Here is a 55328-nt window from a genome sequence, read left to right on the forward strand (position 1 = left end):
ACGATCACTATCTGCCGCAGAGACGAGACTCCCCGCGTCACACCCCAACCACCAGCCAAATAGCGACGCGACATTAGTCTGTGGACCTGCCCGTTAAAGCACGACGTTGGGGCCATGATCTTCGAGGCTCGCCCCAAAGTGGCTGCCTAAAGCCGTGGAGCCGACCGCCCCAGCCACGACGTACCCATTCTCTGAGTTCAGTTGGCCGCCAGCTCTTGTCCCGCGGCCCGGTGGACCGGGCCGGAGCGGGGCGGAGACAGGAGCGGCGGCCCGGGGAGCCGGGCCGCGCGCGGGGAGCGGAGCGAGCCGCCTTGAACCAGTAGAGAAAGTTGTAACTCAGTCCGACTGGTGGGGCTTGAAGTCGTGTGCGCAAGCTGGGAGTTCGGCTGCCTGGCGGTGGGCGAGTGGTAGGAAGACGACTGGTCGTATCGTCCAGGTGATTCGGGTGTCGGCGTGCGTCACGGAGACTCTGCACGGCTCCATGCGTAAGAGGGCTCTGCGGGTCTGGACGCGTCCCGCGTATAGCCATCCCCAAGCCTCGTCCGAAGCGTCGGTGTCCAGTGCCGGTGAGATGGTGCGGAGTGCGATCGCTACCCACCTGTCGGCCTGCGGTGCCGAGTAGGCGTCGAACGATCCTCGTAGCTGCGGCCCGGCCTGGTGGCCCGTGGTGGTCTCCGTCCAGCACTCGCACCAGTAGCCCCGCCGGGGCTTGTTCATCCGCATGGGTGGCCTCCTCGGCCGGCATCGGTGAAGAGCTCCGCGGTGATCGTGTGGCCCTTGTCGCTGTCACGGACGACGACCCTGTGGGCGATTGCGCTGACCATGCCCAGACCTCTGCCGTGTTCCGCATCCGCGTCCTGGTGCTCGACCTTCGGCGCGGTTCTCGTGCCCCCGTCGTCCGTGACCGACAGGGCGACCATCTGCGGCGATACCTCGACGGCAAGGGAGAAGCTGCCCGACTGGTGACCGCTGGCCGTATGCAGGATCGCGTTCGCGCTCAGCTCGCTCACGATCAGTTCGGCGTCCTCCGCCAGGGGCGAGTCACGAAGGATGTCGCGCGTCCAGCGTCGAGCCCGGCTGACCTCTTCAGGGAAACCTGGGCAAGTGAGGCCCCAGACTCGGATAGTGCTCGTATACTCGTGCATACAAGTTCCTTCGTGCTGGTAGGCCGCCATGTGCAGCGGGTTCGAGCTAGACGAGTTTGACGCCGTCGTGGGCGCGGATGGCCGGCGGGGACGTGGCATCGAGTGCGTCCAGGACGCGGATCGCGTATGCCTCGTCGGCGAGTTCGTTGACTTCTTCGCGGGTGGCCCAGCGCAGAGCTCGGGTCTCGTCGCCGGTAGTGGGCGTGCCGTCGGCGGCCTCGCAGCGGAAGACCATGGAGACGATCAAGCCCGTCATGTTCTTGTAGATGCCGGTGAGGGTCGCGGGAAGCGCGATCTTGATGCCGGTCTCTTCGAGAACTTCGCGTTGCAGGGCCTCGGGGATGGTTTCCTCGCGTTCGAGGATGCCGCCCGGGGGTTCCCAATGGCCGTTGTCGCGGCGCTTGATCAGGAGGGCTCGGCCCTGGTCGTCGACAATGACTCCGGCAACGCTCACGGAGTGCGGACGGTCAGTGCTCAAGGTCCTCGATCCTCCCGAATGGCTAGGCTCTCCACCGTAGCAACAACACTCGCCCACTCGTCTAGATACCTAAAGGAGTACACGTGACGTCACTCCCGAGCCTGCTCGGCGACATCGACCCCACGAGCGATCGTGCGGTCTTTCGACAGATCGCTGACCAGCTGCGCGAGGCCATCGACCGTGGGCGATTCAAGGAGGGCGAAAAGCTGCCCTCGGAGGCCGACCTCGTTGAGCATTACGGGGTTTCCCGGATGACCGTTCGGAACTCCTTCTCGATTCTCCAGGGCGAGGGTCTGGTCCATGCCGAGCATGGCAAGGGTGTCTTCGTCCGGCCACGGCCGCCCGTCCGACGCTTGGCATCCGACCGCTTCGCACGACGTCACCGTGAGCAGGGCAAGTCTGCCTTCATCGTCGAAGCTGATGCCGCGGGCAGTCATCCGCAGGTCGACAGCCTGGAGGTCAAGGAGGAGAAGGCCAGTCAGGACATCGCCACCCGCCTTGGCTCCGTGCGGCGCGTGCTTGCTCGTCGGCGTCGGTACCTGCTCGATGGTCGGCCGGTCGAGTTCGCTACCTCTTTCCTGCCGCTCGACATCGCGCGCGGCACTCAGATCGCCGAGCCCAACCCCGGCCCCGGCGGCATCTACGCCCGCCTCGAAGAGCTGGGGCACCACCTCGACCACTTCGAGGAGGAGATCAGGGCCCGGATGCCCTCGCCCTCCGAGGTGCGGACCCTGCGACTGGCCTCCGGTGTGCCGGTCATCAGCCTGATCCGTACCGCGTACGACACCGAGGGGCGAGCCGTCGAAGTCTGCGACACCGTCATGGCGGCAGACGCGTACGTCCTGTCGTACCAACTCCCGGCCACGTAAGGGCCTTGGCGGCCGTGGCGCACGGTGGTCCGTTCCTCGAACTCGTACACGCCAACAGGCATACTCGTATAGACGAGTGGGCAAGTTGTGTGGCAACGTGGTCGCCGTTCCCGAAGATCGGGTTCGAAGGCTGCATCTTGTATAGACGAGTAGATGGGAAGAATCTTGCGAACCATCCGTGTGGAGACCTCGGCCGCGACGATCCTGCTGACTGAGGCGCCCGTGCCCAAGGTCCGGGACCGGCAGACGGGCGAGATCGCGAAGGACGTCAACAGCGGGGAAGCCCTGATGACGATCGGCGTCGTCTACATCGAGGAGGGGGAGTCGTCGCTGATCAAGGTGACCATCCCTGAGAGTGGAGTATCCGAAGAGCTGGCGCTCGGCGCTCCGGTCTCGCTTCCTGGGCTCGTTGCCCGGCCCTGGGAAAGCGTCTTCAACGGCCAGCAGCGGCACGGCATCGCCTACCGCTGCGCCGCCGTTACTCCGGCCGCCTTCCCGGCAGCCGTGGGGGCGTCGGCCTGATGACCGACCTGACGACGCTTCTGGAGGTGGGTGGTCCTGTCGCCGCACTCGGCGGCGGGGCTGCCTACACCCGGGCCAAGCACCCGGGGGCCTACTGGTCTGCGGTCGGCCTGCCAATATCCACGGCCCGACTGCTCAGCTCGTACGGCTCGGTCATGGAGGCCTGCGGCCTGACGGTGACGCCGTCCCGGCTGCGGGTCCTGGCGGTCAAAGCCACCACCCGTGGAGAGGTCCGGCCCGTACCGCCTCGTCGCGGGATCATCCGCCCGACCACGACCGGGTTACGGCTTCGTCTGAGGCTCGCGCCCGGTCAGGAACCCGCTGACGTGGCCGCCTCGGCCGAACGCCTGCGGCACGCCTGGGGAGTTCACGCCGTCTACGTCACCACGGTCAAGCCTGGCGTGGTCGACCTGCGACTCGTCGGCTACGACGTGCTGCGCAAGGTCCGCATGCCGCGCAAAACGGAGGGCGGGTTCCTGCAAGTACCCGTAGCGCTGCGGGAAGACGCGACGCCCTTCGTACGGGACTACCGGGCCGTGCCGCACGGCCTCTCCCTCGGCGCCACCCTGTCGGGCAAGTCCATGTACCTGCGCCACCTCGTCACCGGACTCGCGCCGCAGTCCGTCGCTCTGGTCGGCATCGACTGCAAGCGCGGTGTGGAGCTGGCGCCCTTCGCCCCACGACTGTCGGCGCTCGCCACCGATCCCGAGCAGGCCGCCGAACTGCTGCCCGCGCTCATCAAGGAGATGGAGGATCGATACGACCTGATCAAGGCCCGGCAGGGAATCGCCCCGGGCACTCCGGACGAGGAGATCACCTCCGACATCTGGGGGCTCCCCGAGCAGCAACGGCCCGTGCCCGTGGTGCTGTTCGTCGACGAGGTGGCGGAACTCTTCCTCGTCGCCACGAAGAAGGAGGAAGAGCGACGGGACGAGATGGTCACCCAGCTCATCCGGCTCGCTCAACTCGGCCGCGCGGCCGGTATCTACCTGGAGGTATGCGGGCAGCGATTCGGCGCCGAACTCGGCAAGGGCGCCACGATGCTCCGAGCCCAGTTGACTGGCCGCGTCTGCCACCGCGTGAACGACGAAGCCTCCGCCAAAATGGCGCTCGGCGACATCGCCCCCGAAGCGGTCTCCGCCGCCTGTGCCATCCCTGCCGAACGGCCCGGTCTCGCCGTCGCCGGTGACACCTCGGGCGGCTGGTCCCGCATCCGTACCCCGTACCTCTCCCTGGCCGACGCCGCCGAGACCTGCCGCGCGTCGGCCCACATGGTCCCCGACCTGCCCGCGCTGAAGCCCTTCCGGCCCTCCGTGCCCGCACAGCCCGTCGAGTCCCCGGCCCCGGCCGTGAAGCCGCGACCGGTCACCGGCTGACCCGCACCTTCCCACCCCGGTCGGCGTGACCGTCTCGCGCCACGTCCCTACCCCTGCCATGCCTGAATCCGGAAGGAGCCGCAGCATGCGCGCCCAACTGGCCCGTATCGACGCGGTACTCGTCCAGGCCGTCATCGCCGCCGCCCTGTCCTTCGCCCACCTGCACGACGTCGCCTCGGCGGCCGGACAGGACGGGTGGAAAGCGTGGGCCTACCCGATCTCGGTCGACCTGCTGCTTGTCGCCGCCTGGCGTCGACTGCGGGCCGGTGAGGCCAAAGCCGCGGGCTGGTGCTGGTTCGTCATCGCGCTCGCGGCCTCCCTGGGCGCGAATGTCGCCACCGCCGGTCTGCTCGACCTGAACCATGTGCCGGCCTGGCTCCGCATCCTCGTCGCGGGCTGGCCTGCTGTCGCCTTCCTCGGCGGAACGCTCCTGGCTCACTCGGCGCCGCCCCGGCACGAGACGACCAAGGAGGACGGCCGAGAGCCCGAGCACATCGACGACCAGGAGGACGCGCCCGATCCCGTGCCGGAGCTCCCGACGCCGCCCGTCCCGGAAGCCGCGCACACCCCGACCCCTCCAACCTCCGTATCCGTCCCGGCCGCCCTGGTCGAGCACGCCCGCAAAGTCGCCACCGAGCACCACACCCGTACCGGCACGTCCATCGACACCACGACCCTGCGCGCCCGCCTCGGCGTCCCGATGCCCATGGCCGACGCCATCGCCGCTCAGCTCTGAAAGCTCGGAACGTTCTGAAGGGAGATCCACATGAGCGCCAACCACCGCTTCCGCTCCGTCACCCGTATCGGTCCCGTCCAGGTCGGCACGGCGTACGACAGCCGTGGCCGCGAGAAACACACCGCCGCCTGCACGGCCCCGCGCTGCGGCTTCTCCGCCGACTACGACAGTCGCGCCGCCGCCGAACTGGCCGCCCGTACCCACCGCTGCCCCGTCCGCTGAAAGGACCCGCCTCCGTGACCGTCAGCCTGCCGCTCGTGTTCGTCCTCGGCTGCTTCGCCTGGGGAGCGGTCAAGTTCCTCGGCGTCCGCACGTGGATCGTCGTGGTGATCGCACTGTTCGGCTTCTGGCTCTCGCACACCTTCATGGCCCCGGCCATCGAATCCGGTACGCGCTCCGGCGTGGGCGTCGTAAACGGCTCACATGACTAGACGAGTAGGTAAGGAGAACTTCGCCGTGTTCCTGCCCAAGTACCCCGACAGCCCGACACCGGCGCCCGCGCACACCCACACCGTGGCCGACCCGGCCGCCCCCGTGCAGCGCCCGGCGCCTCAGATCTCCGTCACTACCGGAGCGGTCGCGGCCGTCCTCGTCGGCGGCGTCGTGCTGACCGCGCTCCTGGCCGCCGTCGCCGTCACGGCCATCTCGGTCGCGGTATGCGCCGTGGTCATCCGCTCGATGCTCCGCGACCAGCGCCGCCGCTAGACGCCAGCACTGAAAGACCCCCGGGGCGGCCTTGATACCGCCAAGCATCCGCCGCCCCGGGGGCCCTGCCCCTCCTAGCCGAAGCCAGAAGGAGAACCCATCATTACGCGCGCCACCCCGCCTCCGCTCCGCGAACTCGGTCAACTGGCCGCGTTCGGCACCATGCCCGCACTCCTGCGGCAACTCTCCGGACTCGGCGGCTGCACGCACCCAATCCGCCTCGACGGCCACCGCACCGAGCACACCGTCGACACCCGCACCGGCGAGATCGGCAACGTCCTCCACCACCTCGACTCGACCACCCTCCCGGCCGGTCACCTCCTGGTCCGCTGCAACAACCGCCGTACGACCCGCTGCGCGGCCTGCGCGGAGGTCTACCGCCGCGACACCTTCCACCTGATCACCTCCGGCCTGCGCGGCGGCAAGGGCGTCCCCGACCGCGTCGCAGCCCACCCCCGCGTCTTCGCCACCTTCACCGCCCCCGGCTTCGGCCCGGTCCACAACCGCCCAACCGGCCCGGCCCGAACGGCCCGCGCCTGCCGCTGCGGCACCCTCCACGACCAGGACGACGAAGCCCTTGGCACCCCACTGAACCCCGACACCTACGACTACGAAGCGGCCGTGCTCTGGAACGCACACGCCGGTGCGCTCTGGCGGCGCTTCTCCACCTACGTCCGCCGGGAAGTCGCCAAGCGCGCCGGACTCACACAGCGGGCCTTCCGCGAGTACGCCCGGGTATCCTTCGCCAAGGTCGCCGAGTACCAGAAGCGCGGTGCGGTCCACTTCCACGCGGTCATCCGTATCGACGGCCCGGACGGCGGTGACACCCCGCCTCCCGCCTGGGCGACCGCCGAGCTGCTGACCGACGCCATCCGAGCTGCCGCAACCGCCGCCCGCGTGGACGGCCCGGTCATCGACGGCCGCGCCCACGCCTTCACCTTCGGCCGCCAGCTCGACGTACGAACGATCCGCTCGGCCGACTTCGACGACGGCCAGGAGCTGACCGAACGGGCTGTCGCCGCGTACATCGCCAAGTACGCCACCAAGGGCGCCGAGACTGCCACGGGAGCTCTGGACCGACCGCTCAAGTTCCTCGCCGAACTCGCCCAGCTCGACATCAGCGACCACGCCCGCCGCATGATCCGCACCGCCTGGACCCTCGGCGCCCGCAAGGAACTTGAGGAACTCCGGCTCCGGGCCTGGGCCCACATGCTTGGCTTCCGCGGCCACTTCTCGACGAAGTCCCGCCGCTACTCGACCACTCTCGGCGCTCTCCGCACTGCCCGAGCCGAATGGCGCGCAGCCCAAGCCACAGCGGCCACCGCCGACCCGACCACCTACGGAAATCCGGAGGTGGGCGACACGACCCTCGTCCTCGCCCACTGGGTCTACGCCGGAACCGGCCTCACCGATGCCGAAGCCTGGCTTGCCGAAACCACCGAACCCGCCCTCGGAACAGAAGGAGAACCAACGCATGCGTGACGACGAGCTGTTGACCGTGGCCGATGTCATGGCTCGCCTAAAGGTGGGGCGGTCCACGGTCTACGACTTGATTCGCACTCGGCGTCTGGCTTCTGTCGCCATCGGACGGTGCCGACGTATCCCTGCCTCCGCCCTCGGGGAATTCATCGCCGGGCAAATGGAGCGTGCTGCCTGATGTCCATGCGCCGTAGCCGTGGTGACGGTGGCCTGCACTGGGATGAGAAGCGGCAGCGTTGGATTGCCACCGCGAACCTCGGCTTTGATCCGAGCGGCAAGAGGATCGTCAAGCGGGGGAGTGGCAGGACCAAGACTGAGGCGAAGAACAAGCTCAAGGAGGTGTTGCGCGATCACGAGGACGGGCTCGCCATCGCGCCCACCAATTACACGGTCGCGGATGCGGTGAATGACTGGCTCACCTACGGCCTGGCGGGCCGGGACGAGGGCACGGTCGAGACCGTCACGGGACTGAGCCGGACCCATGTGATCCCCAGTCTGGGAGCGCGGAAGCTTCGTGATCTCAGTGCGGAGGACGTTGACCGCTGGCTGGCGGTGAAGGCTCGCACGCTCAGTACGCGCACTCTCCAAGGCCTGCACTCCTGCCTCAACCGCTCAGTCAAGCGGGCCATGGCGCGGGACAAGGTGAAGCGCAACGTCGTCGAGCTGTGCGCGGTTCCGGCCGGCCGCCCGGGGCGCCCGTCCAAGGCGCTCACCTTGGTCCAGGCGGAGGCCGTGCTCAAGGCTGCCGAGGGGACCTCGATGTACGCGTACATCGTCGTCGCCCTGCTGACCGGGGCCCGTACCGAGGAGCTGCGCGCGCTCACCTGGGATCACGTGTTCCTCAAGGGCAGGCCGGACGCCAATCCGCCGCAGCCTCCCCACATCGCCGTGTGGCGGTCGGTCCGACGTGGCGGGGACACCAAGACGCGGAAGTCCCGGCGCACGCTCGCCCTGCCCGCGCGCTGCGTGGAGGTCCTGTGGGCCCAGTTCGAGGATCAAGGATGGGAGCGCCTCGCTGCCGGTGACGACTGGGAGGAGAACGGGCTCGTCTTCTCCTCGGCTGTCGGTAAGCCGCTGGATGCGACCAACGTCCGCCGCGCCTTTCGGGCGGCCTTCAAGGGTGCCGATGGGATCGACGCAGCCGAGTGGACACCCCGGGAGCTCCGGCACAGTTTCGTCTCGCTGCTCTCCGACAGCGGCGTGCCCCTGGAGGAGATCTCCCGGCTCGTCGGGCACTCCGGGACCGCTGTCACTGAGGAGGTCTACCGGAAGCAGATCCGGCCCGTGATCCAGACCGGCGCCGTGGTCATGGACGGCATCTTCAAGCGTGGGCACTCAGTCTGAAGCCATAGTCACTCAGATAGACACGCACACAGAAACAGGTCAGGAGCCCACTCTTAAGAGTGGGCTCCTGACCTGGTCTTTCAGCTGTCGGGGTGGCGGGATTTGAACCCACGACCTCTTCGTCCCGAAGAAGGTCCCGGGAAGTCCCTGACCTGGTCGACTTCGCTCCAGTGCAGGTCAGGTGTTGGTCTGCGTAGGCCTGCCAGGGTGGGATTGACACCGCCGTCCTTGATCCACTCCCCGATCACTCCCCGGGGAGTGATCGGATAGTGGATCAGCCATCAGAGGTGGAGCATCGTCATGACCTCGGGACTTCGCACGCCCGTTGAGACGGCAGGGACTTCTTCGCCGGGGCGGAGCCAGCCGGAGCGTTCTGCTGCTGCGACAGCCAGCCTCTCAGCGTCATCCGCTTGGGAGTTCAGCGCTTGGTTCACCCCGAGAGCGCTGGCTCCTGCTGCAGCGGATGCAGCCAGTGATGCTTTAAGCGCGGCCTTGCATGCAGCGAGCGACGGTTCGGAATCGCCGTCGACGAGCTGTCCCATCTGGGAGGCCTGCGCGGCGGAGGCAGCGGAGTTTCTGGCGCAGCGAGAGTCGGCGGCTGGATCGGGTGGTATCTCCGACAGCACTGCGAGCGCTTGCGCCGCTACACGCGCGGCGTGAGCTGCCTTCCAGACAGCGTTCTCGTCAGCAGCCTTGCCATCCGGCCGCTCTCTCGCGACCCGCTCGATGTAATGGCTGATGGCTGCCGCCCGAGCTGCGGCACTCTCAGCTCGGGCGGCGTGGCCTTGCCTGAGGATTGATGCCTCAGGGCCATGATTTTCCCGGTCGCGCTCGCTCATCGGCCTCTCCTCATCTGCCAGCACGATGGTGCACCGTACGCAGGCCGCCTGCCCCAAAGTGGTCCATAGTCCGTGTGAGACGGATGTGCCGGGCAGGGTGGCATGCCTCGGCGCAACAGACCAGACAAACGCGCGAGGCTTAGTGGTGCCACCGCTGACGTCCGTTGCCGTGGGGCGGTATGAAGGGAAGCGAGCGAAGAGCGGGCCGCATGCGGTGGACGCCGGCGGCCGAAGGCGAACTGGTCGGCTTCGAGAGCAGCGGGCTGTACGGACCGTGGCTACGGGTTCCGCGGCGAAGGCGGGAGCAACAGGTCCCGCTCCGGGTGCTGTTCCCCGGTCACACTGCCGCTCACGCCGAGGTCCTGGCGCGCCGCGTCGTGGAAGGCAGTGATGGCGCGGAATACTGCTCGGTTTCGGTCCCGCCACTCCTCAAGCGTGCCCGACACCTTGCCGTTGGCCTGCCAATCAATGCTGAGGGCAACAGCATTCAGTTGGTGGGCGGCCTCAATGACCTCATCCCCTGCCAGCAGCAGGATGCGTTCGAAGGCCCGTCCTCGAAGGTGGCTGGCCTCCAACACCTCGGCGCGGACGTCTCTCTCGCTCTGCTGACTCTCGCGGAGTCCCTCTCTGAGCTCGTAGAGATGAACAGCGAGAAAGACGGAGGTGCGGACTGTATCGATGTATCCCTCGTACGCGTCCAACTTCCTGTCATCCCAGCGGACCAGGAGCTCGTGCTTCTGGCGGCTGCGGTTCATGAGGTAGTTGGTCAGGTGCGTCGTCAACGCGCCCAGCAATACCGCTGCGACTGTTACGAGCTGCTCGCCCGTTCCCACCGTTCCCCCAGGTCAACACGACTCCTAAAGACGACTGGACGATGTTACGAGTGCAGCGGAGGAAGGGGAAGCCGATGGCTGGAACACGGGGGGTCACCGCTCGTGAAGGTCGACTTAAGCCATCGGAACGGTTGGGTGACACAGTGACGGGTGTGACACCCCGTGTTGCAGCGCTCTTGATGTGGTTCGTTGGGTTCGTGATTGGTCCCTCATAGAGCGAGCAGCAAATAGGCTCCAGATGGCTCGTGGCGAAACGGTGGTCAGGCTGGCGACGTGCCCGATACGGCTTTGTCAGCAAACCGAGCTCGCCGTCCGGTCGACAGCGCGGGAAGGCATCGACCCGTTCGTACAGGGCTTGCCGTGCCTGCTTTTGCGTGACGCCGCGCGACCTCTTGCCTGGCATGTGGCACCCGCCGATGCGGACGGCCATTGGAGCGCGTGCGTTTGGGCTCTGCTCAACCAGCCAGTCCGGGGACGGTGGACGGGCCTGCTCGCCGCGGGTCCTCCCAGTGTCGCGCCTTTGCACACGTTGATCCACGCGTTCAGAAAGCGCAGCGCGGCTAGTACTCGACGTACGGGAAGCCGGGGCTGTCGGTGACCATGTCGGTGGACGAGGCGCGCGATGTGGCAGAGAAGCTGCGGATCACTGTAGGCGAGTTGCTGCAATGGGCGTTCTCCACGTCGCCCGCCGCGTCGAAGTAGCAGATACACCCCGTGCGGTGTGGGTGGCGAATCGCTGCGCATGAGAGCACCTTGGAAGCATGCCCAGTTCCACGTACTACGACGACGCCACACTGATAGTGGGCGAGCAGCAGGTCGATGTAACCGCAGACCTGGAAGCTATCGGCCCTGCCCGCGCCCGCGAGTGGAGCGGCACGCTCCACGACGTGCCGACTCCACTGATTCACCAGATGGAGAGTGGCCCTGTCCGGTTGCGCCTACCGAACGGTGAGGAGCGCCGTATCTGGCCAGAGGAGAACACTTACCGTCATGAGGAAGAGACTGCCTCTGTGCCTATCTCCGGCGATGGGAGGCCTCCGTTCTAGGGGCCGAACCCAGGCCGCTCAGACTTCGGTGGCGCGCGTTCAACCTTGCCTGTTACGGGACAGTGCGTGACTGAGCGAGTGTCGGCACCCCGGGGTGTCCCGTGCCCCATCGACACAACGCTCACCCGCAGTCGAGGGCGCCGTGCTGCATCTCGTGTATGGCGGTGATCAGGGAGCGTTCGCGGACGAAGTCGGCGTGGACATTCACAGCTGCCGGCGACAGATGCTCAACGGCCTCGTCGATTGCCGCCAGCGCTTGTCCGTACTGCCCCAGACCACGGAGAGCCGTCGCTTCGCGGAACAACGCGATCGGATCGACGCGGTCGGCGAACGCTTTCCTGCCCAAGATGTGCAGCATGGCTTCTTCGCGGCCAGAGAGGCCGTGCGCGAGCCACAGTCCGTGCAATAGGACGTGCAACGTCTTGGCATGATCGTCGGCTTGTGCGAGCACCTCCTCCATGAGCAGGTATCCGCTGCTGTGGGACTGAGCCAGAGGCGCGAAGGCCCGTAACGCCTGCGTGTAGCAGTCGAGTTCGAGACTCCCCGAAGAGGTGAGCGTGCCGAAGAGAACTTCAATGCTGCGACACCGAAAGTCATAGCGCAGACCATTGAGGTAGAGGTGAAGTAGCGCACGGCCCGTAGTCGGGTCACTGTGACGGGCAATTTCGGGCGGGTCCAGGAACGACAGCGCGCTGCGTCCGATGGAGCGTGCCTGCCACGCGGCATCGGCACACACCTCGGCTGACTCTTGCCACGTCGCACTTACGCCGCCGAGCAGATCCGCGAGCAGCCGAGGCCAATTCTCGCCCCGCGCGGCTGAGGCTGCCGCGGCTTCGCGGAGGCGCTGCAGCAGTTCCTCACGCCCGGTCGGGGGCAAGGCCTGAGTCGTCGGGTTCTCCATCCTCGCCAATCTGGGGCCGCAACGATGGACTATGAGGGGGCACAGGCGAAAAAAACGAGCTGATCTCGTAGAGGCACCTGACGGTGACCCAAGGCCCATGCACGTGTATCAACATCAACGACGACGCAATAAGATCCGTCACGCCTCGAGGGCGCCGGCGCCCAGGCGCACCCTGGCACAAGTGAGGCATTCGCCGGACACGCAGCGCACGCTGACGATTGCCCGGCCGAGACAAGCGCGGTACTTGGCGACCGGTGCACGGTATGGCGCTTGGGCACCCCGTGCGCTCCGCCCCAGGGCGCGGCCTCGGCCGGTCGGCGCATGAGGCGAAACTTCCCCCGGGCAACTGTGATCTGCTTTCCACGCCTTGCGGCGCGCTGATCCCTAGGTCACGCAGGGAGCCCAGCCCGTCACTGCCCGGATGCGCTACGTGCAGTGCTCGTTCCAATGCGTAGCGTGACAGTGATCACGTCGAATATCACTTGTTCTCCCACGCTTATGCGACGGAGGATGATCATCGACTGACCAACCAAGGGGGAAGTACGTGAGTCTGGACCGTAAGATAACCGTGCCATTCGTGGTCGCAATGGGAGCACTGACCATCTCGCTTTGCGTGCCAGCGGCGAACGCACAGGTTCGGGATACTGGTCGCACGGTGCAATCCGTTGAGACCAGGGCCGACAAGTGTAAGAACCAAAACAGCAAGAAGATTGCCTACACGTTCAACCGTGGGCCTGCGAGGATACCCTTGCGCTGCGGCACCGTGAACTGGGGCCATAAGCACCTGGTCGAGCGTGGCAGGTGGAGCACCTCCTTCAAGAATAAGATCAATGAGACTCTCTGGAAGGGTTACGAGAAGAGCCCTGGCGTCATCTTCCGCTATAAGCCGGGTACTGGGTGCTCGCCGAATCCCAGGAAGAACTTCAAGGTCGTGTACAACAAGGGGCCGCTCGGCGGTAGGCCCGGCGGGGTGACACCTCAGGGAGTCATCACGGCTAGCGTTGAATACACGCCGCGAAGTGCAAACGCTTGCTAGAAGGATGATTCATGGCCACTGCGGAACAGGTGCAGGAAAAACTCGGAGAAAAGCTCCTTGGAGTTCAGAGGCAGGGGCCAGGAGTCCCTATCGAGGTCCTGCGGTTTCAGGTAGATGAAGTTTCGCCTGCCCTGCTGATCGAGCTTGATGTTCGGGTTTCAGGTGAGGTTTGGCGCGTTTCTCTGCACTATAAAGGTGAAGAGGCAAGCTTCGTCAGTGGCGACCTGTTCGACGAGACGCTTGATTATCTCGCCTTGCTCCTGCGAACCCACCTTTTTGAATGGTGGCACACGAAGGACACTGAAAAGATCGCCAAGCGTATGGGCGTGAGGCTGGAATAACCGCCGTCGCGGCAACGCCGGCTCCGCACGCATTCCGTAGCATGCTGTGACGTTCGATCCTCGGACCTGCATGATCAAGGGCTCACGGCAAGGGTCGGGCAGCCGCCATGAGCGGCTGTCCGACCCTTGCCGGTTGAGGGGGTCGCGGTGGGTGCATTGAGGGCGAAGAGGTGATCGTCTGCTGCCTCGACCGAAGCCGAGCCGCGGTGCATCTAGAGGAACAGCTCGAATACGTAATCGAGCGACCAGACTTGCCAGCTCATACCGAAGAGGGCAGCGCCCGAAATCAGGGCCATCATCAGATTCTGCCCCTGCTCGGCCCAGTCGTGGATCATCAACGCGAAGTAGATCAGGTTGAGTACGAGGCCGCCGACGAGCGCGATCGGCGTGAAGAAGCCGAAGATGAGGCCGAGCCCAAGGGCCAGTTCCGCGTAGGCAACGATGTAGGCCATCAGCTTCGGTCGAGGTCTCACCGTCACGTCGAAGCCGGACCGTACGAACTGCCAGCGGTGCTTCTCGGCGATGCCCACCGCCCAGCCGATGCCCCCTCCGGTGAACCAGGTCTTCTTGTCCTTGTGGCGCCAGCTCTCCAGCCACCACAGGCCCAGACCGATCCTCAGCACGGCGAACCACTCGGCACCGCTGAGCCAAATCGTCTGCATCGAGCGCCCTCCCTCCACCTGACCTGACGGAGCGTCAGTTCAGCGGATCTTGCACGATCGCGCAAGGGGTCGAGTTTCAAGCGGACTGTTGCCGTCACCGGTGTGAGCCCATAACCTCAATCTGATGGCCCGTCAGATGCGTGTATGGGAAACCGGCAGGTAGTAGGGGGCATAGCAGTGGAGAACAACGAGGTCGGGGCCAAAGAGCTCCCCCGCGTCATCAGCGTGGATGACCACGTGATCGAACCCGCGCACCTCTTCGAGAAGTGGCTCCCGAGCAAGTACCGCGACCGGGGCCCGAAGCCCTTTACCGCAGGTATCGGCGAGCTTGAGTACATCGGCGGCAAGTACAAGTTCACGACGGACCCAGAAGGGCAGGTCACCGACTGGTGGGAGTACGAGGGAGAGATCTTCCCGTACAAGCGGATCATCGCTGCTGTGGGCTTCTCGCGGGATGAAATGACGCTCGACGGCATCACGCGTGAGCAGATGCGTCGTGGCTGCTGGGATCCGAAGGCCCGCCTGGAGGACATGGACATCAATCATGTTGAGGCCTCCCTCTGCTTCCCGACGTTCCCGCGCTTCTGCGGGCAGACGTTCTCTGAGGCCAAGGACAAGGAGGTCGGGCTCGCCTGCGTCCGGGCGTACAACGACTGGATGGTCGAGGAGTGGTGCGGTGACAGCCGCGGAAGGCTGATCCCGCTGTGCCTCATCCCGCTCTGGGATGTAGACCTCGCTGTCGCCGAGATCAAGCGCAATGCCGCCCGGGGCGTGCGAGCTGTGACCTTCAGCGAGATCCCGACGCACCTCGGGCTGCCGTCGATCCACTCCGGCTACTGGGACCCGTTCTTCGCGGCGTGCGAGGAGACCGGCACGGTCGTGAACATGCACATCGGTTCGTCGTCGCAGATGCCGGCGGCGTCACCTGACGCACCCCCGGCCGTTCAGGCGTCCCTGAGCTTCAACAACGCGATGGCATCGATGATGGACTTCCTCTTCTCCGGTGTCCTGGTGAAGTTCCCACGCCTCAAGCTTGCTTACAGCGAGGGCCAGATGGGGTGGATCCCGTACGCCCTGGAGCGCGCCGACGATGTTTGGGAGGAGCACCGGGCCTGGGGTGGGGTCAAGGATCTGATCCCGGAGCCCCCGTCGTCGTACTACTACCGGCAGATCTACTGCTGCTTCTTCCGGGACAAGCACGGTATCGCCTCGATCGAGGCCGTGGGCGTCAACAACGCCACCTTCGAGACCGACTATCCGCACGTCGACTCGACGTGGCCGCACACGAAGGCAGTGGCTGAGGATCACGTCGGCCACCTCCCTGAGGACGTGGCGTACAAGCTGCTCCGCGGGAATGCGATTCGGATGCTGGACCTGCCGTTTGACCGGGACCTCTAGGGCGGCGACTCGTGGTGGGCCGGTAGGAGCCGGCTCCACCACCGGGTAAGGGGTCGGACGGCGGGGTTGAGGAAGAACTGGGTCAGCGCAGCGTCTCGGCGTCGATCCGGGAAAAGATCAGCTCGGTCTCGCCGACGATGGGGCCGCGCCATCGAACCGGAGGCTCCGGCCGGCGCAGGGCGCGAGGGTAGTTCTCTGGCCTGTAGTCGGTCGGCAGTCGGTAGGCGTGAAAGCCGTGCTGAGCCATGGTCTCCAGCAACTCGTCGATGGAGTCGCCGAGCTGCGTCATACGATCTGGAGTGACTTCCACGGCGATCTCCACATCCGGGCGGAGCTCCTCCAGGGCAGGGGCCAGTCCTCTGATGACGCCGCCCTCGGCACCTTCTACGTCGATCTTGATCACGCGGGCCCTGCGGAGCTCGTCCTCGTCCAGGACCTCGGGCAAGGGGACAGCCTCCATTTCGAAGCTCGACTCTGCCGGGCCGTCGTACGGGACGATGGAGTTCGCGCCCATGTTGTTCGAGCTGGCGAGTATGAAGGTCAGCGTCTTGTGGCTGTCGGAGACCGCCGCGTTGACGGCGCGCACGTTGTCGCAGTCGTTGAGGCGGATGTGCTGCAGCACGCGGTTGTGGAAGGTGGGGGACGCCTCGATGGCCACTACCCGTCCTGTGCTGCCGACGAGGCGCGAGCCCAAGACTGCGAAGTACCCGATGTTCGCGCCCACATCGACGAACGCGTCTCCGGTGCCCAGACGGCTCTGCAGCCACCGCGTCATGTGGGGCTCCCACACCCCGTAAAGGCTGATGTACCGCTGGATGAGGTCGCGGGAGTCGCAAGCGAAGTGGGCGCCGAACCGCGCCTCGACCACGCGCTGGCGCGGATGGTCGCGCAGGTACGGATTGAGATATCGGGCAGCGAGCGGGCCTTTGAGCAACGAGCCGGGTGCATTGCGCACGTAGCCACGGCCGAGGGTGATCAGAAACTCAGGCGCGTGGCGGTGGGTAGCGGGACGCATAGCCGTGACCGTACGAGCCTTCGGCAACTCGATCAAGGTACCTAAAGGTGACTGTGACTGGGCGACGGTCTGCCCTCGGTCCTTCGCTCAAGCTCAGGAAGATCTCCACAATTCCTCCACAAGCGGAATGAGCGCTTAACTCGCATGCGGGGAAGGCCACTTCTCTTTTCAACTATCGGGCCTGTGCAGCGTTCCTACTATCGGGCCTAGTTGAGAGTGGTTCAGCGTCCCGTGAGTCCTGATGCGGCCGGTATATTCGGTACCGCCGAACCCAATCATTCTCTGAACTCGGCTCGTCACGAGGCGAGTTCACGTACCACCGGTGTCCAAGCCGTGGGCGCCGGGCCCCGAGGATGCGGGGAGGTGGTGCGATGAGTTCCGGTAATGAGGAGGGCCGTAAGCCGTGGACCAGCTTTGAGAAGTGGTCGTTCGGCGTAGCGGTTGTGACTCTTCTGGTGACGATCATCGCCCTGGCGGGGTAGTTCCCTCAGTTCGCCTGAGTGCCGCCCGAGTACCCGGCCGAACGGGCAGCTGTACATGCAGCGAGCCCGGCCGCAAACTGGTCGACCGGGCTCGTGAACTGCATGGAGGGCCTGGCTCTGGCAGGAGCTGGGCCCTTCTGTGTGCCCGGTCCGAGTGTCAACCAGGCCAAGCCAGCCTACTGCAAAGTGCGCTCAGAAAGGTAGCGAAAGGGGTTGTGCTTCCCGGTGAGGTGTGATTTAGAACCGCTGGAATACCTGCGGTGATCCACTCTGCCGATCCTTGACACCACCGGGCGGGGCTGCTGAAGGCCCCGCCGTGGCAGCTCCATCTGGCTCTACTTCGAAGCGGTTCCACCCGCCGCCGGATCGGTGATCATCGCGTTGAAGTACTGGAACGCCGACAGCTCATAGCTGCGGTGTTGCGTCCTGCCAGCGTGCTTCAGGCACCACAGCTGTGCGTCGTCCGCGACGGCGGAGTCCGTAGAGCGTTCGCCGCACGTCAAGCACTTGCCGAGGTGGCGTAGGTCCATCGTGGGCACGGCCGACAGCGTCCATTCGATGTGCCGGTACTGGCCTCGGTTCTGGCCGTCGTCTGCGCTCATCCGAATGCCCCGGCAGGAAGGTGCGGTCCGTCGTCGTCGGGGTCCTCGTCGGGATCGATCGCGTCTGGATCGTTGTCAGGCTCAGGCAGCCGTGCGCCCCTGCTGTCCGCGATGCGCTTCACGTCGCGGAGGGCCTCACTCGTGCGGGCGAGCGCGAAGCGGAGTTGATCACTTGTGGCCTTGGGGTCGGTCACCAAGTCGTCGGTGTGGGCCAGCAATTCGCCAGCCATGCCCAGTTGTACGGACTCGATGTTGTCCGCGACGCGTGACAGGTAGCCGCTTCCGTCGTCACTCGCGAGGTAGCAGGGTTTCCCCTCTGGGGTTGACCACGGCAGTAGGCGAGTTGCCTGGGTCGGGATCATCGGGCGCCCTCCAAGTCGGGGGCCGGAGTTGTGGCATGCGCAGTGAAGACGGCTTCTGCGCTGTGGCCAGGGAGTGTGAGGAGTGACGCCTCTACCACCCGGCCCGCGACGTTGGTTGATACCCGTTCGATGCCGAGCACCGGAGTCCCGGTACCGATACGGAGTGTCCAGGCTTCTTCGGCGTCGGGCAGCCGGGCCGTGACGCGCGAGGCTCTGTTGGCCACGTGGATCCCGGCGCCCTCCAGCCGGTCGAGTACCTCATCTCCCAGCGGCGAGCCGCTCGCCCTGGGGATATCGAGGCGTGCCACGTCGCACGGTACGTAGACCCGAGCCAGGGCATACGGAAACGTCATGTGATGGCTGAGGAACGCGTACTCGATCAGCGCGGTGGCCGGTGGCGTACGCAGTAGCGATGCCAGCTCCTTGCCGGCTGCTGTCTCCCTGATGCTCACGCTGACCTCTATGGCGGCGTTGACGGCTGCTCGCCGGTCTCCCGAGAGACTGTCCGCCGCGTACGTGATCTGCCCGGACGTGTGGCGAACGAAGTTGCCGCGCCCGTGGAGCCGCATGATCAACCCCTCGTTCTCAAGCATGGAGAGGGCGTCACGGATGGTGGGCCGACTCGCTCCGAACAACTTCGTGAGTTCGCTCTCGGCGGGCAGCTGATCACCCGCCGAGAACCCACCCGTGGCGATCTGCTGCCGGAGCTCACCCGCGATGAACTCGTATCGATTGGATCCCATGCGCCGCTTCACCCCCTTCTGACTGCGCGAGTCACGGACAGCCGGGTCCTGGAGTGAATGGTCAGGACCTCGCCCGAGGTGAAGCGCAAACCCTTGGCCTGCCCATGGAGTTCGAACATGTTCAGCACCTCGAAGCGCTGACCGCCGATGTCCACGACGTCGTGCTGCCGGATCGTTTGCGACGTGACTTCGAGGGTGGTGATGGTGACGTTCCGTGGATTGATCACTGGCCCTCCCTGCTGGCGCGCCCGGGGTGTGTCGGTGCGCTGCACGAGTCCCTCGTCACGCGTGCGCGGGATTGGGCGCGGTACTGCCTGGCCCACGATCCCTGGCTGCGGATACTGTCGAACACGCTGTTCAGCTCCCTAAGGCTGATGGCCGTGCCCCCGGACGAGCTGGATCGTCGCGGGGGTTTCCTTGCGTACGGCGGCTCTTGCTGTGGTGCCGCTCGCGTTGGTGTCGAGCCCGTATCCGTCAGCCGTCATCAGCAGCGCGAGAAGCCGCTTCCACGACTCGGCGGAGACAGAGCTCGGCACCTTCGTCTCTATGGAGATGCGGTCCGCGTGGTGCTGCAGCTGCGGAGCGAACCCAGCAGCGGAGAGGCCCGCCACGATCTCGTCGGCGCGAGCTTCTGGTGAGGGCACAAGGCGTTCCTCCATGACCACATATATCTAGATAGCTAACTAGAAGCTAGCTATCTAGATTAGAGGTCGTGGACTAGATTTTCTATATGCGTGACCAACCGCCATACCTCCGCATCGCTGACGTGCTGCGACAGCGAGTCGCCGACCGCGAGTGGACGCCAGGAGACCGGTTGCCTTCGCGCGCCCAGCTTGCGGAGGAGTGCGGTGTTGGCGAGGCCGTCATCCGTCGGGCGCAGGAGACCCTTATCTCGCAGGGCGTTCTGGAAGGGCGCGCAGGCTCAGGGACTTACGTTGCCGAACCGCGCGAGCGCTTGCGGATGGTGCGCTCGCAGCACCGCGAGCAGGCTGGTGAGTCTCCCTTTCGCGCGGACATGAGCGCACTCGGCAAGGACGGGACGTGGGAGAGCCGGAGTGACGCCATGATCCCGGCGCCCCCGGAGATCGCTGCTCGCCTCGGCATCGCCGAGGGGGCCTACTGCGTCCGTACCGCCTATGAGTTCCTGGCCGATCGGCGGCCCGTCCAGCTGTCCACGAGCTGGGAGCCGTACAGCCTCACTTCGGGCTCGCTCGTGGTGCTTCCGGAAGGGGGTCCGCTGGCCGGAACTGGTGTGGTGCGCCGCATGGCGGAAGTCGGCATCACGGTCAGCCGAGCCGTGGAGCAGCCAGAGCCCGGACATGCGAATGCCGAGGAGGCTGTGCTCCTCGGCATTCAGCGCGGTGCGCTCGTGACACGCATTCAGCGGACCTACTACAGCGACGACGGACGCCCGGTCGAAACGGCTGACATCGTCGTGCCCGCTGCCTCCTGCGAGATCGTCTACGAGGTTCCGGTTAATCAGTGATGATCAGTCAGAGCTGACGGGGTAGCGCCACTGGAAGTAGTCCAGTGCTCGCGCCCTGGCCTCGACAACGGCCATGCGGGCGTCGCGCTCTGCCGTGTCGACGTGCGCTGCCTGGCCGGTCGCCTGGCCTTCCCACTTGCGATAGAGCAGGCCGACCTCCGACGAGAACCAGCCGCGTGAGGTCGAGTTCAGGGCGAGCAGAAGGCCTGTGTCCTCGGATGCCGGCAGGGCCATCCAACCGCCGAGGGCCATGAGCAGGTCGCGGCGCACGAAGAGGGTCGCAGGGTGGACCTGCGCGCGATAGTCGTGAGACGCCCAGTAATCGAGCACCTCCTGACGCTCGACCGGCCCGGGCTCTGGGTCGCCGGGGAAGCCGACGGTAGATCCATCGGGGAGCAGATCGAGTACGCGAGACGTAGCCCAACCGATGCTTCGATCAGCTTCGAGGGCCGCGAGGTCGCGGGCCAGGGCGCCCGGCGCCAGCTGGTCATCGGCGTCCAGGACCTTGACGTACTCGCCGTCCGCGTGGGCCAAGGCGATGGTGCGAGCAAGGCCGGGGCCACCATGGCGCCCCTGCCGGAATGTGATTCGGTCGTCGTCAGGGACGTGGGGCGCGACCTGATCAGTCTTCCCGTCCTCCTGGATCAGCCAGTGCCACTGCCAGCCGGCGGGCAGCTCCTGCTCGCATATGGACTTGTACGCGTCAGCCAGGAAGTGCGCCGACGGTGCATGGACGGCCGTGACGATGACGATGCGCTGGCTCACGGCTCACCACCTTTCCAAGGGAGTCGTGAACAGTATTTCCGTGCGGTCGCCGGGCAGCGTGATGTCCGACATCTCGACGATGCGGTTGTCGGTGTCGTACTGGGTTTTCCGCAGAACGAGAACCGCGGTACCGGGTGGCAGGCCCAACTCCTCCGCCTCTTCCACCGTCGGAGGCCGGGCCGTCACACGCTCTTCTATGCGGTCGATCTCGATGCCCACGGTGTACAGCTGGTTCCCGGTCCCGCCTGGCCACGGCTCCTTCGTGTCGTCAAGGAGGTCAGGGTTCCCCTTGACGATGTCGCGGATCAGATACGACGTAACGAGGTTGAACGGGTTCCGCTCGGCGCTGTATCGCGTTCGGTAGGACCGTTCGACGAGAGCCGTGCCTTCTTCGACGCCCATGGCCTCTGCGATTTCCTTGGGAGCCTCGATCTCGCGGTACGCGGCGTGGAAGACGAGGTCGTCGACCTCAAGACCGGTGTCGTGCTCGGTCGCTCCTGTTTCCAGGCGCTGCTGCTCGGGAGCGCGAGCACGGTCCTTCTCCCACTGGTGCCGCGTGTTCGCACGCTGCACCTTCGTGCGCGGGCGGCGCACGAAGGTTCCGCGGCCGTGCTGCTTCTCGATCAGCCCTTCCGACTGGAGCAGGCGTAGAGCCTGCTGGACGGTCGGCCCGCTGCGCCCCGTGCTCTTTATGAGATCGGCTTCGGATGGCAGTCGGTCCCCTGGCCCTAGCTGACCTGCGCGGATCTGTGCGCGGAGCTCGTCCGCGATCTTCTCGTAGGCCTTGGCCATTCGTGCTCACCGTCCTGTCGTTCAAGCGCGCTTCAGCATACGACTCCTAAAGAGGTCTTGACGAGTGGGGGAGTGCTGCGCCATAGTCCTGGTAACTCCTAAAGAGGTCTTGAGGACTTGACCTCTTTAGGAGCTGTGACGCATGGAGGAACGCCCGAGGGGGCCAGTACGAAGGAAGCGTCCGTTCCTTGAGAACTCCACATCGTCTCGAAACGAACGAGTGCTTTTGATCCGTGGCGTCGTCAGCGCAGTTGACGTCGCCACAGGTCATGACCACTCGTCGACTGAGTGGTCTCCCCTGAACCACGCCGGCGAGGCCTCGTGCCTGCTCGGTTCCTGCCTCTACTCCCGAAGGGGGACCTCATGCGTCTCGCGATTGGCGACGTGGTCCGTGATCGCAACGACATGGTGATCGGGACCGTCGCGAGTCTCGACACAAACGCCACCCGGCTCGTCGTCATGCACGTGCCGGGCAGCACTCCGCGCGTCGCCGACGCGCGGGACTTGCAGATCGTGGCCCGCAAATCCTGCCCTCCCACGGCCCTGGACCGACTCTTGGCTTTGTTCACGCTGGTCGTCGCTCTGCTGGCCGCGTACGTCGCGGCCCGCTCCGTCCAGGGGCTGGGAGGTAGCTGGCCGCTCACGTTCATGGCGGCTCTCGGCGGCTTCACGATGTTCGCTGTCGCGTACCGCTGGGGTCTTCGCGTGACGGGGCCTCGACGCGTCCGCATCTGAGCACGGCGTATGCCGGTGTCGGTGGCCGACGGGTCACATCAGCCCACCGCGCTGGCTTCCCCATCCCTTCCAGGAACTTGGAGAAGGCCATGTACTTGTACGTCGGAAACCAGCGGTTCCTCAGCGCCTTGGAGTTCGCCGAGCTGGCACAAGGGTTCGGCGACCTGCAGGACGCGAACGAGCCGGACCTCCCTGACACCTTCCGGGACCTGTTCGTCGGTGAGATCGATGAGTCCGAGGAAGACCTCATTGCCCGTGTGGCGGCGGCAGAGGACGTGCTCGCCGAGCTGATCGAGATCAAACAGGCGGGCGAGAACGACGCGATCGCCACCCTCAACGCGCTCTACGCATCGAACCTCATGCACGTGACGATGCTGCGGACCACCAGCATCGGTCTGCGCACGGATTCGCTGCGGAAGGCGGCCTGAGCGTGGTGCCTGCGCAGACTGAACAGGCGCCCCCACTGACCCAGGGCGAGAAGCTCCTCCTTGGCGTCGCCGTGATTGCCGGGGCGGGCGTCGGGGGCCTCGGCCTCGCGTCCTCGTACGACTCGCTCAGCGTGGCAGCGGCACGGTGGGGCTTCTCCGATCCGTGGATGGTGCCGGTCGGAATCGACGTCGCCATCCCGGTGTTCACTGCGGCTCGGCTGCTGTTGATCCGGCTGAACATGCCGCTTGCCTGGGTGCACTTCGCGCCGTGGGCACTGACGCTCGTGACGTGCTGGCTGAACATCGCAGCCGGCACGACGGTGTCCGCAAAGCTCGCTCACGGCTCCATGCCACTCCTGTGGGTGGGACTGAGTGAGGTCGCCGCTCATGTCTACGCCGTGCGCGTCGGCGTGGCGACGGGCCAGCGGATGGAGCGCATTCGACGGTCACGTTGGCTGATCGCCCCTCGTACGACGCTCATGCTGTGGCGCCGGATGGTGCTGTGGGAGACCACCGACTATCGCAAGGCGCTCGCCCTGGAGAAGCAGCGGTTGTTGGTCCGAGCGGAACTCCGCGCAGACTACGGTCGGGCCTGGCGAAGGAAGGCTCCGGTTCGGGACCTCGTTCTTCTCAAATTGGGCGAGCTGGCTCCCGACGGATCCGTCCCGACCGGCGAGGCCGACGAGGCCGACGAGGCCGACGAGCAAGAGTCGGTGGCTGAGTCGGGTGAAACGCCCGAGCCTCGAAGGCGACGACCGGCGAGGACCGACAAGAGCAGCCCGCGCATGACGTGGGGCCAGGCCCTCGCGAAGGCCCGCGAGAAGACTTCGGACTGGCCGGTCGAGCGCCTGGACGCGGAGCCGATTCGCAAGGTCGTCGGATGCAGTCAGGACCGGTCACGCCAGCTCCGAGACGTGCTCCGCGCCGAGCGTCATGAGCTTCAGACCGAGGCAGAGGCCGTCGACGCGCTCTCCTGAGCCCCGTAGATCTCTCCCCAACCTTTCAGCGCAGGGCCCGCCCGCTGCTTTGGCGGGTAGGGGCGGGCCCTGGCATCCCTCCCGTTCAGGAAGGACGTGTCAGTGAAGCACGAGGACCACGGAGACTCGGAGGACGAACTCTTCGAGCGCCTTGAGAAGGAGATGGGTGATGCCGACTCTGGTAAGTCGGTAGGCGACTTCCTCAAGCGTCGGTCGGGACGCGGAAGTTCCGCTGAGACACCGGACTCGGCCCCGACCGAGGCGGGCGACCCGGACCCGACCGAGCCCATCAACGTCGACCGACCCGGCGGCCCGTCTGGCGTCGGCTTCATGGAACGAGTGCGCGGCGCCAAGCGTCGCGCGGTCATCCCCGAGTGGGTTCGCTCGGTCGACGAGTTCAAGCTAGCTGGCTGGGGTGTCGTCGACTATGCCTGGCACATCGCCTCGTATCACGCGATCCGCACCCCTTGGTACGCGGCACGGCTCCTCCTGCAGTCTCCTCGCGGAGGGGCTCGCTTCATCGGCGACAGCCTTCGGTGGATGAAGGATGCCGAGGGCGACGTCTTCCGGAAGGAAGCCGCCGAGAAGGCCGACATCGACCGCTACCTGAAGCTCTCCCGCCAGCGCGACCGACGGGTCCGGTGGCGGACCGTCGTCGGCGTCGCGGCCTCCATCGTCGGCCTGACAACGGCCCTCGCCCTGTACGTCCTGGCCCCGAACTGGTTGCTTCTTACGGTCGGCGCGGCGGCCGGACTCGCGCTGGGATGGCTCGGACAGGCAGCAGACGCGCCCGTGATCCACAGATCTGTGGAAATTCCGAAGGCAACGAAGCTCACCAGTGACATCGTGCTTCGTGCGCTCGGCTCCCTCGGCATCGCGGCGATCGGCCAGGCTCAGGCCAAGGGCGAGGAGGGCTTCACTTTCACGGCCCCGATCACCCGTGACGGACCCGGCTGGATGGCTGAGGGCGATCTTCCGTACGGCGTGACTGTTACGGACGTCATCGAGCGGCGGCACAGACTCGCGTCGGGACTTCGGCGACCGCTTGGGTGCGTGTGGCCCGAGCCGGTGCCGGACGAGCACACCGGCCGGCTTCGGCTATGGGTGGGCGACCAGGACATGTCGCAGGCGGAGAAGCCCAAGTGGCCACTCGCCGAGTCGGGGAGCGTCGATCTCTTCAAGACCGTCAAATGGGGAACTGACCAGCGCGGACGCTGGGTCGGGATCACCCTGATGTACATCGCAGGCATCATCGGAGCCGTCCCCCGCATGGGCAAGACGTTCCTTCTCCGCCTGCTCCTCCTCATCGCTGCACTGGACGTACGAGCTGAGGTCCATACGTACGACCTCAAGGGAACCGGTGACCTCGACAGCGTCGGAGATCGTGTCGCTTCCCGGCACCGGGCGGGTGACGAGGTCGAGGACATCGAGTACGCGGTTGCCGACATGCGGGAACTGCAGGGCGAACTGCGCCGCCGCGCGAAGGTGATCCGGTCGCTGCCACGCGACATTTGTCCGGAGTCCAAGGTCACCTCGGAACTCGCCTCCAAGAAGTCCCTCGGCCTCCACCCCATCGTTGTTGGTGTGGACGAGTGCCAGATCTGGTTCGAACACCCCAAGTACGGCACCGAACTCAGGGAGATCTGCACGGACTTGGTGAAGCGTGGCCCGGCAACCGGCATCGTGCTCCTGCTCGCAACCCAGCGACCGGACAAGGACGCCATCCCGACGGCGATCAGCGCGAACGCTTCAGCCCGCTGGTGCCTCAAGGTCATGGGCCAGATCGAAAACGACATGGTGCTGGGGACCGGCTCCTACAAACGTGGCGTCCGCGCGAACATGTTCGCCTGGGGCGACAAGGGCATCTGCTATTTCCTTGGCGAGGGGGCGGATGCTCGCATCGTCCAGGGGACCTTCGTGGACGCCGTGGCGGCAGACCGCATCGGCCTTCGAGCCCGCGCTCTGCGCGAGCGGGCCGGCACTCTCGCAGGACATGCGCTCGGCGAGCAGCCGGAGAGGAAATCGGTCACGGCGATCGACGTCTTGAGCGACGTCCTTGCCGTCGTCCCGGGCGAGGAATCCAAGGTCTGGTCCGAGACGCTCCTCGCTCGGCTCATCGAACTCCGCCCCGCCATCTATGGCGAGTGGACGTTGGAGCAGCTCGCCGCGGCACTCAAGCCGCTCGGCATCCGCACCGGTCAGGTATGGGGCACGACCGAGGACGGCAAGGGCGTCAACCGGCGCGGCATCAAGCGCGCCGACATCCTCAAATCGATTGCGGTACGTGACGGAAGCTCCGAAGCCGCGTAGCCGATTCGACCGCTAGACCTAGCAGGCACCCCTGCTAGGTCTAGCACCCCCGCTAGCACGTCATATGGGCGTTGAGCTGGGTTCTAGCTTCTAGCGCCACCTTCCGAGCACCTACCCAAAACCGCCCTCAGAGGGGTCTGCATGCCCGCGTGGCTCTCGTACTTGCCTGGTCTCCTGTTCATCACGCTCTGTTATGCGGTGGTCTGCACCGTGAGCCCGTTCGGATCCTGCCGCGAGTGCAAGGGCTGGGGCTCAAAGGTCTCCGTCGGTCGCTTCTCCGGCCGCTTGAAGCGAGGCCGTGAGTGCCGCCGCTGCCGCGGCTACGGATACCGGCTCCGCATAGGCCGCCACATCTACAACGCCGCGATCCGCCTTCGCCGCGAAGGCAACCGTTGACCTTCCGAAAGGGGGCCTCGTGGCCTTCTCCATCTCGGCCGTCGTGCTCTTCGGCTTCCTCCTCGCATTGCTGATCAAGTTCAAGACCGTAGGGCCCGGCTCCGCCGTGGTCGGCGTGCTTTTCGGCCACTACCTCGCGAACAGCGGCGCCGCGTCGACGATCGACGACCTCATGTCCTCGCTCTCCCACACGATCAGCTCCTTCTGAACGCCCGACTCGAACTCACCCCTGGGGGGAACCGTGATGCACGCCAAGTCCACTGCTCCGCCGCGCATTTCGCTGATGGCGTCCGGCGAACTTCGTGACGCGCTCACCGCCGTCGAAGAGGGCAAGGGCCCCGCCGCGATCGCCGCGCTCATGGCCATCGACTCCGAATCTTGGCGAGCGATCGAGCACCGGCTCACCTCCGTCATCGGCAGCGACCTTCGGGAGCTCCTCCTCGCCGCAGTTGAACGCGAAACCGACCAGTCGACGCTCGCCTGACGCCCCTCCGTGGGCCTCCCCTCCGCGCGGAGGGACGAACAGACCGGCCCGAGCTCACCCTGAGGAGAACCTCGATGTCCGACACCACCCAAATGTGGTTCCACGACCTGACCGAGAGCGTCTTCGCCGTTGGTGCTGCCGCTCGTGAGTACCGCACGGCGCACCAAGCGGCCCAGGCCACCGCATGGCACTTCGAACCCGCTCGGCTCGCCCCCGAAGACGGAGCCGTGAGCGTGATCGGGCGGTACTACAGCCACCCCCATCACGAGGCGCTCCGGTACCTCAAGGAGATCCAGGACTCCACGGAACTGCGGATCAAGCTCCTGTACGAGAACACCGCGATGGCGTACGCGTACGGAACGGCCTGCGCCTTGGCGGGACTCGTGCGCGGTGAGCGTCCCCGGCATCTGGAGTTCGTGCGCCGTGACGGTCTCTACGAGGTGCCCACCGAGTCGCTGCCGAACCTTGGGGATGCACTTGCCGACTGGCCGGGCGGCCCGAACCTCGTGGCGCTCGGTGAAATCCTCACCGAGCACGTACGCGCCCGCGATCTCGCTCGCGATTTCACCTTCTACGCGGACTTCGCCGACTGCCACAGCCCTGAGGCGGCAGAGGCCTCAGAGTTCGCCGCAGGCCTGGCCGACGCCGCCTGCACATACGGCCTCGCGGCCGAGCGCGCCCTTCAGTTCGTGCTGCTCAATCTGCAGAAGCACCACATCGCCGAGGAGAGCAAGTGACTGCCCCGGACCACCTCCCGCCCGAGACGGCATACGCAGACGCCCCCACCATCGCGCAGGAACTCTGCCTGATCGCCGAGGCATCCGACTCTCACCCCACTGACGTCAGTACGGACCGCGAGTTCCGTCTCCGCAAGGCTGCGCTCCTGGATCGTCTCGCCCTTCAGGAGCGGGCCCGGAACGGAGGGCTCGCCGCAGCGGACGCAGACGAGGCGGCGGACGTCGCCGCGGAATGGCTCGTCGAATTCGACGTTGCGCACCACCGCCTGAGCCGCAAGGGGATGGACCTGGTGCTGGCCGAGGACTACCGGGACTACGTCCGGGCCGAATACGACGCCTGGCGTCCCTCGAAGTCTCTCTGAATCTGCCCGGAGCAGCGGCCGACGGGTCAACGAAGCCCGCTGCTCCGGTCCTCCCCCATCCCTTCCAGGAAGCAGGAGGTGCCTCAAGGATGCACCAGATCCCCTCCGCCCCGCTGCCCCACGCCGCGCTGTGCGCGGCCGAGCGTGGGTGGCACGTCTTCCCGCTCATTCCCGGCGCCAAGCGCCCCGCCGTCAAGGCGTGGGAGCAGCGAGCGACCACAGATGCCGAGCGGATCGACCGTTGTTGGTTGACGGCGGATTACAACCTCGGCATCGCGACGGGCCCGGCGGGTCTCGTCGTCATCGACCTCGACGTGCCCAAGCACGACCAGGACGTGCCGCCCGCCGGCACTCGGAAGGGCGTCGTTGATGGAGCTGATGTCCTGGCTCTCCTTGCCGAGCAGCAGGGACACCCCTGGCCCGACAGCACGTACACGGTCCGCACGCCCAGCGGTGGAACGCACCTGTACTTCTCGGCCCCGGAGGGAGCGAAGCTGCGCAACACGGCCGGGGCTCTCGGCTGGAAGGTCGACACCCGTGCGGCCGGCGGATACGTAGTTGGTGCGGGCAGCACGGTCAATGGCCGGCCCTACACCGTCGTACGCGAAACCGAGCCGGTCCCGCTCCCTGCGTGGTTGACGAAGCTCCTCACTCCGGCCCCCCTCCCTTCGCAGCGACCGGTGACTGTTCCACTGGTCGCCAACGGTCGACGCGGTGCCTACCTGGCTGCCGCCGTCAACGCCGAAATGGCACGGGTCTCCGAGGCGCACGAGGGCAACCGCAACAACGCGCTCTACCAGGCGTCGGTCGCCCTCGGGCAGCTCGTTGCCGGGCGTGAGCTCGGTGCGACGTACGTGCACGAACGGCTCGCGGAAGTCGCCCGTCGTGCCCACCTCGACGAGGGCGCCGCACGCCGCACCATCGCTTCAGGCCTCCGCGCCGGTGCCCGAAAGCCGCGGAGCTTCGGACGGGGGAATGCGGCATGAACCCCAGCGTTCAGGAGACGTACTTCGGCTGGCGTGAGCTGGCACACCGCCCCGGCTGCGGGCGCCCCGCATGGACAGTCGACGTTCGCAAAGACGAGGGCTTCCGATCGTCGTACGGGGGCGCGCTCGGACAGCACGTCTGCTCGGACGAGGACTGCGATCACAACAGCCGCTACCCCCGTACGACGGTGCGTGTGATCTGCGTGTCTTGTCACACCGCGCACCTCGTCCGCGGCGAGGCGATGGGTGATTTCCACACCAACACGAAGGCCCTCGGCTTCGGCGAGGAACCGCGCAAGGTCGCGGGGCTATTTCTGTGGCCGGGAGAGGTCTGGTTCGACGACGAGCCCCACGAGTGGCTCGTCACCGGGCGGAAGGTCGCGCGAGTCCAGCGAACCGATGTGATGGGCCAGATCAGCGTGGGCCGCGGCCCACGCGGCGGCAAGCAGTACGCGGCCGTGGCACTGCCCACGCCGGAGGGGGCATACGGCTTCGGCGAGCACCGGTGGCTCCGCGCCCACCAGGGTTTCAAGTCCCTCCCTGCTGCTGCGAAGTGGATCGGGGAGCAGAACCACGGGGGAGCGGAAAGTAAGTGAGCGACAACCCGTACGACAACGCACTGCCACCCCGCCCGCACGCCTCGAACTCGGCTCCGGAACCTCAGCCGTTGCAGCCCGCGCAGCAGCGCATTCGCACAGCGTGGACTGCCGACGAGCTGATGAACATGGAGTTCCCGGATCCCAAGTGGGCGGTGCCGGGGCTCATCTCCGAGGGAGTCAACCTCCTCGCTGGGCCGCCGAAGGTCGGTAAGAGCTGGCTGTCGCTCGGCTTGGCCCTTTCGGTCGCGGCCGGAGGGACAGCGATGGACACCGTTCCTGTGGACGGCGGGCCGGTTCTGTACCTCGCCCTTGAGGACACGCCCCGCCGACTGCAGTCGCGCATGGGAAAGATCCTTGGGGGCAGCCCGGCACCCTCCACTCTCACGCTGGCGACCTCGTGCCCACCGATCCCGCAGGGGGGAGGCGAGCTCATCGCCCAGTGGTGCGAGCGAAACTCGGATGCTCGCATGATCGTGATCGACGTGTTCGCGAAGATCCGGGGCACCTCTTCACCCGGCTCGTCGGCCTATGACGCGGACTATGCAGCAGTCGGCCACGTGAAGCGGATCGCGGATCACTACGGCATCGCCGTGGTCCTGGTCCACCACGTCCGGAAGGCCGGCGCGGACGACTTCCTCGCGGAGGTCTCTGGCACGAACGGCATCGCGGGAGCCGCCGATGCCACTCTCGTGCTCAAGCGGTCCCGTGGGCAGGCCGACGGCGTACTGCACGTCACAGGCCGCGATGTCGACGAGTCGGAGTACGCGCTGCGCTTCTACTCGGAAGCCGGTGCCTGGCAGCTCCTCGAAGGACCCGCCACCGACCACACCATCGGTGACAGCCGGGCGACGATTCTGCGCTATGTCCGCGACCACCCCGGCACCAAGCCGAAGCAGATCACCGAGGGGACTGGATTGCCCTCCGATCTCGTACGGCAGACCTGCTCGCGCATGGCGAAGGACGTTCAGCTCATCCGGAAGGACGGGGGCTACATCGTCCCCGGCGAGAACGGGGGACAGGCATGACGAGTCACACCAGTCACAGTGTCACCGCGGTCACTCTGGCTCAACTGCCGCAGCTCTACCGACCGTCAGAGATCGCCGAGGCGCTCGGGGTCTCCGAATGGTGGGTGAAGGAGCAGGCCCGGCAGGGGCGCATTCCGTTCACGAAGCCTGCCGGGTCCTACCGGTTCACGGCCGAGCACTTCGCGGAAATCGTCAGGCTCTTCGAGGAGCGACCGGGGCGGGTCCAGGTGCCGGCCCAGATGGACCCGTTCACACGCGCTCGCACACCGAGGCGGATCGCCCCGACCGCTACACCGCGCCTCCGAGCAAGGAGGCCGCGCCGGGGTGTCCGTGCCGAGTCTGAAGCGGCAGTCGCCTGAGGGCTTGAGGAAGGAGTTGGTAAACGTGGGATACGGAGAGAAGCGCGGCAGCTACTACCGCGGTCGGTACTGGCTCGCTCCGGGCGTACTCCGCACGGTCGTTGACGACAACGGACAGACGGTGCGGTTTACCACCAAGCGCGAGGCCGCGAAGGCAGCGAATGACCTTGAAGCCAAGGTCAGGGAAGGGAGTTGGCGAGACCCGAACGCAGGGAAGATCACCTTCGCCCAGTACGTGAACGAGTGGTACGCGGCGCAAGAACTGGCCGCGTCCACCATGCAGAACTACAAGCGTCACATCGAGGAGCATCTGCTCCCGGAGTTCGGAGAGGTCAACGTCTCAGACATCGAGCGTCGTCACGTCGGAGCCTGGGAGAAAAAGGAACGAGAGCTGTACGCGGCTTCGAGCGTGAAGACCTGGCACGGCACGCTGCACCTCATCATGGGCGACGCAGTCGAAGAGGGGCTTCGGGACAGCAACCCAGCGAGCAAGCGGCGGGGAAGGGGCAAGCGGGCCGGACGGTCCCGCAATCGCGCACCGGAGAAGGCCGTGACGGACGCCCTCGGCATCTTGCTCATCGGTGAACGGATGTCCCTTCTCTCCGGCCGTGACGACGAGTTCGTGGCCACAGTCCTCAAGGGCTATACCGGCAAGCGCTTCGGCGAAATCGTGGGGCTGGAAACCAAGTTCGTTCGCCCTGGCTCGATTCGGGTGGAGTGGCAGCTGTACGAGCTGGACTCCGGCGAACTACACCGCTGTCCGCCCAAGGACGACTCCTACCGGGACATCGACACCCCGGAGTGGCTCGCTTCTCTGGTCTTGAACCACATCGGACGGACCAGGCCAGGCCCATGCTCCTGCCACGGGTTCACCTACGTCTTCCAGGGGCTCAGGGAATCCAATGGGACTGCCCGGCAGGCAGGCCCGAAGCTCGCGGACGTGGCCCGCCGTGCCGGGGTATCCACCGGCACGGTGTCCAACGTCCTCAACCGGCCGGCGACAGTCGCGGAGTCGACGCGAATCAAGGTCGAGCTCGCCATGGCGGAGCTGGGCTACGTATATGGCGGCCCACCTGGAGAGACTGCCGCGCACTGGCGGCGCAATGGGTTCGCCACTTGGTTGTTCCAGCCCGCAGCAACGGGCTGGTACCCCAAGAAGGCTCCGCAGGAGGCACGCCCGACTCCCGTGATGGCCGAGCCCTGGCCTGGCGTCCCTGTGCGCGGGCGGAATGCCTCTGGCCGGGCGGACGCGTGCTGGCTCCCGATCGCGAAGGGACTGACGCCGCATGGCCTGCGACATACGCACAAGACGGTCATGGAGGAGCTTGGGACCCCACCGAAGCTCATGGACGAGCGGATGGGCCACGAGGATGGTTCGGTCCAGGCGCGCTACACCCACATCACTCCGGGCATGCGGCGGCGCCTGATGGATGGGCTGACCGAGCAGTGGGAGGCAGCCCTGTCCGCACGTGCTGCGCTATCTGCGAGCTCGCCGGTCGCTGCGCTTGATGAGCTGCTCAGGTCCCGCCGTTAGTCAGCGCCCAAAGCCAAATTCGCTGCAGTTTCAAGCCATCATTCAGGCCCGACTCGCTAACAAGTGAGCCGGGCCTGATGTGCGTTATACGAGACCCAGCGTCGCGAAGCATGGCACCGCCACTCAGTTGGCTCACCGGTACTCAGCGGGTGCTGTCGCAATTTGGCCACCTGGCCCGTCGTTCCCAAAAGTGTCGGGAACTGGGTGCCTTGCAGATGGCGACCCAAGGCGGCTCCCTGAGTGGTGGGAGCACGAAAGCGCCCGACCGCTGGCGACGGGGGATGCACCAGCGATCGGGCTATGGCCAACGGTAGCAAGGCTGTTCGAGTAAGGGGAGGCAACTACTCCGTCAAAGTGTGGAGTTGTGACCGGGATCACGTAGCGTGATCTGCAAGGGAGATGTGGTGAATCACTACTCGTCGCAGGGTGGCGCGTATGAGAGGCGAGGCAGATACTCCTGCCATTTTTCCTGAGTCAGAACGCCTTGAGTGGTTGAGCAAATCCGGCGAATCGCCTCGTCGGCGTCCAAGTTCCAAAGCCGGACCGTATCCGTACCGCTCGAAACTCCGAGCATCTCGCCCCTGGGACTGAACGACAGGAAGCTGCCCGTCTTGGCGTTGGGGCTCATGGATTGACCGATGGGGGAGGCGTCAGAGGGGTGGGCGACATCCCAGAGCCGGACCGTGTTGTCGTCGCCGCCACTTGCCAGAGTGCGACCGTCCCGGCTGAACGTCAGTGACACCACTGCGTCCGTGTGGCCTGTGAGTGAGGAGCCCAACTGGGCTGCCTTGAGAGGATCGGCAACGTTCCAGAGGCGAACTGTGCCGTCGTCGCTGCCACTGGCCAACGTACGACCGTCCGGGCTGTAGGCGAGCTCATTGATGGGGCCCAGATGCCCCCGGAGCGGCTTGCCGAGTCGGCTGGCATGGCGAGGGTCGGCGACGTTCCAGAGGCGGATCGTGCCGTCCGCGCTGGCGCTGGCCAGAGATCGTCCGTCTTTCCCGAAGGCGAGGGAGTTGACGTAGCCCTTGTGGCCCGTGAGCGGCGCGCCGAGCTTACGGAGACGTGAGGGGTCGCTGACGTCCCACAACTGAATGGTGCGGTCCGTATCAGCGGTCGCCAGTGTGCGCCCGTCCGGGCTGAAGGCGAGCGCAGCCGCGAACCGCGTCCGCAGGGCCACAGGCGGCCCGTCGGGGGTGGGATGCGTGGGATCGGAGACGTCCCACAGCTGCACTGCGCGGTTGCCCGTCAGTACCGCCAGTGTCCGGCCGTCGGGTGAAAACACCGGGGAACGCACCTCCCCGTCCCGGGGCTTGAACGGTTGGCCCAATGCCACGGGGCGGTTGGGGCGCTCCACGTTCCACAGCCGGAGCTGCTCGTCGCGCGCAGCGGTGGCGAGCACCTTCCCGTCAGGGCGGAACGCTCCGATCCTGCCCACCACGTCCGACGTCGGTATCGACCACAGACGAACCTTGTTGTCGCCGCTCCCCGTGGCTAGGGTTCGCCCGTCGGGGCTGAAGCCCAGGGCGTAGATCTCCCCACTGCTGCCCGCGAGAGGCTCGCCGACCTGCGACGGATGTGCCGCATCGCGGACGTTCCACAGGCTCGCCGTGCTGTCCGCACTGGCTGCAGCGAGCATGGTTCCGGCGGGGTTGAAGGACACGGACCATACCGCGCCGGTATGGCCTGTGAGCGGTGCGCCGAGGGGTTTCGCATGGCGGGGGTCGCGCACGTTCCAGAGACGGATGGAGTTGTCTTTGCTGCCGCTGGCGAGAGTGCGGCCGTCAGGGCTGAAGGCCACTGAGTGCACGGTTCCCGTGTGGCCGGTCAGTACGTTGTCGACTGGCTTCGGGCGACGTGGATCTGTCACGTTCCACAGGCGGATCGTGCCGTTGTCCCCACCGGCCGCCAGTGTTCTGCCGTCGGGACTGAAGGCCACGGAGCGCACAGCTGCGGTGTGGCCGGTCAGCTTGCGAAGCGCCTTCGGTCGGCTCGGGTCGCTCACGTTCCACAGACGAACGGTGCGGTCGTCACTGGCCGAAGCCAGAGTGCGCCCGTCGGGACTGAAGGCGACCAGATAGATCGCGCCCTTATGGCCGGTCAAGGGCGAACCCAGTGGGCGCGGGTGGCTGGGGTCGCGAACGTTCCACATCTGGACCGTGCCGTCGTCCGAAGCGGTCGCGAGGGTGTTGCCGTCCGGACTGAAGACCGCGCTGCTCACCCAACTTTTGTGGCCGGTGAGGGGCTTACCCAAGGGCTTGGGATGAGACCGGTCCGACACATCCCACAGCCGTACCGTCCTGTCATAGCTGGCGGTGGCCAGGAACCGTCCGTTCGGACTGAACGAAGTGAGGTAGACGGCGCCCTTGTGGCCGAGGAGCTGCGTGGCCAACGGCGCGTTCACGATCGAGAGCAGCCGGTTCTTCGTATCCTCGTCATCGGGCCGCAAGTCATGTGCCACCAGGTCGAGCTGAGCCGACAGCGACGGATCTGCGTCTTGGACGCGATCAGCCTCAGCGACCACTTGCTCGAACACCGCATCGTCTCGTTGCTGCCACGCGACGACCGCGGAGACGACAGCCACTATGGCGAGGACTACCAGGACCGCCACTGCACCACGGATGATCAGGACCGTGCGCCTTCGGAGTCGGGCCGAAGCAGCCAGGAACTCCACTGCACCTTTGGTCAGGAATGTGCCCCCGGCGGTCTTCCTCCAGGCACGGGCTTGCTCAAGACGGGAGCCCCGGTAGAGCAGCGACGTATCGCGGCCGGAGTCCTCCCAGGTCCTGCCGTCCTCCTCGAGGCGCTGACGCAGCAGGTTGTCGTTCCTGTCCTCGTCGATCCAGTCACGCAAACGGGGCCAGGCGTGGAGTAGCGCTTCATGGGTGATCTCCACGGTCTCGGCGTCGAGTGTCACCAACCGAGCGCGTACCAGTGCTTCGAGCGATTCCTCGGTCTTACTGGGGTCCGTCGATTCCTCGGCCAGTTGTCGCCGTGCCCCTCGCCTGCGAGTGGCCTGCGTGTCTTCGCCGAGCCGGACCAGCCTGAGGAGGAGCAGGCGAGCGGCCGTGCGCGCGGCCGGGTCGAGGTCGGACCAGGCGCGCTCGGCGCTGGCCGCCACCGCCCCCTGAATACCCCCTGCGGCGCGGTAGCCGGCAAGCGTCAGCCTGCCCGTCTTCCGCCGCTGCCAAGTGGCGAGCAGGGCATGGGAGAGGAGCGGCAGTACTCCCGCGTCGTGCGTTCCGCGGGGTCCGTCGGTGCTCACTTCTCGAACGATCAGTTCCGCAAGCCCCGGTTCGAGCTCCAGCCCCACGGCTTTGGCCGGTCCGGTCACGGCGTCGCGCAACTCCGTGGTGGTCAGTGGCCCGAGCACCATGTGCCGGTGCTGCAGTGCATCGGCTAGTTCGGGATATCTGAGGCACTGCTCATAGAAGTCGGCGCGTATGCCCAGGACCACGAGCGCGGGAGCCGGCTCACCGGTATCGCTCGGCGCGCTCGCCGCCTGGAGGAGCTGGATGAAAGCACGCTTGCTCGCCTCGTCGGAGGAGAGGGTGAACGTCTCCTCGAACTGATCAATGATGAGGACGGGGCGAGCGCTGGAGGACGTCTGGCGTCGGGCCCAGGCCGTGACGGATTCTTTCACCGCCTTCGCGGAAAGCGGAGTGCCAGCCTCCTTCACCGCCGCTGCCGCTCCCGTTTCCTCGGCAGCGGAGACGGCATGCGCGAGCTCAGGTATCTGGCGGGTCAGCTCGGCGAGGGGGTCGCCTCCCGGCACGAATTGCAGCACCGGGCCAGGTTGGCTGCCCTCGTCGCTCAACACGCCGTTTTGCAGAGCGGGCACCAGGCCGGCGTTCAGAAGGGAGGACTTCCCCGCCCCTGAAGCGCCGACGAGCATGACCAGGCCGCCCGTCTTCTCCGCGGCACGCAGTTGAGCAACGAGGGCGTCTGTACTCCGCTCTCGTCCGAAGAACCACCGGGCGTCTTGCTGGCGATACGAAGCCAGCCCTCGGTAAGGGCAAACACCGTGGACGGCAGCCGGAGCGTCGTCCTGAAGCTGTTCCCGATCTTCTGCGGAAGCAGGGGCGGAGCGACCGCTGACGGGGTCGGACACCGCGCGCTCCCAGAGGAGCTGCCACTGGGCCATGTCGTACAGGCCAGTGGAGACCGGCGCGGGCCGCTCGCGACGTGCTTCAGGTATCAGCACATGGAGCACCGCTGAGAGAGCAGCAAACTGGGCAGGCACGTTTTTGGCCCGGCGCCAGTCGCTGATCCGCTGTGCGGATACCCGTACGATCCGCCCGCGTTCGTCGACCCGCTGATGCCGGACGACGGCCTCGGCCACGCGCTGGAGGGGAGGATTGCCAGCTTCCTTGTACAGCAGCGCGAGACGTTCCGCGAAGGCTGTGCGTGCCCCTGAGTCGGGACTCAAGGCCTCCACCCCTTACTTCCCCCGCACGTGGACATCCGGACCGGAAAACTCACTTTATACGGCTGACCTGCGCTTACGGGGGTCGGACGATGACGGAACCTCCTCTTCCAGCACCCCGACTGGCAGGATCACGAACCGGTAGCGAACCAACCGCGCAGCGTCAGGGCAGGTCATCAGCACGAGGTGACTCGCTGAGTTGAATCGCGACGCTGCACGTCCTCGGCTGGTTTTCGCCGATCACCTCCGGACCGTTGTCGCGTGGACTGCGGATCCGCCTTTCCTCGATCCGCGCCGTTACGCCGACATGACGCGGATCGATGCAGCCCGTCGTTCGGTACCGGTCCCCACAGGGGAGGGACCGGTACCGGATCGACGCGGTGTGACGAGAGTTCGAGCCTGTGCGCGACCGCGCCCACCGCCTATGGGCGTAGGTATGCCATTAGTTCTGACGTGGTGTTGGGGCCCCGGGGTCAGTTCTCTCCGCCACTCACCGTTGTGCGCTCGTACAGGCATTCGCCACGTGCCGGCTCACGGCGACGGCGCTTCCAGTCCGAACACCAGCCGAAGGCAGTAAAATTCATCTCAGGACGGGGCATGCGCGCGCGGGACTGGAAACGGCACGTTTGGTTCGCGTATCTAGGCCACAGTGGACCCTGCTCCGGCGTCGCTTGTCGGGTTTCTTGATCAGGCTTAACGGACTGGCACACATGCATAAATGACAAGGGCGTGTCAGAGGGGCCCTCGGGAGCGAGGAGCGTGCTAGGTGCAGACGGCGAGGCCAGGCGCACTGGGTGGTGCGAAGAACGAGGCCGGTGCTACCCACCGGGCCGGTATTGCGGCGCTGCTTGCCACACATGGGTTGCTCGGAGAGGCAGTTCCTTGGCTGGAGTCTTCCTCTGTGCCGACGACGCTGCACATGGAAGCGGATTTACACGTCGATGACGTGGTGGTCGATCTCGTGGACGGCACCCGTGTCTTCATACAGGCGAAGCTGTCTGGAGCTGACAAAGCGTTTAAGGACGCTGTCGATCAGTGGTGCAGGGCAATCGAATCCGGGGAATGCCGACCCGGCGATGAACTCCTTTGCATTGTGACCAAGGCGCCGTCCACGATCGAGCGTTTGACCGAAGCGCTGAAGTCACGTCGTGCTGGAGCGTCTCCTACTGCTGAAGACACCCGGCAGCTCGACCGGCTGAAACGGCTTGCTGCCGACCGCGGCCTGGACGAGTCGGCAACGTCGCAGTTGCTGGATGCGGCGAACGTTCGTCTCCTGGACGCCCGCGACGATGGACCGGGGGAAGCCCTGGGAGCTGCTTGCCTGAACGCCGCAGTCGTTCCCGCCCACCATGGCCTTGCTGCTTTCCGCGCCTTGCGGGCAGCAGCCCGTACCCAAGCCGAACAGCGTGCGCCCTCGGGCCTCCAGGCATGGTTCAGCTGGCTGAGGAGCGCGCAGTTGCCCCTGGTGTCCGACGCCACGGGCGTTCCCGCTGCGCGAATGGAAGCCCGTCGTGAGGCCGTCACGGAGTACCGCGAAAGATTGGCCGCCGAGCAGGACATCCTCCCGCTCGCGGACCTCGGTCTGGGACTGACGTCGATTACAGTCGCCGGGGCGGCGGAAGACCTTAGAGCGGCGCCTGAAGTCCCTAATGACACGCGTGACCACTTGGTCGACATTGTGCGTCGTCAGGGACGGTTGCTGTTGATCGGTCGACCCGGATCCGGCAAGACGGTTGCCTCGCGTCTGATCGCGGCTCGTTGGGCCGCGACCGACCTTGCTCCCCTGCCTGTATGGCTACGCTTGAGCGACCTGCTTCCGGCGCTTCCCGCTACGGGCCCTTACAGGCTGGAGGCCGCCGATCTGGTGCGAACTGCTGCGGGCGTCACCCAGCCAGTGCAGGAGGAGGCGGTGCTTGAGTACGTTGAGCGCGGCCAGGCGCTGCTCTTGCTGGACGGACTCGATGAGACCCTTGACCGGCGCGATGCAGTAGTGGAAGCGATAGACGACCTACTGGGGCGTCTGCCTGCTGACCTTGACGTGGTAGTCACGACCCGACATTCCTCGGCGCAGGCCGCCGAGGTGCTCCAGCTTCCCGTCTACGAACTGCAAGATCCTCTGCATTTGGGCGAAACTATCGAGCAGCTATTGCACACGGTGGCCGAGCGGTTTGCTAGAGGTGAGGACGTTCGTGCGTGGATCGAGGACCGCACACGGCGCGTCAGAGAATCTCGCAATGTCGAACCAGACCTCTGGCGGGTGCCCCTGCTTGCCACATTGATGGTGCTGCTCATTGCCGAACGAGAGGCAGTAGTCGTACCCACGACCAGGGCCGGCCTGCTGGCCGAGGTGATCGACAGAACCGTCCATGGCTGGGAGAAACGTCGGACGCTTCTGCCGATGCCGGGTACTGACCCCGCGCAGGCCCCTTATGTCTTGCTGGACTGCTTCGACGACATAGCCCACCTTGTTGCCGCGGCTGGCAGCGCATCATGGCAGGACGCGCACGGCGCCATCAGCGACCGCCTACAACACCACTGGGGAAAGCCAAAAGGCACGGCGGCAGCCGCCGCGCGTCACATTCTGGAGTACTGGGATGCAACGGCAGGTGTCTTTATCACCGACGCGCCGCAAGGAGCTCTTACCGCCCGCACCCGCCTCTTCGCCGAGATCGGCGAGGCCCGGTGGGCCTTGAGAGACCCACAGAACATCGCCCCATGGATGGAGCTTGTCCTGGCGAGCCCTGAACGCAAAGAGAGCGCTCGTCTCGCTGCGAGCTTGTCAGCGACCGCCGCCCAAGTTCTCATCAACCGAGCTGTAAACGATGGAGGGCGGTTGCTGGACCTGGTCCACGATGCCGTCGACGACGGGGCAGCCTTCGAGGAAAAATCTCTGTACGCGTACCGGCAGGCCCAACTTGCCCGCCTGCAAACCATGCCAGATCAATATCCGCAGCCTAGTGCTGGAGTGCTGAATTTCAACCTGGGACGCTCGCCCCGCGCCGCGCTCGCCGCTCGCCTGGCCGACGACGAACTGAATTCAGAACAAACAGCCCAACTGGTCACCTATGCTGGAAAAATAGGCGTAAGACAACAGAAAGTGATTGCAGCCCTATGTGCCGTGCGAATAGCCCGGCAACGATCCACAGAGCTAAGCGACGACGAACTGGGGATACTGGAGGCGGCGCTTGGGGCAGCCAGCGCCGACTTGGAAGAGCCCCAGGAGGTCCTCTCGGGTCTCGACGCGCTCGTTCGTGCTGCCGCTGTCCACCTTCTGCCGCAACGGCCAGACATCACGTCCACTTTCGTCGATGTCGCCTACCACACCAGCCTCAACACTGTTGAGTGGCTTGAGAAGGAACTGCCACGAAGGGGCCGTCAGGATCTTCTCGAAGCTCTTTCAGCGCGGCTGCGGGCACCAAGCGCCGCCCGCGCGTTTGCGGACTCGGTCCGATCTATTGCAGCACCCTTCGAACTCTTCGCAGGGCTCGACGAAAAGCCCCTCGATCTCACTCCTTCGCAGGCATGGCACTTGGACGCCGCCGCGACCTTCGTCGATACTCTCGGCATGGGGGAGCAAGCAGCTATGGTCCCCTCATATGCCGTGCAAAAACAGCGGCACTTGACGGAAAGTATCTGTCACATCGTGCTGGAGGCTAGCGGCCAGGACGTGGGCCTCATTAGTGCTCAGCTGCGCAGCCTCCGCGGTGAGCGCCCCCAACATCCCGACTGGGGCCTTCTCTATCTGCCCAGTGCCCGGACACCCGACATAAGGCTGGCCCCCGAAACCCTCGACTTGGGCATTGTTCTCGAAGCCCTAAAAGGGGGAAACCCCTGGCTCGTCCGGCTAGGTCTGCGCCTTGCCGCAAACGCCGCTGTGCTGGATGACCAGTTCCCTGCGCAGTTGCTTGCGATTTTGCCTACGCTTGCGGCCGAGACTCGTCTGAATACAACGGCTCTGCTCGCCTACCGCTGGCCCCACCTAACCTTGCCTGTGGATGATCCGGCAGTCAGGGCCGGAGCAGCCCGTGTTCGTGCTAGCACCTTGGCCCAAAAGCAATGCCACCGTGTTGCTCAGGACCTCCTAGCTGATCCGGACTTACTTGTCCGGGAACACGCTGCTCGCTTTCTGCGCAACGCCGCGCCTGCCGACACCTCCGCACTCAAGACAGCCCTAGCGACCCCGGCGCGGCAATGGACCTGCATTGTTTGTGACGTCGTTTTGCCGAACGCTACTGAGCACTGTACGCAGCGTCATCCCCGCCCCACACCGCGCCTTGAGAACTAGGCATGAGAGCGAAGGGCGTGCCCGATGACCTCCCCGCTTACCGCGTCCCAAACCAGTCGCCCCATGTATTCAGACGGGCGCTCTGTCCCGAGACTCGAGGTGTTACAGGCGCTGTTACCGGCCTGATGTGCGGGCGGAGAGGCTTCGTGGCTCGGGGCTACTGCCTCTCTCCGCTAAGTCCCGTGGCCGTGGCTCTCCACGGAGACCGAGCGCGGATGGGTCAATTAGGCTTGGGACCTTGGCAAAGCCCTTGGGCTGCTTCCGCTTTCTACCTGTGCTGATGTCCACGGCTGTTAACCGTGGTGCCTGATCGCGTATTCATCGCCAGCCCCCAATAGCATAGATCGCCTCTAGCCCGACAAAGCTATCTTGCCAGCGAGTAGCACATGAAGAGCCCTACCCGTGATTTGTGTAACTCGGTCACCGCTTCTAACTGGTATTGCAAAAACGCTACCCTTGCCTAGCTCGGCAAGCCCCGATCCTTCCACTACGAAAGGCTTTGCCGAGTCGCTCTGAGGTGGAATGTGCATGCATACAACATGTCCATGGTCGAGAGGGGTGGCATGAATGATAAGGCCTGAAGTGGGAGGGTATATGTGGCTCTGCAGGATTGCCCGCATCGCCTCCTCGCTTCGATGGGAAAACGAGATTGGTGATACTTTGCGAATAGCGTCACCCTCGCCAGAGTTTTTCGTATAGAACCCGTAAATCAAAATTCCGCCGCTGCGGGAGTTGGCGAACTGGGCAACATCTTTGGCGAGCGTAAACTTGCCGGACTCTTTGCTAATATCTGGCAGTTGCGACTTCACTTCCATCCATTGATTTTCTTTAAGCCCAATAAACTTCCACACGTCTCCATCTTGTAGGGCGGCTAGTGCAGAAGCGGGTGAGGCGGGTTGCAGTTCGGGGACTTTCAAAGTGCTTCGATGCAGGTACGTTGCAATTGAGAAAAGCTCGGACATTTGGGCCGCTGCTTCCTTCATCGGCCTACATGTGAGCTCACATGCCCCCGTGCCGTCAACATTTGCATCCGCCTTGACCATTATTAGGCCATTTCGGCGAAGGTGCTCAGCGGCGTGCGTTAGTGCGTCTTTCTCGGCGGCTTGATGAAAGGCGACCATCATGTACACGTCCGTTTTTTCCCCCTGTGAGTAAACGGCGACGTCGGGTAGTTCGTTTCCTGCCCAGTTGTTGCTTAGGATCGCCCTTTTCTCGAACAAGGCGGAAGCTTCCTGGGTCAGTGCGTACGCGGGAACGTCAGGACTCTCGCTGGAGTTCCACAAAATATCGACGGAATCAAAGGATAACCTGCATTTCAGCGCTCCCCCGGAGCTTAGAGAGAGTTCCCACTCTTCATGGTGCTTCCGATTCTCGCAGTCGGCTCTTCTGATGAGAGTCATGGCGGGCATGATGGCACAGCGGAGCGATAGGTGTTGCCTATTTGCGTGCGTCATAGCAGGGCGCCGTCCCAGTCGCCTGCGAAAGCACAGCGGGACGTGGAGGTCCCCGGTCTGGTGCCTAGCTCAACCCACAGAGTCACCCCTGCTCCCATCCCGTCCAATCGATCCACACGTCTGGGGAACGGACATGGTTCATGGCGTCCAGGTGGAGCACCACTGTGCGAGCGACCTGGAATTGCGCCGCGTCTGCTCCGTTCTGCCTGGATCGAAGGGATGGGAGCTCCCCACGCTCGCCATCGCCCCCTCCACACCGGAGTCGGAGCGTTCCGCCGGAGGCATCGCCTTGCCCTAGGCCGGTTCGTCGAGTGCTCGCCGATTGGCCTCGGCTCAATCGAGGTGTGGGCGGGCGTCGGCGAAGCAGGGGGCGGAGCGGGCCGAAGGCAAGAGCGGCGCCCTAGGTGAAGCCGGGTGCTTGAAGAGGTAGCGAAACTCGTTCAGCTCTCGCCGGAGGCGGTTGTCTATGTCGAGCGGAGAGCCTGCCGGTACACGGCGAACGTCCTGTTGCGGGCTCCAGTGTTCGCCCGGATGGTGGGCCCAAGTTGATCGGCTTTGCCGCTGGGCGAGGGGGCTGGAGACATACGCGCGATGGGGAGTGGATTTTCCTTGATCCACTCCCCGCTCACTCCCCAAGCGGCCCCAGACAACAAATCAGGCCCGGCTTCCATTCCTGGAAACCGGGCCTGACCTGCTGTTTCAGCTGTCGGGGTGGCGGGATTTGAACCCACGACCTCTTCGTCCCGAACGAAGCGCGCTGCCAAGCTGCGCTACACCCCGATGTCGTTGCTCCACCTGCCCGCATTGCTGCTGGCCGTGGCGACATCGATTACTTTAGCGGACCGGCGGCCGGAGACGAAATCCGGTTTTCGCGGGCCGGGGTTCCGGGCCTGCGGCGGCGCGGGGCCGGGCGGAGTCGGTCCAGGGCCACCAGGAGCACGGCCAGCGCGTAGAAGGCCAGGCCGAGGACGGCGGCGTTGGTGAGGACTCCCGCGTAGCCGTGGGCGTCGACGTCCAGGAACGGGTAGGGATAGCGCGCCGGCGAGCCGGGGGCCATGAGCGCCCCGCGGATCAGGGCGAAGCCCAGGTAGGCGAGCGGGTAGAGCAGCCACAGCGCCGCGTGCCGCCATCGGAGACCGCCGCGCGAGGTGGCGCTCAGGGCCAGCAGGGGCGGTGTCAGCAGGAGCCAGTCGAGGAGCGCGGCGAGCGGCGTCACGGTGTGCAGAAGGTGGTTGGCGAGGGAGTGCCAGCCGGAGAGCGAGCCCGTGTCGTCCGTCATGGCGAAGCCGCTGGAGCCGTTGGCCAGGACGAAGTGGTAGACGAGGCCCGTGATCGAGATGTAGAGAAGCGTGCCGCCGGTCACCACCGGAGGCAGCGCTCGCCGGCCCTGCCACGCCCGGCGTGCGCCGAGCGCGAAGACCACCGCCACCAGGACATTGCTCTGGATGGTGAAGTAGCTGAGGACGCGCAGTGGGCTGCCGATGGCCAGGTCGATGACGACACCGGTGGCCGCGGCCAGGGCGATCAGCGCCCGGAAGGCCGCGGTCACCGGGCGGCACACCCCGGGCAGCGTGATGTCGGTCGGGGCGTACGACGACGTTGTCCGCGCGATCATGCCCCCACGCTAAGCACCGTTCCGCTCACGCGCGCGCCGTCAGCGCCAGACGCCGACCGCAACCGCCCTGCCGCCAACATCAGCTCCCCGCCGCCGCCAGCCCCCAGCGCCCCCCAGCGCCCCTCAGCCCTCCGCCACCAACGTCAACAACGTCGCCTCCGGAGGGCAGGCGAAGCGCATCGGGGTGTAGCGGTTGGCGCCGCAGCCCGCGGAGACGTGCATGTACGACGTCCGGCCCTCCGCCTCGTGTGTCGAGAGGCCCTTCACGCGCTCCGTGTCCAGGTCGCAGTTGGTGACAAGCGCCCCGTAGAAGGGGATGCACACCTGGCCGCCGTGCGTGTGACCCGCGAGGATCAAGGGGTAGCCGTCGGCCGCGAAGGCGTCGAGCGCGCGCAGGTACGGAGCGTGCACGATGCCCATCGAGAAGTCGGCGCCCGTGTCCGGACCGCCCGTCACGCGCGCGTACCGGTCGCGTTTGATGTGCGGGTCGTCCAGGCCGGTGAGCCCGATCTCGTAGCCCTCGATCTTCAGGGCGCCCCGCGTGTTCGTCAGGTTCACCCAGCCCGCGGCGTCGAAGCCGTCGCGCAGGTCCTCCCACGGGTTGTGGATCACGCCGACGGCGGGTGCGTTGCCGTTCAGACCGTGCTTGCCCTGCGACTTCTCGACCAGGTAGCGGACGGGGTTGCGCGGCTTGGGGCCGTAGTAGTCGTTCGAGCCGAAGACGTACGCCCCGGGGAACTGCATCAGCGGGCCGAGCGCGTCCAGCGTCTCCGGCACGCCCTCCGGGTCGGAGAGGTTGTCCCCGGTGTTGATCACGAAGTCGGGGCGCAGGCCCGCGAGCGAACGCAGCCAGCGCTGCTTCTTGCGCTGCCCCGACACCATGTGGATGTCCGACACCTGGAGAACTCTGAGCGGTCGCATCCCGGGCGGAAGGACCGGCACCGTGATCCGTCGCAGTCGGAAGAAGCGGGCTTCGAAGCCCACCGAGTAGGCCAGACCGGCGGCGGCCGTCGCCGCGATTCCCAGGGGTACTGCGTATTGCGCGCGCATCCTCCCATCGTGTCAGACCCGAAGGCCCCGTAAATCGGCGGGCGTCGGGCCGTACGCACCTGCGACAATCACCGCATGACCACGCTCAAGTCGAAGCTGCAGGAAGACCTCACCGCCGCGATCAGGGGGCGTGACGAGCTGCGCTCCTCCACGCTCCGGCTGACCCTCACCGCCATCACGAAGGAGGAGGTCTCGGGCAAGACGGCCCGCGAACTCTCCGACGACGAGGTGCAGAAGGTGATCGCCCGCGAGGCCAAGAAGCGCCGCGAGGCCGCGGAGGCGTTCGCCCAGGGCGGTCGCGCCGAGCAGGCCGCCAAGGAGAAGGCGGAGGGTGAGGTCCTCGCCGAGTACCTGCCGAAGCAGCTCTCCGAGGACGAGCTCCAGGCGATCGTCGCCCAGGCCGTCGAGGAGGCGAAGGCCGCCGGTGCTGAGGGGCCGCGCGCCATGGGGCAGGTCATGAAGATCGTGAACCCGAAGGTCGCGGGCCTGGCCGAGGGCGGCCGCGTCGCCGCCGTCGTCAAGAAGCTGCTCGCGGGCTGAGCGGCGGCTGTGCCGGCTAATCGGGCTGAGCGGGCTAAGCGGCTGAGCGAGCTGAGCAGGCTGTGACCCGTAGCGCCCGCAGCGCCCGCAGCCTCCGTAGCCAATAGCAGGCGCGTACGCGAATGGGGGCGCCCCCTGATCAAAGGGGGCGCCCCCACTCACGTACTGCCAACAAGCAGTGACCGGGCCCTACCGGCCCCAGCCGCCGATCCCGCCCCCATTGCCGTTGCCGCCCCCGCCGTTCCCGCCGCCGCCGATGACGTCCGGCGGCAGGGAGATGTCCGGCCAGGGATCGCCGCCGCCTCCGCCACCGCCGTTGTTACCGCCGCCGTCACCGCCACCGCCGTTGCCGTTGCCCGGCGGCTTGTTGTCCTCGTGGTGCTTGTCCTTGTCCTTGTCGCCGCCCGGGATGTGGACGGTGTTGAAGCCCGGCGCCGGCTTGCCCGCGAGCGCACCGCTCATCGCGTCCCGCCAGATCGGGCCGGGGACCTCTCCACCGAAGACCTTGCCGTACGGCCGTCCGCCGATGGTGATATCGACCATCCGCCGCTTGTGCTCCGGGTCGCCGACCCACACCGCGCCCGACATGTTCGGGGTGTAGCCCACGAACCAGGCGGCGTAGCGGAAGTCGGTCGTACCCGTCTTGCCCGCGCTCGCACGGGAGCCGAGGCCGGCCTGCTTGCCGGTTCCGTCCTCGACCACGCCCTTCAGGAGGGTGTTGATCGTGTCCGCCGTCTTCGTCGACATCGCGCGCGAGCACGTCGTCTTCGGCACCGGGAGCGTCTTGCCGCCCGGAGCGGCGATCGACTCGATCGCGACGGGCGAGCAGTACTTACCGCGTGCGGCGAACGTCGCGTACGCGCCCGCCATCGTCAGCGGCGACATCTCCTGGGTGCCGAGCGCGATCGACGGCGCCTGGTCGATCTTCCTGCCGTCGGCCCGCTCGACGCCCATCTTCTCGGCCATCTGCGTCACCGGGCAGATCCCGATGTCGCCGATCATCTCCACGTAGTACGTGTTGACCGACTTCGCGGTCGCTTCCCGCATGTCGTACGGGCCGACCTCGGCCTCGTTCTCGTTGGTGAGCTTGTCGCCGCCCGAGTTGAGCCACTTCTTGCCGTCGCACGCCGCGACACTGCTGGGGTACGGCATCTCGTACGGCGAGTCGTAGCTCTTCGTGGCGGGCATCCCGCCCTCCAGGGCGGCCGCCGCCACGATCGGCTTGAAGGTCGAACCCGGCTGGTAGCCCGCGCCGCCGCCCATGGCGTTGTCCACGGACAGGTTCATCGAGGTCTCGTTGTCCTTGAGGTTGATCCCGTAGGGCCGCGACTGGCCCATGCCCAGGATCTTGCCGGTGCCCGGCTCGACGATGGTGGCCGCCGTCGCCACGTCGTCCTTCTGGTTGACGTGATCCTTTATCGAGGCCTGCACGGACTCCTGGGCCTGCGGGTCGAGGGTCGTCTTGATCCGCAGACCGCCCTGGTTCCAGACCTTGGCCCGGTCCTTCTGGGTCTTGCCGAAGACCGGGTCGGAGAGGAAGACCTCGCGTACGTAGTCACAGAAGAACCCGGCGCCGCTGACCGCCGTGATGCAGCCGTTCTTGGGCTTGCTCACCTTCAGGCCGAGCGGCTTGGCCTTCGCCTCCGCGGCCTCCGCCTGCGTGATGTCGTGCGTCTCCGCCATCCGCTGCAGCACCGTGTTACGGCGCTTGGTGGCTTCCTCGGAGTCGTTCACGGGGTCGTACCGGCTGGGGGACTGCACGATGCCGGCGAGCAGCGCGGCCTCCTGGACCTGCAGGTCCTTGGCGGGCTTGGAGAAGTAGCGCTGGGCCGCGGCCTCGACTCCGTACGCCTGCTGGCCGAAGTAGGTGATGTTCAGGTAGTTGCTGAGGATGCGCTTCTTGCCGAGCTTGTCCTCGACCTGGATCGCGTACTTCAGCTCGCGGATCTTGCGCCCGAGGGTCTGCTGGGTGGCCTCGGCGACCTTCGTCGGGTCGTTGCCCGCCTCTTCGACGAAGACGTTCTTCACGTACTGCTGCGTGAGGGTGGACGCGCCCTGGGAGACGCCGCCGCTCTGCGCGTTCTGGTTCAGCGCGCGAAGGATGCCCTTCGCGTCGATCGCGCCGTGCTCGTAGAAGCGCGAGTCCTCGATCGCGACGATCGCCTTCTGCATGTACGGCGAGATCTCCTTGAGGGGGACCACCGTGCGGTCACGCGAGTAGACCGTGGCGATGGAGCCGCCCTCGCTGTCGAGGATCGTGGTGCGCTGACTCAGCGGTGGCTGCTCCAAGTTGGACGGGATCTCGTCGAACTCCTCCACCGAGCCCTTCGCCGCGAGGCCGAGCGCACCGGCCGCGGGCAGGGCGATGCCTGCCAGCACGGCTCCCGCGAGCACGCTGACACCTAGGAACTTCGCGGCCTGCTGAGTTGGTGACAGACCACCGCCGGAGCGCTTCTTTCCCATGGGGGCAGCCTACGTTCTGATTCGCCGGACAGGCCTCAATGCCTTGGCCTAAGCTGCTCTCAACTGTCACAGCAGTGCGGTTCGGCAACAACCCCTCTCCCGGTCCCGAATCCCGAACGGGGTCCCCCCTCTGCTCGTCCAGATGGCCCGGGGCTGTGCCCGAATTCGCCTCATGCGGCATTCGATGCCCGTTGTGACTCAGCTGAAGTGCCCGCATTTGCCGGGTTAATCACGCATGTCGCCAGCTCACTCCGTCGGGTGATCTGCCGCTTACGCATAGTCCGTTCGGGCCATTCAAGATTGGGCCCGAAGGGGGTGTTGCGCTGTGCCCACCTTCCGTAACGTCCTCAACTGGCGGCGGTGAATATGCCGCTGCCGCCGTGGGGGAGCCTCGATTCGGGAGAGGACGGCGCCGGTATGGGCTGGGTAACCGACTGGAGTGCGCAGGCGGCCTGCCGCACTACCGATCCAGATGAACTGTTCGTTCAAGGAGCAGCGCAGAACAGGGCCAAGGCGGTGTGCACCGGATGCCCGGTGCGCACGGAGTGCCTGGCCGACGCGCTGGACAACCGCGTCGAGTTCGGCGTGTGGGGTGGCATGACTGAGCGGGAGCGCCGCGCATTGCTGCGCAGGCGTCCCACGGTCACCTCGTGGCGCCGTCTGCTGGAGACGGCGCGCTCCGAGTACGAGCGTGGCGCGGGCCTGCTGCCCGTGGACTTGGAGGACGACGAGACGTACGAGAGCTACGCGGCAGTGGGTTAGCGCCCGTCGGCCGCGTGGCGGTGGGGGAAAGCCCCCACCGACCGCGTGGCAGTGGGTCAAACCTGCTGCTCAGGCAGCTCCGGCCGAATCACCATCAGCACCGGCCGCGAGCCGTTCCCCGATGGCCCGAAGGCCTGCCAGGTCGTGCACGTCACCCGGCAGTGCCGTCACTTCGGCCACGGCCACCTCGGGGTGCAGCGCGGTGAAGCGATCGCGCGTGCGCTGTTCGCGCGCGAGCAGCCGCATGCGTTCCGCGTGCAGTCGCAGCAGACCGGCGGTCAGCTGTGCCACGGGCTGCTTGTCGTGCAGCTGCTTGTCATGCTGCTGCTTGTCATGAGGTTCGGCGAGGGCTTCTTCGGCGGAGGCCGCGGAGGTCTCTTCGGCAGGGGTCTCTTCGTCAGAGGTCTCTTCGGAAGGTGTGTCAGAAGGTGCGGGGGTCTCGGAACTGCCGGGGGCCTCGTGGGAGTTGCCGGGAGCCTCGGGCGATGCCTCGTACGACGCTTCGGGGGATGCCTCTGGGGAAGCCTCGCGGGAGTTACGAACACCTTCCTTCCCGTCCTCCTGATCCACAATGCGGCTCTCATCAAGATTTTCCGCGGCGGCAAGCGCCCGCTCGGCCGAGAGCTGAGCGGCGCCGCTGCTGTGCACCCTGTTCAGCACGAGACCGGCGAGCGGCATGTCGTCCGCCGCCAGACGCTCCACGAAGTACGCCGCTTCCCGCAGCGCGTCCCGCTCCGGGGACGCCACCACGAGGAACGCCGTGCCCGGCGCCTGGAGCAGCCGGTACGTGGCGTCCGCGCGGGTGCGAAAGCCGCCGAACATGGTGTCCATCGCGGCCACGAACGTCTGGACGTCACGCAGCAGTTGGCCGCCGAGCAGCTTCCCCAGGGCGCCCGTCATCATCGACATCCCGACGTTCAGGAACTTCATCCCGGCCCGGCCGCCCACCTTCGCGGGGGCCATCAGCACCCGGATCAGCTTCCCGTCCAGGAAAGAGCCGAGGCGCTTCGGCGCGTCGAGGAAGTCGAGGGCCGACCGGGACGGCGGCGTGTCGACGACGATCAGATCCCACTCGTCACGCGAGCGCAGCTGCCCCAGCTTCTCCATCGCCATGTACTCCTGCGTGCCCGCGAAGCCCGCCGAAAGCGACTGGTAGAAGGGGTTGCCGAGGATCGCGGCCGCGCGCTCCTTGTCCGCGTGCGCCTCGACGATCTCGTCGAAGGTGCGCTTCATGTCGAGCATCATGGCGTGCAGCTCGCCGCCGCCGGATGTGCCCTCGATGGCCTTGACCTGGCGCGGGACGTTGTCGAGCGAGTCGATCCCCATGGACTGCGCGAGCCGGCGCGCCGGGTCGATGGTCAGGACGACGACCTTGCGGCCCCGTTCGGCGGCCCGCAGTCCCAGAGCCGCGGCCGTGGTCGTCTTGCCGACGCCTCCGGAGCCGCAGCACACCACGATGCGGGTCTTCGGGTCGTCGAGCAGGGCGTCCACGTCGAGCGTGCGGGACGGGTCCAGGGGGCGTGTCGTGTCAGGGTGCTGTGCCGGGTCCGAGCTCATGCGATCCCTTGCTTTCGCAGTTCCGTGGCGAGTTCGTAGAGCCCCGCCAGGTCCATTCCCCCGGCCAGCAGGGGGAGTTCGTGCAGGGGGAGGCCGAGATCGCCCAGAACGGCCCGCTGGGAGCCCTCCAGGGCGTGCCGCTCGGCGTACTCGGCGGCCTGCTCCAGGAGCGGGTCCACGAGGCGCTCGGCGACGCCGCCGCGGCGGGCCCCGCCGAGCCCGGCGGCGGACAGGGACTTGGCGATGGCCGTACGCGGCGCCTGGTCGAGCCCGAGTTCCAGCGACGCCTCGTCGAGGAGCGCGGGCCGCACCATGTTCACGATGACGCGCCCCACGGGAAGCTTGGCCGCCCGCAGCTCCGCGATCCCGTCGGCGGTCTCCTGGACGGGCATCTCCTCGAGGAGCGTCACCAGGTGGACCGCTGTCTCCGGAGACTTCAGGACGCGCATCACGGCCTGCGCCTGATTGTGTATGGGGCCGATCTTGGCCAGACCCGCGACCTCGTCGTTCACGTTCAAGAAGCGCGTGATGCGGCCGGTGGGCGGCGCGTCCATCACCACGCAGTCGTACGCGTAACGCCCGCTCTTGTCCTTGCGGCGTACCGCCTCGCAGGCCTTGCCGGTCAGCAGGACATCCCGCAGACCGGGCGCGACCGTGGTGGCGAAGTCGATGGCGCCGAGTTTCTTGAGCGCGCGTCCCGCGCCCCCCAGCTTGTAGAACATCTGGAGGTAGTCGAGCAACGCCAGTTCAGGATCGATGGCGAGGGCATACACCTCCCCGCCCCCGGGAGCGACGGCGATCTTCCGCTCCTCATACGGCAGCGCTTCGGTCTCGAAGAGCTGCGCGATGCCTTGTCTGCCCTCGACCTCCACGAGGAGGGTGCGCTTGCCCTCCGTCGCGAGGGCGAGCGCGAGTGCGGCGGCCACCGTGGTCTTGCCGGTACCGCCCTTGCCGCTGACGACCTGGAGCCTGCTCACACTTCCGAGCCTAACCAGTCGCCGTCCGGGCTAAGCAGGAGGCCACCGTGAGCAGTGCCTCACAACGGCTACAGTCGGCCATATGACCAAGTGGGAATACGCAACCGTGCCGCTGCTCGTCCATGCCACGAAGCAGATTCTGGACACCTGGGGCGAGGACGGCTGGGAGCTCGTCCAGGTCGTCCCCGGGCCGAACAACCCTGAGCAGCTCGTGGCCTACCTGAAGCGGGAGAAGCAGGCATGAGCGGGGCCGTCGAGGCGAAGCTGGCCGAGCTCGGCCTGACGCTGCCCGAGGTCGTGCCGCCGCTCGCCGCCTACCAGCCGGCCGTCCAGTCGGGTGTGTACGTCTACACCGCGGGCCAGCTCCCGATGGTGGACGGCAAGCTCCCGATGACCGGCAAGGTCGGCGGAGAGGTGACCCCCGAGGAGGCCAAGGAACTGGCCCGCACGTGCGCGCTCAACGCGCTCGCCGCGGTGAAGTCCGTCGCCGGTGACCTCGACCGGATCGCCCGCGTCGTGAAGGTCGTCGGCTTCGTGGCATCGGCCCCGGACTTCACGGGCCAGCCCGCGGTGCTCAACGGCACGAGCGAGCTGCTCGGCGAGGTGCTCGGCGACAAGGGCGTGCACGCCCGCAGCGCCGTGGGTGTCGCGGTCCTGCCGCTGGACGCGCCGGTCGAGGTCGAGATCCAGGTGGAGCTGACCGAGGCGTAGTCCGCCCTCCACATGGCCTGATCGTTGCCTTCTGGCACCCGATAGTTGCCTCTCGAACATCCGCCCACCAGGGGATAGCCTCCGCCCATGGCTAATGGGCAGTGGTACCCCCCGGAGTGGCCCGACCGCATCCGTGCGCTGAGCAGCGGCGAACTGACGCCGGCGACTCCGCGCCGGGCGGCCACGGTCATGCTCCTGCGGGACTCCCGGATCTCCGGCGACTCCCTTGGCGCCCGTGACTCCGTGGCGGGCCCCGCCGTACACATGCTGCGCAGACGCGCCTCCATGGCCTTCGCCGGAGGCGCGTACGCGTATCCGGGCGGGGGAGTGGATCCGCGTGACGACGACCGCCTCGTGCGCTGGGCGGGCCCGTCCCTCGCGACGTGGGCGGCGCGCCTCGGCGTGGACGAGCCGGGGGCCCAGGCGATCGTGTGCGCCGCCGTGCGCGAGACGTTCGAGGAGGCCGGCGTGCTGCTCGCGGGGCCGACCCCGTCGAGCGTCGTCGGCGACACCACGGGCGACGACTGGGAGGCCGACCGCGAGGCGCTGGTGGCCCGCGCGCTCTCCTTCGCGGAGTTCCTCGACCGCAGGGACCTGGTCCTCCGTAGCGACCTGCTCGGCGCCTGGGCCCGGTGGATCACTCCGGAGTTCGAACCAAAACGCTACGACACGTTCTTCTTCGTGGCGGCCCTCCCGGAGGGGCAGCGCACACGCAACGCCTCCACGGAGGCCGACCGTACGGTGTGGATCGCTCCGGAGGAGGCCACGGCGGGCTACGACAAGGGCGACCTCCTGATGATGCCGCCCACCATCGCGACCCTGCGCCAACTGAGCCCCTACGGATCGGCCGCGGACGCCCTTGCCGCTGCCCCGGAGCGCGACCTCACCCCGGTCCTGGCCCAAGCACGCCTGAAGGACGGCGAGTTGGTGCTGACCTGGCCGGGCCACGAGGAGTTCACCAAGCACATCCCTACGGGCGGTTCAGCATGACCACGACCACGCCTGAACCTGCTGCCCCTGCCACGAACCGGACGGGAGTCACCCCCGCATGACCGAAGCCGCCGCCCTTCCCGGGCAGCCCCGGGGCGGAGTCCTCAGCGGTCCCGCCACCGCCCGCGCGGTCAATGTCCTCGCCCCCAACGCGTCCGCGATGACGCTGGACGGGACCAACACCTGGATCGTGTCCGAGCCGGGCTCCGGGCTCGCGGTCGTCGTCGACCCGGGCCCCTTGGACGACGCGCACCTCCAGCACGTCATCGCCACGGCCGAGAAGGCCGGGCAGCGGGTCGCGCTCACCCTCCTCACCCACGGCCACCCCGACCACGCGGAGGGCGCCGCGCGCTTCGCCGAGCTGACCGGCACCAAGGTCCGGGCCCTCGACCCCGCGCTGCGTCTGGGCGACGAGGGCCTTGGCGCGGGTGACGTGATCACGACGGGCGGTCTCGAACTCCGGGTGGTCCCGACGCCGGGCCACACCGCGGACTCCCTCTGCTTCCATCTCCCGGCCGATCAGGCGGTCCTGACGGGGGATACGGTCCTGGGGCGCGGTACGACGGTCGTGGCGCACCCTGACGGCCGCCTGGGGGACTATCTGGACTCCCTGCGGCGCCTGCGGTCCCTGACGGTCGACGACGGCGTGCACACGGTCCTGCCGGGCCACGGTCCGGTCCTGGAGGACGCCCAGGGCGCCGTCGAGTTCTACCTGGCCCACCGCGCGAACCGCCTGGCCCAGGTCGAGACGGCCGTGGAGAACGGCCACGCGGCCCCGTCGGACGTGGTCGCCCACGTCTACGCGGACGTGGACCGCTCCTTGTGGCCGGCAGCGGAACTCTCGGTACGAGCACAGCTGGACTACTTGCGGGAACACGGCTTGATCTAGCCCAAGCCAAAGCCCGTCCGTCCGAGGCATCAACAACCGCCCCGGACGTCACCTACGCGCCCCTGCCGTCCAGGGCGGCAGGCATCCACCCCGAGTACGCACCTGCCTCGCGCGGTACGCGCCCACCCGTTCCGAGGGCGCGCTCGCGCACCACCCGAGCCGGCACGTGCCCACCCGCTCGGGGGCCACGCGCCCACCCACCCGAGCCGGCACGCGCCCGCCTGCTCCGGGGCCACGCGCCCACCCACCCGAACCAGATCCGCCCACACCGCCGGGCAATCGGGTGGGTGGGTGGGAAAGTCTTTGGGGGAAGCACGGATGGGGCCCAGCCTCAAAGAGGCGGGACCCCATCCACGTACGAAACAGCGTCAGCGTGAACGCTTCGCCAACCGCTCCACGTCCAGCAAAATCACCGCGCGCGCCTCGAGCCGAAGCCAGCCGCGCCCGGCGAAGTCCGCCAGAGCCTTGTTGACCGTCTCGCGGGACGCGCCGACCAGCTGGGCCAGCTCCTCCTGCGTGAGGTCGTGCACGACGTGGATGCCCTCTTCGGACTGCACGCCGAAGCGGCGCGACAGGTCCAGAAGAGCGCGGGCCACACGCCCGGGCACGTCGGAGAAGACCAGATCGGACATCTGGTCGTTCGTCTTGCGCAGGCGCCGCGCGACGGCACGCAGCAGCGCCGCGGCCACCTCGGGCCGCGCGTTCAGCCACGGCTGAAGG

59 protein-coding genes and 1 tRNA gene (1 of these 60 running past the window's edge) are annotated in these 55328 nt (G+C 66.5%); 35 read left to right on the forward strand and 25 right to left on the reverse strand.

What is annotated here, in order from left to right; translation table 11 throughout:
• Positions 1-336: 336 nt before the first annotated feature.
• From AB0M70_RS32885 to AB0M70_RS32895, 3 genes are read right to left on the reverse strand one after another with little or no spacing between them, the layout of a single operon-like run.
• A complete protein-coding gene (locus AB0M70_RS32885; RefSeq protein WP_365825818.1) occupies positions 337-723 on the reverse strand; it encodes a hypothetical protein in 387 nt (128 codons plus the stop codon).
• Complete coding sequence (locus AB0M70_RS32890) at positions 714-1145, reverse strand: ATP-binding protein (protein ID WP_365825820.1); 432 nt, start codon at positions 1143-1145, stop codon at positions 714-716. The genes AB0M70_RS32885 and AB0M70_RS32890 overlap by 10 nt, the downstream gene beginning before the upstream one ends.
• Before the next feature lie 46 nt (positions 1146-1191).
• Positions 1192-1599 carry an NUDIX hydrolase gene (locus AB0M70_RS32895; RefSeq protein ID WP_363210662.1) on the reverse strand — a complete coding sequence of 136 codons (408 nt, stop codon included), beginning with the start codon at positions 1597-1599 and terminating at the stop codon, positions 1192-1194.
• A 107-nt stretch (positions 1600-1706) separates the two neighbouring features.
• On the opposite strand from AB0M70_RS32895, the gene AB0M70_RS32900 reads away from it, so the two are divergent.
• The 10 genes from AB0M70_RS32900 (at position 1707) to AB0M70_RS32945 (ending at position 8654) form a co-directional block, all read left to right on the forward strand.
• Complete coding sequence (locus AB0M70_RS32900; RefSeq protein WP_365825822.1) at positions 1707-2492, forward strand: GntR family transcriptional regulator; 786 nt, start codon at positions 1707-1709, stop codon at positions 2490-2492.
• 165 nt (positions 2493-2657) lie between these two features.
• Complete coding sequence (locus AB0M70_RS32905; RefSeq protein WP_365825824.1) at positions 2658-3014, forward strand: hypothetical protein; 357 nt, start codon at positions 2658-2660, stop codon at positions 3012-3014.
• Positions 3014-4390, forward strand: a complete 1377-nt coding sequence (locus AB0M70_RS32910) for an FtsK/SpoIIIE domain-containing protein (protein WP_365825826.1) — start codon at positions 3014-3016, stop codon at positions 4388-4390. Before AB0M70_RS32905 ends, AB0M70_RS32910 begins: the two co-directional genes overlap by 1 nt.
• An 85-nt stretch (positions 4391-4475) precedes the next feature.
• Positions 4476-5126 (forward strand): DUF2637 domain-containing protein, encoded by a 651-nt coding sequence (locus AB0M70_RS32915; protein WP_365825828.1) that lies wholly within the window; start codon positions 4476-4478, stop codon positions 5124-5126.
• Positions 5127-5156: 30 nt separating this feature from the next.
• Positions 5157-5348 (forward strand): mobile element transfer protein, encoded by a 192-nt coding sequence (locus AB0M70_RS32920; RefSeq protein ID WP_365825830.1) that lies wholly within the window; start codon positions 5157-5159, stop codon positions 5346-5348.
• A 14-nt stretch (positions 5349-5362) separates the two neighbouring features.
• Positions 5363-5557: a hypothetical protein gene (locus tag AB0M70_RS32925; RefSeq protein ID WP_361718513.1), complete on the forward strand. Its 195-nt coding sequence runs from the start codon at positions 5363-5365 to the stop codon at positions 5555-5557.
• A gap of 25 nt (positions 5558-5582) precedes the next feature.
• Positions 5583-5831: a SpdD protein gene (locus tag AB0M70_RS32930; protein WP_365826203.1), complete on the forward strand. Its 249-nt coding sequence runs from the start codon at positions 5583-5585 to the stop codon at positions 5829-5831.
• A gap of 162 nt (positions 5832-5993) precedes the next feature.
• Entirely contained in the window at positions 5994-7313 is a 1320-nt protein-coding gene (locus AB0M70_RS32935; RefSeq protein WP_365825833.1) for a replication initiator, read from the forward strand.
• Positions 7306-7488, forward strand: a complete 183-nt coding sequence (locus tag AB0M70_RS32940; protein WP_365825835.1) for a helix-turn-helix domain-containing protein — start codon at positions 7306-7308, stop codon at positions 7486-7488. Before AB0M70_RS32935 ends, AB0M70_RS32940 begins: the two co-directional genes overlap by 8 nt.
• On the forward strand, positions 7488-8654 hold the full coding sequence (locus tag AB0M70_RS32945; RefSeq protein WP_365825837.1) for a site-specific integrase: 1167 nt from the start codon (positions 7488-7490) through the stop codon (positions 8652-8654). The genes AB0M70_RS32940 and AB0M70_RS32945 overlap by 1 nt, the downstream gene beginning before the upstream one ends.
• 281 nt (positions 8655-8935) lie before the next feature.
• Here the strand turns inward: AB0M70_RS32945 and AB0M70_RS32950 are convergent, their stop codons facing one another.
• The 3 genes from AB0M70_RS32950 to AB0M70_RS32960 form a co-directional block, all read right to left on the reverse strand.
• Positions 8936-9493, reverse strand: coding sequence for a hypothetical protein (locus AB0M70_RS32950; RefSeq protein ID WP_365825839.1), 558 nt, complete (start codon positions 9491-9493; stop codon positions 8936-8938).
• Positions 9494-9771: 278 nt separating this feature from the next.
• Complete coding sequence (locus tag AB0M70_RS32955; RefSeq protein WP_365825841.1) at positions 9772-10248, reverse strand: hypothetical protein; 477 nt, start codon at positions 10246-10248, stop codon at positions 9772-9774.
• Positions 10202-10756: a DUF6233 domain-containing protein gene (locus tag AB0M70_RS32960; RefSeq protein ID WP_365825843.1), complete on the reverse strand. Its 555-nt coding sequence runs from the start codon at positions 10754-10756 to the stop codon at positions 10202-10204. Before AB0M70_RS32960 ends, AB0M70_RS32955 begins: the two co-directional genes overlap by 47 nt.
• Positions 10757-11087: 331 nt before the next feature.
• Between AB0M70_RS32960 and AB0M70_RS32965 the strand changes: the two genes are divergently transcribed.
• Positions 11088-11372, forward strand: a complete 285-nt coding sequence (locus tag AB0M70_RS32965; RefSeq protein ID WP_365825845.1) for a hypothetical protein — start codon at positions 11088-11090, stop codon at positions 11370-11372.
• A 121-nt stretch (positions 11373-11493) separates the two neighbouring features.
• Here AB0M70_RS32965 and AB0M70_RS32970 read toward each other — a convergent pair whose 3' ends face one another.
• Positions 11494-12273, reverse strand: coding sequence for a hypothetical protein (locus AB0M70_RS32970; RefSeq protein ID WP_365825847.1), 780 nt, complete (start codon positions 12271-12273; stop codon positions 11494-11496).
• A 544-nt stretch (positions 12274-12817) separates the two neighbouring features.
• Here AB0M70_RS32970 and AB0M70_RS32975 point away from each other — a divergent pair.
• Positions 12818-13309 (forward strand): hypothetical protein, encoded by a 492-nt coding sequence (locus AB0M70_RS32975; RefSeq protein WP_365825849.1) that lies wholly within the window; start codon positions 12818-12820, stop codon positions 13307-13309.
• An 11-nt stretch (positions 13310-13320) separates the two neighbouring features.
• Complete coding sequence (locus AB0M70_RS32980; protein WP_365825851.1) at positions 13321-13650, forward strand: hypothetical protein; 330 nt, start codon at positions 13321-13323, stop codon at positions 13648-13650.
• 212 nt (positions 13651-13862) lie between these two features.
• Here the strand turns inward: AB0M70_RS32980 and AB0M70_RS32985 are convergent, their stop codons facing one another.
• On the reverse strand, positions 13863-14312 hold the full coding sequence (locus AB0M70_RS32985; RefSeq protein ID WP_365825853.1) for a DoxX family protein: 450 nt from the start codon (positions 14310-14312) through the stop codon (positions 13863-13865).
• Positions 14313-14456: 144 nt separating this feature from the next.
• Between AB0M70_RS32985 and AB0M70_RS32990 the strand changes: the two genes are divergently transcribed.
• The gene (locus tag AB0M70_RS32990; RefSeq protein ID WP_365825855.1) at positions 14457-15710 is read left to right on the forward strand and encodes an amidohydrolase family protein; all 1254 of its coding nucleotides are present in this window, start codon (positions 14457-14459) and stop codon (positions 15708-15710) included.
• A gap of 82 nt (positions 15711-15792) precedes the next feature.
• On the opposite strand, the gene AB0M70_RS32995 is transcribed toward AB0M70_RS32990, so the two are convergent.
• The 6 genes from AB0M70_RS32995 to AB0M70_RS33020 form a co-directional block, all read right to left on the reverse strand.
• Positions 15793-16725 carry an FkbM family methyltransferase gene (locus AB0M70_RS32995; RefSeq protein ID WP_365825857.1) on the reverse strand — a complete coding sequence of 311 codons (933 nt, stop codon included), beginning with the start codon at positions 16723-16725 and terminating at the stop codon, positions 15793-15795.
• Positions 16726-17542: 817 nt separating this feature from the next.
• On the reverse strand, positions 17543-17809 hold the full coding sequence (locus tag AB0M70_RS33000) for a hypothetical protein (RefSeq protein WP_365825859.1): 267 nt from the start codon (positions 17807-17809) through the stop codon (positions 17543-17545).
• Positions 17806-18171, reverse strand: a complete 366-nt coding sequence (locus AB0M70_RS33005; protein ID WP_365825861.1) for a hypothetical protein — start codon at positions 18169-18171, stop codon at positions 17806-17808. The genes AB0M70_RS33000 and AB0M70_RS33005 overlap by 4 nt, the downstream gene beginning before the upstream one ends.
• Entirely contained in the window at positions 18168-18914 is a 747-nt protein-coding gene (locus AB0M70_RS33010; protein ID WP_365825863.1) for a GntR family transcriptional regulator, read from the reverse strand. Before AB0M70_RS33010 ends, AB0M70_RS33005 begins: the two co-directional genes overlap by 4 nt.
• Before the next feature lie 8 nt (positions 18915-18922).
• On the reverse strand, positions 18923-19186 hold the full coding sequence (locus AB0M70_RS33015) for a hypothetical protein (RefSeq protein ID WP_365825865.1): 264 nt from the start codon (positions 19184-19186) through the stop codon (positions 18923-18925).
• Positions 19187-19279: 93 nt separating this feature from the next.
• On the reverse strand, positions 19280-19573 hold the full coding sequence (locus AB0M70_RS33020) for a hypothetical protein (protein WP_365825867.1): 294 nt from the start codon (positions 19571-19573) through the stop codon (positions 19280-19282).
• Between the two features lie 71 nt (positions 19574-19644).
• Between AB0M70_RS33020 and AB0M70_RS33025 the strand changes: the two genes are divergently transcribed.
• On the forward strand, positions 19645-20400 hold the full coding sequence (locus tag AB0M70_RS33025) for a GntR family transcriptional regulator (protein ID WP_365825869.1): 756 nt from the start codon (positions 19645-19647) through the stop codon (positions 20398-20400).
• 3 nt (positions 20401-20403) lie between these two features.
• On the opposite strand, the gene AB0M70_RS33030 is transcribed toward AB0M70_RS33025, so the two are convergent.
• Positions 20404-21165, reverse strand: a complete 762-nt coding sequence (locus AB0M70_RS33030; protein WP_365825871.1) for a glycosyltransferase family 2 protein — start codon at positions 21163-21165, stop codon at positions 20404-20406.
• A 3-nt stretch (positions 21166-21168) separates the two neighbouring features.
• Positions 21169-21957 carry a GntR family transcriptional regulator gene (locus tag AB0M70_RS33035; RefSeq protein WP_365825873.1) on the reverse strand — a complete coding sequence of 263 codons (789 nt, stop codon included), beginning with the start codon at positions 21955-21957 and terminating at the stop codon, positions 21169-21171.
• Positions 21958-22320: 363 nt separating this feature from the next.
• Between AB0M70_RS33035 and AB0M70_RS33040 the strand changes: the two genes are divergently transcribed.
• The 13 genes from AB0M70_RS33040 (at position 22321) to AB0M70_RS33100 (ending at position 32889) form a co-directional block, all read left to right on the forward strand.
• Positions 22321-22692 (forward strand): hypothetical protein, encoded by a 372-nt coding sequence (locus tag AB0M70_RS33040; protein ID WP_365825875.1) that lies wholly within the window; start codon positions 22321-22323, stop codon positions 22690-22692.
• Positions 22693-22781: 89 nt separating this feature from the next.
• On the forward strand, positions 22782-23120 hold the full coding sequence (locus AB0M70_RS33045) for a hypothetical protein (RefSeq protein ID WP_365825877.1): 339 nt from the start codon (positions 22782-22784) through the stop codon (positions 23118-23120).
• Positions 23121-23122: 2 nt separating this feature from the next.
• Entirely contained in the window at positions 23123-24097 is a 975-nt protein-coding gene (locus AB0M70_RS33050) for a DUF2637 domain-containing protein (protein WP_365825879.1), read from the forward strand.
• A gap of 162 nt (positions 24098-24259) precedes the next feature.
• A complete protein-coding gene (locus AB0M70_RS33055) occupies positions 24260-26407 on the forward strand; it encodes a cell division protein FtsK (protein WP_365826205.1) in 2148 nt (715 codons plus the stop codon).
• Between the two features lie 415 nt (positions 26408-26822).
• Entirely contained in the window at positions 26823-27011 is a 189-nt protein-coding gene (locus AB0M70_RS33060) for a hypothetical protein (RefSeq protein ID WP_365825881.1), read from the forward strand.
• Positions 27012-27047: 36 nt separating this feature from the next.
• Positions 27048-27287: a hypothetical protein gene (locus tag AB0M70_RS33065; RefSeq protein ID WP_365825883.1), complete on the forward strand. Its 240-nt coding sequence runs from the start codon at positions 27048-27050 to the stop codon at positions 27285-27287.
• Between the two features lie 74 nt (positions 27288-27361).
• Complete coding sequence (locus AB0M70_RS33070) at positions 27362-28024, forward strand: hypothetical protein (RefSeq protein WP_365825885.1); 663 nt, start codon at positions 27362-27364, stop codon at positions 28022-28024.
• Complete coding sequence (locus tag AB0M70_RS33075; protein ID WP_365825887.1) at positions 28021-28386, forward strand: hypothetical protein; 366 nt, start codon at positions 28021-28023, stop codon at positions 28384-28386. The genes AB0M70_RS33070 and AB0M70_RS33075 overlap by 4 nt, the downstream gene beginning before the upstream one ends.
• 89 nt (positions 28387-28475) lie before the next feature.
• The gene (locus AB0M70_RS33080) at positions 28476-29372 is read left to right on the forward strand and encodes a bifunctional DNA primase/polymerase (RefSeq protein WP_365825889.1); all 897 of its coding nucleotides are present in this window, start codon (positions 28476-28478) and stop codon (positions 29370-29372) included.
• Complete coding sequence (locus AB0M70_RS33085) at positions 29369-29968, forward strand: hypothetical protein (protein WP_365825891.1); 600 nt, start codon at positions 29369-29371, stop codon at positions 29966-29968. Before AB0M70_RS33080 ends, AB0M70_RS33085 begins: the two co-directional genes overlap by 4 nt.
• Positions 29965-30996, forward strand: coding sequence for an AAA family ATPase (locus AB0M70_RS33090; RefSeq protein ID WP_365825893.1), 1032 nt, complete (start codon positions 29965-29967; stop codon positions 30994-30996). The genes AB0M70_RS33085 and AB0M70_RS33090 overlap by 4 nt, the downstream gene beginning before the upstream one ends.
• A complete protein-coding gene (locus tag AB0M70_RS33095; protein WP_365825895.1) occupies positions 30993-31355 on the forward strand; it encodes a helix-turn-helix domain-containing protein in 363 nt (120 codons plus the stop codon). The genes AB0M70_RS33090 and AB0M70_RS33095 overlap by 4 nt, the downstream gene beginning before the upstream one ends.
• Positions 31356-31380: 25 nt before the next feature.
• Positions 31381-32889 carry a LacI family DNA-binding transcriptional regulator gene (locus AB0M70_RS33100; RefSeq protein WP_365826207.1) on the forward strand — a complete coding sequence of 503 codons (1509 nt, stop codon included), beginning with the start codon at positions 31381-31383 and terminating at the stop codon, positions 32887-32889.
• A 412-nt stretch (positions 32890-33301) separates the two neighbouring features.
• Here AB0M70_RS33100 and AB0M70_RS33105 read toward each other — a convergent pair whose 3' ends face one another.
• A complete protein-coding gene (locus tag AB0M70_RS33105) occupies positions 33302-37327 on the reverse strand; it encodes a WD40 repeat domain-containing protein (RefSeq protein WP_365825897.1) in 4026 nt (1341 codons plus the stop codon).
• Between the two features lie 754 nt (positions 37328-38081).
• Here AB0M70_RS33105 and AB0M70_RS33110 point away from each other — a divergent pair.
• Positions 38082-41600 carry an NACHT domain-containing protein gene (locus AB0M70_RS33110; protein ID WP_365825899.1) on the forward strand — a complete coding sequence of 1173 codons (3519 nt, stop codon included), beginning with the start codon at positions 38082-38084 and terminating at the stop codon, positions 41598-41600.
• Positions 41601-41950: 350 nt separating this feature from the next.
• On the opposite strand, the gene AB0M70_RS33115 is transcribed toward AB0M70_RS33110, so the two are convergent.
• From AB0M70_RS33115 to AB0M70_RS33130, 4 genes are all read right to left on the reverse strand, one after another.
• Entirely contained in the window at positions 41951-43000 is a 1050-nt protein-coding gene (locus AB0M70_RS33115) for an ATP-binding protein (RefSeq protein ID WP_365825901.1), read from the reverse strand.
• 760 nt (positions 43001-43760) lie between these two features.
• Positions 43761-43834, reverse strand: a tRNA-Pro gene (locus AB0M70_RS33120).
• Positions 43835-43883: 49 nt separating this feature from the next.
• Positions 43884-44669 (reverse strand): Pr6Pr family membrane protein, encoded by a 786-nt coding sequence (locus AB0M70_RS33125; RefSeq protein ID WP_365825903.1) that lies wholly within the window; start codon positions 44667-44669, stop codon positions 43884-43886.
• Positions 44670-44792: 123 nt separating this feature from the next.
• Positions 44793-45719 carry a metallophosphoesterase gene (locus AB0M70_RS33130; protein ID WP_365825905.1) on the reverse strand — a complete coding sequence of 309 codons (927 nt, stop codon included), beginning with the start codon at positions 45717-45719 and terminating at the stop codon, positions 44793-44795.
• Positions 45720-45794: 75 nt separating this feature from the next.
• On the opposite strand from AB0M70_RS33130, the gene AB0M70_RS33135 reads away from it, so the two are divergent.
• Positions 45795-46259, forward strand: coding sequence for a GatB/YqeY domain-containing protein (locus AB0M70_RS33135; protein ID WP_365825907.1), 465 nt, complete (start codon positions 45795-45797; stop codon positions 46257-46259).
• A 189-nt stretch (positions 46260-46448) separates the two neighbouring features.
• Here AB0M70_RS33135 and AB0M70_RS33140 read toward each other — a convergent pair whose 3' ends face one another.
• Entirely contained in the window at positions 46449-48722 is a 2274-nt protein-coding gene (locus AB0M70_RS33140) for a transglycosylase domain-containing protein (RefSeq protein ID WP_365825909.1), read from the reverse strand.
• Positions 48723-49139: 417 nt separating this feature from the next.
• Between AB0M70_RS33140 and AB0M70_RS33145 the strand changes: the two genes are divergently transcribed.
• Positions 49140-49484, forward strand: coding sequence for a WhiB family transcriptional regulator (locus AB0M70_RS33145; RefSeq protein WP_167828965.1), 345 nt, complete (start codon positions 49140-49142; stop codon positions 49482-49484).
• A 69-nt stretch (positions 49485-49553) separates the two neighbouring features.
• Here the strand turns inward: AB0M70_RS33145 and AB0M70_RS33150 are convergent, their stop codons facing one another.
• Both AB0M70_RS33150 and AB0M70_RS33155 read right to left on the reverse strand, forming a co-directional pair.
• On the reverse strand, positions 49554-51041 hold the full coding sequence (locus AB0M70_RS33150) for an ArsA family ATPase (RefSeq protein ID WP_365825911.1): 1488 nt from the start codon (positions 51039-51041) through the stop codon (positions 49554-49556).
• Positions 51038-52018, reverse strand: coding sequence for an ArsA-related P-loop ATPase (locus tag AB0M70_RS33155; protein ID WP_365825913.1), 981 nt, complete (start codon positions 52016-52018; stop codon positions 51038-51040). Before AB0M70_RS33155 ends, AB0M70_RS33150 begins: the two co-directional genes overlap by 4 nt.
• An 82-nt stretch (positions 52019-52100) precedes the next feature.
• Between AB0M70_RS33155 and AB0M70_RS33160 the strand changes: the two genes are divergently transcribed.
• The 4 genes from AB0M70_RS33160 (at position 52101) to AB0M70_RS33175 (ending at position 54608) form a co-directional block, all read left to right on the forward strand.
• On the forward strand, positions 52101-52262 hold the full coding sequence (locus AB0M70_RS33160; protein WP_003975360.1) for a DUF4177 domain-containing protein: 162 nt from the start codon (positions 52101-52103) through the stop codon (positions 52260-52262).
• Complete coding sequence (locus AB0M70_RS33165; protein WP_365825915.1) at positions 52259-52729, forward strand: RidA family protein; 471 nt, start codon at positions 52259-52261, stop codon at positions 52727-52729. Before AB0M70_RS33160 ends, AB0M70_RS33165 begins: the two co-directional genes overlap by 4 nt.
• Positions 52730-52816: 87 nt before the next feature.
• Complete coding sequence (locus tag AB0M70_RS33170; protein ID WP_365825917.1) at positions 52817-53719, forward strand: NUDIX hydrolase; 903 nt, start codon at positions 52817-52819, stop codon at positions 53717-53719.
• Between the two features lie 58 nt (positions 53720-53777).
• Entirely contained in the window at positions 53778-54608 is an 831-nt protein-coding gene (locus AB0M70_RS33175; protein WP_363210531.1) for an MBL fold metallo-hydrolase, read from the forward strand.
• A gap of 368 nt (positions 54609-54976) precedes the next feature.
• On the opposite strand, the gene AB0M70_RS33180 is transcribed toward AB0M70_RS33175, so the two are convergent.
• A protein-coding gene (locus AB0M70_RS33180; RefSeq protein ID WP_016642758.1) for a Crp/Fnr family transcriptional regulator crosses the window boundary here: on the reverse strand, positions 54977-55328 show its 3' portion. Its footprint extends 323 nt past the window's final position; only the last 352 of its 675 coding nucleotides appear in the window; its start codon lies off the right edge, out of view — the gene reads right to left on this strand; it ends in the stop codon at positions 54977-54979.

The organism is Streptomyces sp. NPDC051214 (genome assembly GCF_040682375.1).
Classification (GTDB): domain Bacteria; phylum Actinomycetota; class Actinomycetes; order Streptomycetales; family Streptomycetaceae; genus Streptomyces.

Coding starts and splice junctions, on each gene's coding strand:
- AB0M70_RS32885 (WP_365825818.1), bottom strand. CDS start 723: ATGCGGATGAACAAGCCCCGGCGGGGCTACTGGTGCGAGTGCTGGACG.
- AB0M70_RS32890 (WP_365825820.1), bottom strand. CDS start 1,145: ATGCACGAGTATACGAGCACTATCCGAGTCTGGGGCCTCACTTGCCCA.
- AB0M70_RS32910 (WP_365825826.1), top strand. CDS start 3,014: ATGACCGACCTGACGACGCTTCTGGAGGTGGGTGGTCCTGTCGCCGCA.
- AB0M70_RS32915 (WP_365825828.1), top strand. CDS start 4,476: ATGCGCGCCCAACTGGCCCGTATCGACGCGGTACTCGTCCAGGCCGTC.
- AB0M70_RS32920 (WP_365825830.1), top strand. CDS start 5,157: ATGAGCGCCAACCACCGCTTCCGCTCCGTCACCCGTATCGGTCCCGTC.
- AB0M70_RS32935 (WP_365825833.1), top strand. CDS start 5,994: ATGCCCGCACTCCTGCGGCAACTCTCCGGACTCGGCGGCTGCACGCAC.
- AB0M70_RS32940 (WP_365825835.1), top strand. CDS start 7,306: ATGCGTGACGACGAGCTGTTGACCGTGGCCGATGTCATGGCTCGCCTA.
- AB0M70_RS32945 (WP_365825837.1), top strand. CDS start 7,488: ATGTCCATGCGCCGTAGCCGTGGTGACGGTGGCCTGCACTGGGATGAG.
- AB0M70_RS32950 (WP_365825839.1), bottom strand. CDS start 9,493: ATGAGCGAGCGCGACCGGGAAAATCATGGCCCTGAGGCATCAATCCTC.
- AB0M70_RS32955 (WP_365825841.1), bottom strand. CDS start 10,248: ATGAACCGCAGCCGCCAGAAGCACGAGCTCCTGGTCCGCTGGGATGAC.
- AB0M70_RS32960 (WP_365825843.1), bottom strand. CDS start 10,756: ATGGCCGTCCGCATCGGCGGGTGCCACATGCCAGGCAAGAGGTCGCGC.
- AB0M70_RS32965 (WP_365825845.1), top strand. CDS start 11,088: ATGCCCAGTTCCACGTACTACGACGACGCCACACTGATAGTGGGCGAG.
- AB0M70_RS32970 (WP_365825847.1), bottom strand. CDS start 12,273: ATGGAGAACCCGACGACTCAGGCCTTGCCCCCGACCGGGCGTGAGGAA.
- AB0M70_RS32980 (WP_365825851.1), top strand. CDS start 13,321: ATGGCCACTGCGGAACAGGTGCAGGAAAAACTCGGAGAAAAGCTCCTT.
- AB0M70_RS32985 (WP_365825853.1), bottom strand. CDS start 14,312: ATGCAGACGATTTGGCTCAGCGGTGCCGAGTGGTTCGCCGTGCTGAGG.
- AB0M70_RS32990 (WP_365825855.1), top strand. CDS start 14,457: ATGGGAAACCGGCAGGTAGTAGGGGGCATAGCAGTGGAGAACAACGAG.
- AB0M70_RS32995 (WP_365825857.1), bottom strand. CDS start 16,725: ATGCGTCCCGCTACCCACCGCCACGCGCCTGAGTTTCTGATCACCCTC.
- AB0M70_RS33000 (WP_365825859.1), bottom strand. CDS start 17,809: ATGAGCGCAGACGACGGCCAGAACCGAGGCCAGTACCGGCACATCGAA.
- AB0M70_RS33005 (WP_365825861.1), bottom strand. CDS start 18,171: ATGATCCCGACCCAGGCAACTCGCCTACTGCCGTGGTCAACCCCAGAG.
- AB0M70_RS33010 (WP_365825863.1), bottom strand. CDS start 18,914: ATGGGATCCAATCGATACGAGTTCATCGCGGGTGAGCTCCGGCAGCAG.
- AB0M70_RS33020 (WP_365825867.1), bottom strand. CDS start 19,573: ATGGAGGAACGCCTTGTGCCCTCACCAGAAGCTCGCGCCGACGAGATC.
- AB0M70_RS33025 (WP_365825869.1), top strand. CDS start 19,645: ATGCGTGACCAACCGCCATACCTCCGCATCGCTGACGTGCTGCGACAG.
- AB0M70_RS33035 (WP_365825873.1), bottom strand. CDS start 21,957: ATGGCCAAGGCCTACGAGAAGATCGCGGACGAGCTCCGCGCACAGATC.
- AB0M70_RS33040 (WP_365825875.1), top strand. CDS start 22,321: ATGCGTCTCGCGATTGGCGACGTGGTCCGTGATCGCAACGACATGGTG.
- AB0M70_RS33045 (WP_365825877.1), top strand. CDS start 22,782: ATGTACTTGTACGTCGGAAACCAGCGGTTCCTCAGCGCCTTGGAGTTC.
- AB0M70_RS33055 (WP_365826205.1), top strand. CDS start 24,260: ATGGGTGATGCCGACTCTGGTAAGTCGGTAGGCGACTTCCTCAAGCGT.
- AB0M70_RS33065 (WP_365825883.1), top strand. CDS start 27,048: ATGCACGCCAAGTCCACTGCTCCGCCGCGCATTTCGCTGATGGCGTCC.
- AB0M70_RS33070 (WP_365825885.1), top strand. CDS start 27,362: ATGTCCGACACCACCCAAATGTGGTTCCACGACCTGACCGAGAGCGTC.
- AB0M70_RS33080 (WP_365825889.1), top strand. CDS start 28,476: ATGCACCAGATCCCCTCCGCCCCGCTGCCCCACGCCGCGCTGTGCGCG.
- AB0M70_RS33085 (WP_365825891.1), top strand. CDS start 29,369: ATGAACCCCAGCGTTCAGGAGACGTACTTCGGCTGGCGTGAGCTGGCA.
- AB0M70_RS33095 (WP_365825895.1), top strand. CDS start 30,993: ATGACGAGTCACACCAGTCACAGTGTCACCGCGGTCACTCTGGCTCAA.
- AB0M70_RS33115 (WP_365825901.1), bottom strand. CDS start 43,000: ATGACTCTCATCAGAAGAGCCGACTGCGAGAATCGGAAGCACCATGAA.
- AB0M70_RS33125 (WP_365825903.1), bottom strand. CDS start 44,669: ATGATCGCGCGGACAACGTCGTCGTACGCCCCGACCGACATCACGCTG.
- AB0M70_RS33130 (WP_365825905.1), bottom strand. CDS start 45,719: ATGCGCGCGCAATACGCAGTACCCCTGGGAATCGCGGCGACGGCCGCC.
- AB0M70_RS33135 (WP_365825907.1), top strand. CDS start 45,795: ATGACCACGCTCAAGTCGAAGCTGCAGGAAGACCTCACCGCCGCGATC.
- AB0M70_RS33140 (WP_365825909.1), bottom strand. CDS start 48,722: ATGGGAAAGAAGCGCTCCGGCGGTGGTCTGTCACCAACTCAGCAGGCC.
- AB0M70_RS33145 (WP_167828965.1), top strand. CDS start 49,140: ATGGGCTGGGTAACCGACTGGAGTGCGCAGGCGGCCTGCCGCACTACC.
- AB0M70_RS33150 (WP_365825911.1), bottom strand. CDS start 51,041: ATGAGCTCGGACCCGGCACAGCACCCTGACACGACACGCCCCCTGGAC.
- AB0M70_RS33160 (WP_003975360.1), top strand. CDS start 52,101: ATGACCAAGTGGGAATACGCAACCGTGCCGCTGCTCGTCCATGCCACG.
- AB0M70_RS33165 (WP_365825915.1), top strand. CDS start 52,259: ATGAGCGGGGCCGTCGAGGCGAAGCTGGCCGAGCTCGGCCTGACGCTG.
- AB0M70_RS33170 (WP_365825917.1), top strand. CDS start 52,817: ATGGCTAATGGGCAGTGGTACCCCCCGGAGTGGCCCGACCGCATCCGT.
- AB0M70_RS33175 (WP_363210531.1), top strand. CDS start 53,778: ATGACCGAAGCCGCCGCCCTTCCCGGGCAGCCCCGGGGCGGAGTCCTC.